Source organism: Actinoplanes palleronii (genome assembly GCF_016862315.1).
GTDB lineage: Bacteria > Actinomycetota > Actinomycetes > Mycobacteriales > Micromonosporaceae > Actinoplanes > Actinoplanes palleronii.
Window position 1 is genome coordinate 1 of sequence record NZ_BOMS01000049.1, and the last position, 56684, is coordinate 56684.

Genomic DNA, 56684 nt, shown 5'->3' on the forward strand with positions numbered 1-56684 from the left:
GGGTCGACGCCGTGGGGGTCGACGCCGTGGGGGTCGACGCCGTGGGGGTCGACGCCGTGGGGGTCGACGCCGTGGGGGTCGACGCCGCCATCCTGGTCGCGGCTCGGCATGGACACGGTGATGTGCTGCGGGACATCGTCGCGGACCCGGCCCGGCCGCCGCGGTCCCGGCAGCGCGCCCTGCGGGCGCTGGGCGAGCTGGCCGGCCGCGACGACATCGCCGGGGTCACGGCGATCGCGGCCGGTGATCCGCTGCTGTTCGGTGCGGCGGCGATCACCTGCCTGCGGGCGATGCACCGGCGCGGTCTCTTCCCGCGCGGCGAGGAGGCTGTGCCCATCGTGGAGTTGGCGCTCGCCGATCACAGCATCTCCGCGACCGAGACCGCCACCATCGTGTTCACCTGCCGGCACGAGGCGTTCCGCGCGCTGGTGACCGAGGACACCGACGAGGCGAGCTGGCCGCGCCGGGTGGCGCTGCTGGTCGGCCTGGCCCAGCAGGGCAGCGACGACCTGCCGGTGGGCGACGCCCTCACCGCCGCGCTGCCCACCACGGCACATCCGGAACCGTTCCTGACCGCGATCCGCGCGCTCGGACACCACGCGGCCGAAGCGGCGGTCCTCGACGCGCTGCCGCGGGCACCCGAGGCGGCGCTGAGCGCTCTCGAAGCCATCGGCGGTCCGCGGACCGTGGCGGCGCTGCGGCAGGAACTCGGGCTGACTCCGCCGACCGACGACTCCCCGGCCGCCGCACCCCACACCGGTCCCGGGCCGGTTCCGCTGTCCGGCGACCCCCGGACCGTCGCGCCCCACTCCGGCACATCCGAGGCCGACCGGCCAGCGGCGGGCGCACCGTGGGTGGGCGCGCCTCCGGCTGGTGCGCCCGGGGCCGGGCTCGTGGCGCCCTACCTGCGGCCGGTGCGGCATCGTGCGCTCGCCCTGCTGTGGCATCTCACCGATGATCCCGGGGAGCGGCACGCGATTCTGCAGCGTCTCAACCCCCGCGACCTGTCACCGGATGTCCGGGCCGACCTCGGTGCCGCCGATCCCCGGGAGCTGGCGGTGCTGAACGCCGACATCGACCCGGACGACCCCGAGCAGGCGCTGCTCCGCCTGGCCCGCACCGGTGACCCGGCCGTGCTGCCGAGCATCACCGACCTCCTGCTGCGGATCGTCGGGGACCTCGCCGGAACCGCCGATGCCGCACCCGCGGACGACCGGCCCACGAGCGAACCCGTTGTGCCCGATGCGGTCGCGACCGCGATACACACCCTCGGCGCCCGGCTGCACGAACGCCGGAAGCTGCGACCGTTCTGCCTGCGGGCGGCGGGCAGGGCCGACGAGGCCGGTCACGCGCTCGTCGCGACGATCGCGCTGGACCTGATCGACCGCACCGACCTGTCCTCCGCCGAGCAGGCGATCCTGCTCGGCCTGCTGCGCCAGGCGCCCTACCCGGGGACCCGGGCCAGGGTGCACCGCCTGCTGCGCCACCACGACCGGCACGTCCGCAAGCAGGTCATCGCGCTGATCGCCGCCGACGCCGAGGTGCTGTCGGCGAGCTTGATCGTGCTGACCACCGCCGGCGACCCGCAGACCGTCCGGCAAGCGCTGCTCGCGCTCGGCCAGGTCCGGGCCCACTGGGCCGCCCCGGCGATCGCAGCGTGCCTGGAGAACCCTTCCATGAACGTCAAGAAGACCGCAGCCACGGCCCTGGTCCGGGCCGGCACGCCCGCGGTGGTGCCCCGGCTGCTGTTCTGGCTGGGCCACCACGACAACCCGGGCCTGCGGGCCGACCTCGTCGCGGCGCTGCGGGCGATTCTCGGCGCCGCGTATGCCGCCACCGTCCTCGCGGCGGCCGAACAGGCCGGCGACAACCGGACCCGCGAACTGTTGCTCGACGGGCTCAGCCGGGAGCTGTCAGCCCGCGCGGTCGACGCCCTCGCCCACCAGGAGTCGCCGATCGCGCCGGTCCTGCTCGCCCAGATCGCCGCGGGCCGGATCGAGCTCGGTTCCGGGACCATCGAGGACCTGACGGCCACATTGGCGGCACACGGCCTCGCCGCACCAGCCAGCAGCAACCACCCAGCCGGCGCCGACCCCCTCGACTCTGACATCGATGCCCTGACGCTCGACGGCTGGAACCCGGCAATCGCCCAACAAATCGTGAACCGGCACGACCAACAGGACCGTCGAGACCGTCGGGACCACCAGGACCGGCACGACCGCCGGGACCGCCCGGCCGAGCAGGTAGGCACGGATCGGCTCGACCGGCTGCGGCCGATGCTCGCCGATTGGCTCGCACTGGCCGACGCTGTCCCGGGCAGCCGGTCAGCGACGTTGCGGTTCATCCTGAGACTCTGCCCGGCTCCCTGGTCGGCCGACGAGCTCGCGACCTTCAGCCGGGCCGCGCACACCCTGGTCAGCGGCCTGTCCGATACCACCGGGCAGGACCGCGACGACCTGATCGAGGTGTTCGAAGCGGTCGCTGCGCACCTGTCCCCCGCCCAGCGACTCGGCCTCACCTCCCGGGTCCGCGCACTCGCGCCCGCCGCCGGGCGCCGGTCATCGCTGGTCCTGCTGCGCCGCTACGGCGCGGTCCTGACCCGCGCGGACGTCGAGCACGCCATCGCGGAGGCCCGGCTCGGCCCCGACCCGTGGCTGGCCGAGACCGCCCTGCTGCGCGACGCCTTCGCCGCGACCCGCACGTCCGGTTCCGCTCCCGATCCCGATCCCGGCGCCGCGGCCTGGCGGCAGGCGCTCGAAGCCGCCGTACGCGGGACAGACACCCTCGACGAGTTCCGCCGAGCCGATGACGGCACGGTCTCCTCCCGGCAGCGCCTGGACACCCTGATCGACGTCTTCCCCGCAGCCGCCCAGGATGCCCGCGCCGCGATGCTGGACTGGATGGAAGCCCTCCAACCCATCGACACACCACCCTGGACCCTGACCGAGGACGCCCACCGCCCCGTCCCCACCGCCCGCACTCCGTACGACGGCGACCTGGACCAGCCCCGCTCGGCCGCGCAACGCGACCGCCTGCTCGCCCTGCTCGACGCTCCCACCCGGAACCAGCGCGACGCCGCGGCCGCGACGCTGCGTGACTGGCCCGAACCGGAGACCACCCGCACCGTGCTCCGCGCGTTCCTGCACGGACGTGTCGACCTGGCGATCACCCCCGCCCTCGCCCGCGCCCTGACCACCCTCGACGAGGCCGAGCTGCGCTCCGGCGGCGACGCCGTTCACGAACGGGCAGCCCGCGTGGCACGGCACCTCGCTCCGGCCGACCGGCACCACCTGATCCCGCTGCTGCTGGACTGGTGGGAACACGGCGGACCCGCCACCCGAACGTCAGCCGAACACGTGCTGCGCGCGTCGCCCGACCTGACCGCGGCAAGCCTGCGCGGCCGCCTCGACGCCGGAGCCTGGGGCTTCCTCGACCTGATCGCCGGCCAGCCCCTGCTGCGCACCCCGGAACTGTCCGATACCGATCGGCGGCTGCGCGCCGCGGGACGCGACGACCTCGCCGACCGGCTCCTGCTGGTGGACGGCCCGCTCCGCGACCCGGACGCCGCCGACCGCGATGCCGCAGCCCTGGCGGCCCTCCGCGAGCGCCGGCAGCCCCCGACCGGCCCCGCCACCCGCCGGCCGGCCCGACCCGAGCTGATCACCATGATCCGGACCGGTCACCCCGAACAGATCCGGCGCGCGCTCACCCAGCTGGCCGGCGCCGGCCCGGGCACGGGCCAGGACCCCGAGATCACCGACCTGCTCGCCGCATTGCTCCACCATCCGCACGCCCGGGTCCGCCTGCACGCCCACCGCCTCGGTCGCCGGCTGCTGAGCCGCCCCACCTACCTGAGCCACACCATGATCCTGCTCGACGACCCCGAACCTGCCGTGGTCCGCTCCGCGATCAGCACCCTCAGTCACGCCGCCCACCAGCCCGCGATCCCCGCCATCGTCGGCCTGCTCGCCCACCAGCACACCATCGTCCGCCGGGCCGCCACCGACGCCCTGCTCCGCACCGGTCCACCGGCACTCGGCGCCCTGACCCACGCGGCGAGTCACGCCCGCCCGGACAGACGGCACGTCTACCACACGGTCCTCGACCGGATCACCGAGGCGGAGGCATCCGACGGGCATGCCGCGGCCAGCCAGGTGCAGTGAGCGGCACGCACTCCGGACTCTGCCGGGGACCCGCCGATCGAGACCAGCAAGGTCGGGTGCACGACCGGCGGCGGCGGAACCCGGACCTGACTATCAGAGGCCGGCTTTCTTTACCCCATACACGGCTTGGGCGTGAGTGAAACCGTCGCCGGCGCTGGATTCCAGCTGCTGGATCAAACCCTTACGGGAGAACGCGCTGAAGGAGAGGTAGCTTTTTGCCGACTTGGCGGCCTGCTCGTTGAAATCGATGTGCAGGTAGTCGACCGCGAACGTCGCCGCCTTCACCGAGTAGCCGTCACCGGCATCCGACGACAGCTGCCTGATCAGACCCTTTCGGGAGAACGCGCTGAAGTCGAGGTAACTCTGCGCCGCCTGGACCGCGTTCTCCTGCTCCACCGTCAACGGTTTGGCGGCCGGGGCTTCGGTGGTGGGCTCGGCGACCGGCGCCGCCGGTTTCGTGGTCGCCGCCGCGGTCGTGGGCTTCGCCGCCGGGGTCCCACTCTGCGTCACGTCCGCCGCCGCGACGGCCGCCGCGGCCGTCGCGCTGGTGGTGACGGCGGCAGCGGACGGCGCGGCGGTCTCGCCGCCGTCACCGCTCGCGATACCGATCACCAGGAGCGCGGCCAGACCCGCCGGAATGATGACCCGCTTCTTCTTGTAGAACGGCCGCAACGACTTCCGGTACGCCTTCGCGGCTGCGGCCTGCGCCCGCGCGTCCTGCGGATTCACCGGCGGGAACGGCATACCGGGCGGCCCGTACGCTGGGGCGCCCTGCGGGAACTGCGGCGGATATTGCGGCGCCGCCGGCTGCCCGACCGGCACAGGACCTCCCGGCGCCGCGACCCACTGCCCCTGCGGACCGGCTGGAGGAACCTGCATTTCGTCACTCATCGTCAACAGCTCTCATTCAGGTCGCAATAGTTCAATTCCCGGAATCACGCCGGCCGGAATCAGACGGCCCTGCCGGGACGATAGGACTGCCGGAGCTCGAACGAACCGCCGCTCGCGCGATGACCCGTCCCGCTGTCCGCCGCAAGTAGATCAAGTCAATCCGACAGTCGCGATTGGCCGGACGGACTCGAAATGCAGAAAATGGACGGTCACCACCTCGGCCCCACAGCCGGAATGCCAATCAATACCGCCACACCGCGACACCCGTCGCGGAACGCCCAAATGCGCCGGACGAAATATCCGCCGTCGTCCATCACACAGGTGCGATCACGGAAACGGCGTCACCCGGGGCGCATGACCTGCACCGTCGGAAAACCCGATTCGAGCACTCACGATCCCGCCTTTTCTGGCCGCAATACGCAATAGATGCACCCATTTCATCGACTGGCAGGACCGCCGATGACGGCATGGACCTCAAGTCAGACCCCGACCGGTCGATACATGCGAGGTCGAGTGCACATGTGGTGGTGAGTGAGGCGAGGTCGTGACAGGTCAGCGGGTGCGCGCCAGCAACGTCCAACGAGAGCGGACCGTTCAGGAGCTCAACCGGGCTCTCGTCGAGGGACGGGTCAGCCTGGCCGAGTTCGAGCAGCGGTCCACGGCGGCCAGCTTCACGGTCTGGGCTGACGAACTCGCGACCTTCACCGCGGATCTGCCTCGGCGCGCGACCTATGAGCAGCGGGCCCACGTCGTCGAGCGGCTGGGCGAGGCCGCCGCTCAGGGATATCTCCAGTTCCCGGAGTTCGAGGAACGTGCCGTGGCGGTGAACCAGACCGTCTGGGCTGCCGACCTGTCCCGGTTCGCCGTCGACCTGCCGCCGGCCTTCCGGACCGTCCCGCAACTGCCGGCGACCGCCCCGGCCGTCCTGCACAAGCTCTCCGGCTTCGGCGCTGTGAAGATCGCACAGCGGAATCCGGCGAAGACCGCAGCCTTCGCCGCGATCCTCGTCGTGATCGTCGGCGCCGGCGTCGTGGCCTGGGGCACGCGATCCAAACCCAGCGAGCCGAGCGCGGCCGTCGAGGCGAGCGCGACCGCGAGCGCCGAGCACACGCCCCGCCCGGCCACCCCGGCAGCGACGACGCAGATCCCGACGAAGAAGGCGACGACGGCGCAGATCCCGACGACAACGGTGGCGACGCCGGAGATAACGATCGAGTGCAACGTCGGCCGTTCCGATGACAAAGTGACGTACACGTCGCTCGAAGACGCCTGGGCGGAGAACAGTGGAACCTACTTCTGCGAGGCCCAGGTCCCGGACTCGCACCGGCTGACCGGGGCGGAGAAGAAGGCTGTCGTCATCGACCAGCGCATCGGCAACGGCGACAGCATCATCGACTCCCTCGGCGTGCTCCTCTCGTTCTGTGCCGACACCGTGAAATACGAGGTCACCGACGAGGAGACCCGGCCGACCACGGTCCGGGACTTCGAGCAGTTCGGTGACGAACGGCTGGCCGCGATGTACCAGCTCTGCCCGGCCGCGCCCACCGCGAAGCTGATGCGCGAGGTCATCTACTCCCGCTGAGGAAAGCCGGCGTCAGTACATCCGGTAGGTGTACGCCGTCGCCAACGTGAGCACGTTCCCCGTCGCCGAGGGCAGCCCGAACCGCGCGTCGACCCCGTGCGCACGCGGGCCGCACCCGCTGGACGCCGGCACCGTGAACGCGGTGTCCTGCAGGGTGAACTGCTTGATCGGCGGGTCGGTCGGGATCGTCGTGGTGGCACCGACCCGGGCGGCATGTGTCCGGATCGGATCGGCCACGGTGCCGATCGTGCAGTGCTCGCCCAGCCCCGGGCCACGCACCGTGAGCATCAGGTACAGCCCGCCCGGGTCCGGACCGTTCCCGACCAGGTCGGCGTACCCGGCGTAGCGCACCTGCACCGTCATCCGGCCACCCGGCACGGCCGTCGGGCGCGACTGGAGCCCGCCGAAGATCTGGCCGGTGGTGCCGTCGGGGCGCGGTCCCTCGGCGTGCACCAGGCGCATCGGGATGCCGGTGAGCCGCTGCCGTCCGACGGTGATCGCGCCGGTGGCCAGGTGCACCTCGCAGCGCCAGCCGGTCGGGTCGATGTCGGACGGCAGGAGTGGGCAGTCGCTGTAGTCGTACGAAAGCGGATCGGTCGGATCCGGCGCGGTCTGGGCGGAGGCCGGAGCGGCCAGGGCCACCGCGGCGACGGTGACCACGGCGGCGCTCAGCGTACGAAGGAATCTCATGCGGCCGAGTCTCGCCGCAACCCGCGGCCATCGAATCGGGCCTATCCCCTAGGCCTACCCTGAGAAAACGCGAGTCGCGTTCAACTTCCTGCAAACTTTGCAACTCCTTGTTATTGCATCGACGTTTCCCTATGGTCACAGGAAAGCGCTTTCCTGCCGGACAGCGGCGGCTCGGCGCACCCTCGACGACGACGTGAGGCACCGATGAAACGATCTCTCGCTCTACGGTGGACAGCTGGCGCGGCCACCGCGATCACGAGCGCCGCCATCGCGCTGATGCTGCCGATGAGCCCCGCGCAGGCCGCGGACAACCTGAGCCTGAGCGCCGGCGCGGACGGCTCCAGCAAGGCCAGCGGCACCAGCTACGGCAACGTCAAGGACGGCAACACCAGCACCTACTGGGCGCCGACCAGCGCGACCGGCTCCGTCTCGGTCAAGTGGACGAGCGCCACGACGGTGTCCTCGGCCGTGATCAAACAGGCCTCGGGCGGCGGCACGATCAGCGCCTGGCGGGTGCTCAACGCCGACTCGGGATCCGTGCTGACCAGCGGCAGCGGCAGCCCGAGCACGATCAGCTTCACCTCGACCGCGCTGAAGAAGCTCACCTTCGAGATCACCAGCGCGTCCGCGGCGCCGCGGATCGCCGAGTTCGAGACGTACAACGGCGGTGGCACCACCCCGACCACCAGCCCCACCGCGAGCCCGACGACCAGCCCGACCAGCGGCACCGGCACGCCGACCGGCGCGTGGCCGAGCTCGGCCGGTTCGGTGAGCGTGTCCGGCACGATCTCGGTGTCCGGGACGTTCGACGGCGGGATGAAGACGTACTGCTGCATCGGTGACGGCTCGCAGAGCGAGTCGCAGGATCCGATGTTCTCGATCGCCAACGGCGGCACCCTGCAGAACGTCATCATCGGCTCCCCGGCCGGCGACGGCGTGCACTGCGAGGGCACCTGCACGATCAAGAACGTGTGGTGGAACGACATCGGCGAGGACGCCGCGACGTTCAAGGGCACCGGCGGCGGCACCAGCTACGTCATCGGCGGCGGCGCGCGCTCCGGCAGCGACAAGACCTTCCAGCACAACGGCAACGGCACGGTCAGCATCTCCGGCTTCTACCTCAGCGGCTCCGGCAAGCTCTACCGTGGCTGCGGCAACTGCACCACCTCCTACCAGCGCAACGTCAAGATCGACAACGTGCTGCTGAACGACATCGACATGGTCGCCGGGATCAACAGCAACTGGGGTGACGTCGCCACCATCACCCGGGTCACGATCAGCAACAGCTCCAGCGTCGTGGTCTGCGGCAAGTACAAGGGCGTGGCCAAGGGCAGCGAGCCGACCTACCTCGGCGAGGGCTGGAACGACGCCAACTGCAAGGTCACCCAGAGCGACATCACGTACAAGTAGCCCTTAGACCTTCGTGCAGGTCTGAGCCACCTGGTCGCGCCACTCCCCCAGGTCGACCGCGATCCGCCTCCGGTGGTCACCATCCGTGGTGACCACCTCGGCGGTCGCCGGCGCGGTCCCGGCCAGCGCGGTGTCCTCACAGTCGATGCCACCGTAGTTCGTGCTGATCGTCCCCTGACCCGGCGCGATCAGCTTGTCGACCGGCATCCAGTCGTCGGTCCCCATCCCGAACGCCGCGACGCTGATCGCGGCCAGCCGCACCGGCACCGGCCCGGTGTTCACCACGGTGAGGTGCAGGACCGCGGCCACCCGGCTGGTCTGCGCGCCGATCTCGTAGCGCATGGGCGGCAACAGGCTGAGATCGGCAAGCACCGCGACCTGGACCGTCGACCGGCTGCGCTGCTGCTGCCACCGGTCGGTGGCGAACCCGCCCAGACCGGCCGCGACCAGCATCAGCGCGGCGGAAGCGGCGATCCGCCGCCACCGCCGGGGCTCCCGCCGGTCCGTCGCCGGCACCGGCGGCGGCTGGTCCAGGTCGATCAGCGTCATGCTCTCCCCATCGGGTCGAGGGCGATTCACTATCGTACGGTGGACCGCATGTCCGGACCTGGAGACGTGCCCCCGGAAATCCTCGATCAGCTGCGGCCGATCTGCCGGCAGCTGCCCGAGACGTATGAGGAACCGGCCTGGATCGGCATCCGCTGGCGGATCCGCACCCGGACCGTCGCCCACGTCTACACCCCGGACGTGGAGCGTTTCCCGGTCTACGCCGAGCACGTGACCGGCGGCGAGGCGCCGACCGTGATGACGTTCCGGGTGCCGCTCGAGGACCTGCTCGGCCTGACCGCGAGCGGCTTCCCGTTCTTCCGCGCCCCCTGGGGCCACAACGTCGGCGCGGTCGTTCTCGGTCAGCACACCGACTGGCTCGAGATCGCCGAGCTACTCACCGACAGCTACTGCGAACTGGCCCCGAAATTCCTGGTCACCCGGCTGCTCAACCGACCACCTTGCCCGGGTTGAACAGGTTCAACGGGTCCAGCGTCTGCTTGACCGCGACCTGCATCGCCAGCACCCCGGCCGACAGCTCCTGCCGCATCCCGGCGCGTTTCAGCAGGCCGACGCCGTGCTCGCCGGTCACCGTGCCGCCCAGCGCGATCGCCGCGGTCAGGATCTGATCGAACGCCGCCTGCGCCGCCTGCCGCGCGCTGTCGTCACCGGCCGGCGCCAGGATCAGCGGGTGCAGGTTGCCGTCGCCGGCGTGGGCGATGGTCGCGATCGTCGTGCCGTTCCGGTCCGCGATCCTCTCGATCGAGGAGAGCATTTCCGGTACGCGTGAGCGCGGCACACACACGTCCTCGGTCAGCACCGGCCCCAACCGCTCCAGCGCCGGATACGCCAGTCGCCGCGCCGCGAACAGCGCTTCCGCCTCGACCTCGTCGGTGGACTGCTCGGACCAGAGCGCCCCGGCCGTACGGAAGACGTCCGCGACCGCCGTCGCCTCCTCGTCCCCGGCCAACCCGGGGGTGTCGAGCTGGGCGAGCAACAGCGCGGCCGCGTCGGCCTCCAGGCCCAGGTGTTTCCAGTCCTCGACGGCGCGCAGGCAGGTGCGGTCGAGCAGTTCCAGCGCGGCGGGCAGCAGGCCGGCCCGGGTGATCGCGGCGACCGCCTCCCCCGCCGCGACCACGCTGCCGAACGCGCCGACCACGGTGCGCGGCGCTTCCCGGCGGGCCGGGCGCAGCCGCAGGGTGACCTCGGTGATCACGCCGAACGTGCCCTCCGAGCCGGTGAACAGGCCGGCCAGGTCGTAGCCGCTGACGCCCTTGGTGGTGCGCCGGCCGAGCCGGACCGCGGTGCCGTACTCGCCGGCCGGGCCGCCGACCACGGCCTCCATGCCGAGCACGTAGTCGCGGGTCACGCCGTACTTCAGGCAGCACAGCCCGCCGGCGTTGGTGGACACGTTGCCGCCGATGGTGGACCAGGGCGCGCTGGCCGGGTCGGGTGGATACCACAGTCCGTGTGCGGCGACCGCGGCCTTCAGGTCGTCGTTGACCACGCCGGGCTGAACGGTCGCGGTCATGTTCTCCGCATCGATCTCGACGATCCGGTTCATCCGCGACAGGTCGAGGATCATCGCGCCGTCGACCGCGTTCGCGCCGCCGGACAGGCCGGTGCCGGCGCCCCGCGGCACGATCGGGATCTGCCGGGTGGCACAGGCCGCGACGATCCGGCGTACCTCAGCGGTGTTCGTCGGACGCACCGCGGCGAGCGCCGTGCCGTAGGGCGCCCACTCCGCGTCGTCGTGGCTGAGCCCGGCCAGCACATCCGGGTCCACGATCAGGTCGAGGCCGGCCGGCAGGTCAAGATCCAGTCGCATGGCCTCGACCCTACGCGCGGCAGTGGGCTACCCGGCCGGAGCGACGGCGGCGGTGGCCGGGTCGGTGCCGCCGGCGTCGAGGCGGAACGGCGGGTAGGCGTCGGTCATCAGCGCGGTGTAGGCGGCGACCCGCAACACCCAGCGGTTCAGCCCGAGGATGAAGTCGTAGAGCCCGGCCGGGTAGGTCCCGGTGACGGCCAGGATGATCGCGGCGATCAGCACCAGCAGGCCGATCAGCCCACCACCGGTCCAGCTGTAACTGGCGGTGTCGGAGTTCGCGGCGAACCCGGCGCCGCCACCGGCCAGGAAACCCACGATGATCAGGTGCGGCAGCGCCAGCAGCCACCACTTCACCAGGACCAGGCCGCGGGAGAGCCGCTCCGGGTACGGCACGTACAGCCGGGCCGGGTAGTCCACCACGTCGGCCAGCGTGAACGGTGGGTACCGGTCGGTGCCCAGCGCGCTGTACGCGTAGTAGCTCACCCGCCAGCCCCAGCGCAGCACGCCGAGGTTGAAGTCGAAGATCGCCCGCGGGTACCGGCCGGTGAACAGGATCGCGAAGAACGCGACGACGGACAGCAGCAGGAAGGCGATCCAGAGGAAGACCAGCACGACGTAGTGCGGGATGGCCAGCAGCCACTTCACCAGCCACAGCCAGCGGGACAGGCCCGGATCCAGCCGCGTGTCGACGCGTACCGGGTAGGCGACGGGTGCGGTCACGACGGCGTGCCTCCGTCCATCGATGGGCGTTTCTTCACGCAGGACATCACGCACCGGGGAGGGCGCACGAGGAATGTCCGAGATTCGACAACCCGTGACCGGTGCGGAGCATCGCGTGCCCTACCGTGTGCGCATGGATCAACCTCCCGTGGTGCTGATCACCGGCGCGAGCGCGGGCCTGGGCGAGGAGATGGCCCGGCAGTTCGCGGCTCTGGGGTACGACCTCGCGCTCGGTGCCCGCCGTACCGATCGCCTGGAGGCGTTGCGCGAGCGGATCGTCGCGGAGCATCCCGGGCGCCGGGTCAGCGTCCGGGCGCTGGACGTCACCGACGACGCGGCCGTGTTCGCGGTGTTCCAGCAGTTCGCCGACGAGTGGGGCCGGATCGACCGGGTGATCGTCAACGCCGGGCTGGGCAAGGGCGCGCCGCTGGGCACCGGCCGGTTCGACGCGAACCGGGCGACCGCGATGGTCAACTTCGTGGGTGCGCTGGCCCAGACGGAGGCGGCCCTGCAGATCTTCCGTGCCCAGGGCCGCGGTCACCTGGTGCTGATCTCGTCGATGTCGGCGCTGCGCGGCATGCGCCGGTCGATGACCACCTATGCGGCGACCAAGGCCGGGGTGGCGGCGATCGCCGAGGGGGTGCGCTCCGAACGCATTCCCGGCGTGGACGTGTCGGTCATCTATCCGGGTTACATCCGCTCGGAGATGAACGAGCACGTCACCCAGAAGACGAGGTTCATCGTGGACACGCCGGTCGGGGTGCGGGCGATGGTCACGGCGATCGAGAAACGCAAGGTCAAAGCGTATGTCCCGGCGTGGCCGTGGCTGCCGATCGGCGCGGCGTTGCGGGTGCTGCCGCTTTCCATCGTACGAAAAATGGTCTGAGAGGAACCGTGACATGGCCCGCCTTCTGCTGATCAGACACGGTCAGGCGTCCTTCGGCGCGGACGATTACGACGCGCTCTCCGATCTCGGCCACGAGCAGGCCCGGGTGCTCGGTCGTGCCCTGGCGGCCCGCGGCGTCAAGCCCGGCCTGGTGGTGCGCGGCACCATGCGCCGCCACGACGAGACCCTGGCCGGGCTGATGGAGAGCCTCGGCGCGCCGGAGTCGCAGGTCGACGCGGGCTGGGACGAGTTCGACTTCCAGCACGTCGTCGAGATCCACCGCCCGCTCTACCGCGACCGCACCGCCATGATGACCGAGATCAACCGCACCGAGCATCCGGGCCGCGCCTTCCAGGAGGTCTTCGACGCCGCCACGCTGCGCTGGTCCTCCGGCTCCTACGACACCGAGTACGCGGAGTCGTTCGTGTCCTTCCGCGACCGGGTGGCCGCCGCGCTGGCCCGCATCCGCGACCAGCTGCGCCAGCACCGCGACGTGGTCGTGGTGAGCTCGGGCGGCCCGATCGCGATGGCCGCCGCCCTGCTGACGCTGGGCCCGGACGCCCCGGTGGCGACGATGTGGGCGTCCCTGAACCGGGTGTCGGTCAACACCGGCGTCACCAAGGTCATCGCCGGCAGCCGAGGCCTCTCCCTGTCGACTTTCAACGAACACACCCACGTGGAGACCGACGCCAGGCTGCTCACCTACCGGTGACGATGTCCGATCGGATGCGTCTGCCAGCCAGGTAGGCCCACATCACTGCATCGCTCTCTTCCGGGGGCGACGAGAGTCCGCAGTGCCAGATCGCGGGCGCTCACGGCCCACCCGGGGGCGGTAGCCGCACGCACAACCCGGTCGCGGACCCCTACCGCCCGCAAATCCGTCCCACCGCGAACTCCTACCGCCCCTCCCGCACCGAGCGCGGACCTCCGCCTCCCCCTCAGCGTTGGTCACCCTTGCGAGGCCACAGGCCAGCACCGTGATCAAAATAGGCAGTGGCGCCGGACCGCCTCAATCGTGATCTGCATTGACCGAGGCCATCTTTCCCATTTGCGCGGCAATGCACATCGCGCACAGTTGACAGTCTTGCGGGAATACGGATCTGCGTTTAGCCAGTTCGAGTCGAAGCCTGGCGTCACCAGATCCGAAGCCGGAGGTTGACCTTGACGGTTCCCGTCCACGACTTTGATCGAGAAATCAGGTTTGCAGATACCCGCCCGTTTGACAATACGAACTGGTGGCCCGATCTCTCCGAGGACGAAGAACCACACTGCAGGGAAGCCTTCGCCGGCCGATGGCTGGTGCACGACCTCACCGCAGCGCCAGATCAGGCCCGCTGCGCCCACGTCTGGCCGAGTGACCTGACCGAGGCGCAGTGCCTGCACTGCCACGTGGAATACGAGTCCTGGACGGCCGATCCGGTCACCTGACGAGGTCGCTCCACGCACAACCGAGCAGTGATCGGGGTGCGATTCGGCGCGACGACGCCGCTGTCATCCGTACAAAACAGGTCGTGGATCCGACCATGAACCCGGCAGCGTGCCGCTCACATGATCGGAGGGCGGCTCGGTGGAAAATGTCGATCTGCTTCCGTGAAGACGACCTGGAGCGCGTCGGCCCCATTCTCCGACGTGAATGGGGCCGAGCCCGGAGCTCAGCCCACATCCACCGCGATGATCTTCTCGATGTTGCGTTCGGCGAGGGCGGTGATCGTGACGAACGGGTTGACACCGGTGCTGCCCGGGATCAGCGAACCGTCCATCACATACAGCCCCGGATAACCGGGCAGCCGCCCGTAGTCGTCGGTGGCCTGACCGAGCACGCAGCCACCGAGCGGGTGATAGGTGAAGTCGTCGCCCCACACCTTGTTCGCGCCGAACAGGTCGCTGCGGTAGACGGTGGCCTGGGCCTTGTTGATGGTGTCGAAGACCCGTTTCGCCGCGTCGATCGCCGGCTGGTTCTGCGCGGTCTGCCAGCTCAGCTCGACCTGCCCGGTCGCGGCGTTGTAGGCGAACCGCGCCCGGTTGGGGTTCTTCGTGATGGCCAGGTAGAGGCTGATCCACAGCTCGGTGCCGGCCGGGAACGGCGCGATCTCGGCGAAGACCGGCCCGGCCGGGTCGGCCCAGTTGTCGATCCCCACGGCCGGCATCCCGGACTCCAGGGCGCCGGTGGTGTTCCACAGGTGCTGGGCCCGGGCGACCATCACGTTGCCGTTGTTGCCCCAGCCCTGCCCGACCGCGGCCGGCAGGTTCGGCAGTTTGCCCTGCGCGCGCATCGCGACCAGCAGCTTGCTGGTGCCGACGCTGCCGGCCGCGAAGAACACCCGGTCGGCCCGGACGGTCTTGGTGGCGACCCTCGCGCCCACCGTGTCGATCTGGTTCATCGTCACGGCGTAGCCGCCCGCGCTGTGCGGGGCGACGGCGGTGACCACGTGCTGGGCGGTGATCGACAGTCGCCCGGTGGCGGCCGCCGCGGCCAGGTAGGTCTTGTCCAGCGACCGTTTGCCGTGGTTGTTGCCGTAGATGACCTCGCTGGCCAGCGCCGACCGGGTGACCGTTCCGGCCTGCTCCTGCTTCATGTAGCCGAAGTCGTACACGTTGTCGAGGAACCTGGTGGCGTAGCCGGACGCGGTGGCCTGGTCGCGGCTGACCCGGGCGTACCGGTAGCAGTCGGCGGTCGCGAACCAGGCGGTGTCGATGGCGTTGACGCCGAGCGCGGCGGTGGCCCGCGGGAAGTACGTGGCGTACATCGCGGCGGCGTCGACCGCCGGCAGGATCTCGGTGAAGTAGTCCCGCCGGGGCACCACGGCCATACCGCCGTTGACCAGCGAGCCGCCGCCGACGCCCCGGCCCTGGTAGACCCGGATGCCGGCGAACTTCTCCGAATCGAGCACCCCGGTGTACTTCGGGATCGACTTGTTGGCGCTGACACCGAGGAAGTAGCCGACCGGCTGGTCGGTGGTGGTGCGCAGCCAGTACGAGCGCTGGTCCGGGTTCAGCACGTCGCAGAAGATCTTGCCGTCCGTGCCGGGGCTGGTCCACGCCATCCCCATCTCGACCATGGCGGTGCTGATACCGGCCTGGGTCAGTCGTAGCGCGGTGACCGCTCCGCCGTAGCCGCTGCCGATGACCAGCGCGGCAACGTGATCGCCGTCGGCGAGAACGGCGGACGCCTTGGCGAGCAGGGTCGCGGCCGGGACGCCGAGGGCGGCGGCGCGCAGGAGGGTACGACGACTGGTCACGTCAGGTCTCCCGCCATCTCGCCGGCCGCGATGTAACCGAACGTCATCGCGGGCCCGATCGTGGAGCCGGCGCCCGCGTAGCTGTGCCCCATCACCGCGGCACTGGAGTTGCCGGCCGCGTACAGGCCGGGGATGACCGAGCCGTCCGCGCGCACCACCCGGGCGCGCGGGTCGGTGCGCAGGCCGCCCTTGGTGCCCAGGTCACCGGGCACGAGCTTGCAGGCGTAGAACGGCGGCAGCAGCAGCGGCGCGAGGCAGGAGTTCGGGACGACCGCGGGGTCGGTGTAGTAGTGGTCGTAGGCGCTGTCGCCGCGGTGGAAGTCGGTGTCGCGGCCGGTCCAGGCGAACCCGTTGAACCGGGCGACGGTCGCCGGCAGCGCCGCCGCCGGCACGCCGATCTTGGTGGCCAGCCCGCCGAGGGTCAGGTCCTTGGCCACCGCCCCCGAGGAGTACCACGAGTCGGGGAACGGCAGCGCCGGCGCGACGTCACGGAACAGGTACCGGTTGCGGTAGTTCTGGTCGAAGATCAGCCACGACGGGATGTCCGGGACCACGCCGTTCTTGTCGTACATGACGTGCACGACGTCGCTGTACGGCGCGGCCTCGTTGACGAACCGCTTCCCGGCGCTGTTGACGATCAGACTGCCCGGCAGGGTCCGCTCGGCCAGGCAGAAATACGGCTCGCCGGGCAGCGGGATGGCCGGGCCCCACCACGAGTCGTCGAGGAAGTCGGTGGCCGCGCCCGCGCCCAGCCCGGCCCGGATGCCGTCGCCGGTGTTCTCCCTGGCGCCCACCGTCCAGTCGACGCCGATCGGCTGCCGCTGGTAGGTCAGGCGCATCGCGAGGTTGCGCTCGAAGCCGCCGGTTGCCACCAGCACGCCTCGGGTGGCGGTGATGACGGTCGCTACGCCGTCGCGGGTGACCACGACACCGGTGATCCGGCCGGTCGCGTCCTGCTGCAGGCCGGTCAGCGGCGTGTTCAGCCAGACCGGCACGCCCGCGGCGGCCAGCCCGGCGCGCAGGGCGCCGGCAAGCGCCTGCCCCATGGTCAACGGCGTCTTCCCGGCGAGCACGGCAGCGGTGTAGCGGGCGACGCACTCGGCCGCGACCGCCGTGCCCCGGGCATTGACCAGCGACAGGTTGAGCCACTTGTAGTCGGCGCTGAACACGCTCAGGCCGTCGGGGGTCGGCAGGTAGGCCGGGTTGAGGTTGGCCAGCTCCGCGCCGAGCAGCGTGCCGTCGAACAGGTCCGGCTCGATCGAGCGGCCCCGCGCGATGCCGCCGGGCAGCTCGGGGTAGTAGTCGCTGTAGCCGTCCATGTAGCGGAACCGCAGCGGGCTCTTCGCCATCACGAACGAGATCATCGGCGGCCCGTTGTCGAGGAACGCCCGCTGTTTGGCGGTCGGCACGTCACCGCCCACGACCGCGGAGAGATAGCTGGCCGCTTTGGCCGGGGTGTCCGGCACGCCGGCCGCGAGGATGACCTGGTTGTTGGGGATCCAGATGCCGGCGCCGGACCGGGCCGCCGAACCGCCGAAGGTCGGCGCCTTCTCCACGACCACGACGCGGAGACCGAGGGCGGCGACGCGCAAGGCCGCTGTCATCCCGGCCGCTCCGCAGCCGACAACCACGACATCGTACGCAACAGCAGCGGCCCTGGCCGGAGTGCCGAGCGCGGCCGAACCGGCGACCAGGCCGGTCCCGAGGGTGGCGGCGCCGGCCAGAACCTGGCGCCGACTGAGGGTGGCAGACATGAGAGCTCCTCGAATGTTGGAGCTGGAACGCGTTATACTATCAGGCCACCCAAGCCCTGATGTCAAAGGGATGCATCTATAAGAACACGTTTCAGTTCGCCGACCTCCGCGACGCGTTGCGCCCGGGTAACCGCCAGCGGGGAGACCAGCAGCGTGGTCACTCCCGCCGCGGCCAGCTCGGCCACCCGCTCCCCCAGCTCGTCCGGCCGCCCGACCAGAGCGGTCGCGTGCACGAGCTTGTCGGGCACGGCCGCGGCCGCCTCGGCTCGTCGTCCGCTCAGGAACAGGTCCTGGATCGTCGCGGCCTGTTCCGCGTAGCCGTACCGGCGGACCAGGTCGTTGGAGAAGTTCCGGCCGCGGGCGCCCATCCCGCCGATGTAGAGCGCGAGCTGCGCGCGATGCCTGGCCAGCAGGGTTTCCGTCGGGTCAGCCACCGCGAACGGCAGCGGGACCATGATGTCGAGCGGGCCGAGCGCCGGGTCACGGCGCGCCCGGCCCTCGGCCAGCGCCGGGCCGAACACCTCCGGCGCCGCCAGCGGGTCGAGGAAGAGCGCCTGCCAGCCGTCGGCGATCTCGGCGGCGAGGGCGACGTTGCGCGGCCCCATCGCGGCCAGCAGGATCGGGATGCGGTCGCGGACCGGCCGGTTGATCAGCTTGAGCGGCTTGCCGGCCAGCGGCAGACGGTAGTGCTCGCCCTCGTGCACCAGGGTCTCCCGGCGCCACACCTTCCGGCAGATCTGCACCACCTCGCGGGTCCGGGCCAGCGGCGCGTCGTAGGTGACCCCGTGGAAACCCTCGATGACCTGCGGGCCGGAGGCGCCCAGGCCGAGCGAGAACCGCCCGCCGGACACGTAGTCGAGCCCGGCCGCGGTCATCGCGGTCAGCGTCGGCGTGCGGGTGTAGAGCTGCATGACCCCGGAGGCGAGCTGCATCCGGGTGGTGCGGGCCGCGAGATAGCCGAGCTGGCTGACCGCGTCGAAGCTGTACGCCTCCGGCACCACCACGAGATCGGCGCCGGCCGCCTCGAACTCGGCGACCTCCTCGGCCGACTGCGCGAAACCCTGCCCGCTGTAGCCCAGCTGGATGCCCAGCCGCACGTCAGGCGTCCGCGTCGTGGACGATCACCTGGCGGATCACGTCGCCACGCCCGAGTGCGGCGAGCGCGTCGTCGACCTGCTCGAGGCGGATCCGCTGCGTGATCATCCCCTCGAGGTCGAGCCGGCCCGCTCGCCACAGCGCGATCAGCCTGGGGAAGTCTCGTTGGGGGCTTGCTGACCCGTACAAGGAAGGGATGATTTTCTTTCCCTCGAAGAGCAATTCGAACGGGTTGAACTCGACGCGGTGCTCGGCACGGCCGGCGCCGACCACGACGACCGTGCCACCCCGGCGGGCCGCACCCCACGCCGCACGCAGGGTCTGCGGCAGGGCGACCACGTCGAACGCGTGGTCGAAGCCCTCGCCCCCGGTGATCTCGGTGACCAGGTCGCTGAGCCGGTCGGGGGTGACCGCGTGGGTGGCGCCGAAGCGGCGGGCCACGTCGAGCTTGGCCGGCACGGTGTCGACGGCCGCGATGAGCGTGGCGCCGGAGAGCCGGGCGCCCTGGACCGCGGCGATGCCGACCCCGCCGCAGCCGATGATCACGACGGTGTCACCCGGCCGGACCTGTGCGGTGTTGACGACCGCGCCCACCCCGGTCATCACGCCGCAGCCGACCAGCGCGGCCACCTCGTAGGGCACGTCGGCCTCGATCGGCACGGCGCCGATCCGCGGCACCACCATCTCCTCGGCGAACGCGCCGCAGCCGGCCATCCCGAAGATCGGCAAGTCGCCCACGAGGAAGCGGGGCATCGCATAACCCGTCATCACGTGGGTCATGCACAGGAACGGCTCGTCGCGCCGGCACTCGGCGCAGCTGCCACAGGCGGGCAGCCAGTTCACGATCACCCGGTCGCCGGGCGCCAGGTCGTCGACACCCGGACCGGTCTCCAGCACGTCGCCGGCCGCCTCGTGGCCGAGCACCGCCGGGACCGGCTGGGGCAGGCCGCCGTCGCGGGCGGACTGGTCGGAGTGGCAGACGCCGGCCGCGCGCACCCGGATCCGGATCTCACCCGGGCCCGGCCCGAGCACTGACACATCGTCACGGATCTCGAACTTCTCGCCCAGATCGTGCAAGATCGCAGCCCGCACCTCGCCACCTCCCGCCAAAAGTAGAACGCGTTCTAGGCTAGTGGGCGACCCGTACCCGAGCAAGCGATTGGCCGGGTAGGCCATAATCGACCAGGTGACGACCACGAAGAAGGCTGCGCCGCCCTCGGAGCGCCGCGCCCATCTGATCCGGCTGGCCGCCGACCTGTTCGCCGAGAAGGGTTTCCGGGCCACCACGGTCCGCGAGATCGCGGACGCCGCCGGCATCCTGTCCGGCAGCCTCTACCACCACTTCGACTCCAAGGAGTCGATCGGCGACGAGATCCTGCGCGGATTCCTCGACGACGTGCTCGACGGCTACCGCCGGGCGGTCGCGGATGTCGACGACCCGCGCGTCGCGATCGAACGCATGGTGCGCTCCAGCACGGCGGCACTCAGCCGGCACCGGGCCGCCCTGACCATGCTGCAGAACGACTGGGCCTACTTCAGCGCCCAGGACCGGTTCGCCTATCTGCGCACCGCGATGAAGGAGATCGAGCAGACCTGGATCGACCAGCTGGAACGCGGCAAGCAGGACGGCCAGTTCCGCGCCGACCTGGACGCCCGGCTGATCTACCGGCTGCTGCGCGACATCCTCTGGATCCCCACCTCCTGGAAGCAGGCCCAGGGCAAGTCCTGGACCACCGACGAGGTCGTCGACGGTCTGCTCAGGCTGCTGTTCGACGGCGTCGTCGCACGCTGACGGTGTTACTCTCCCAAGCAAGCGCTTGGGAGGTCAGCATGGGCCGGCTGGACGGCAAGGTCGCTCTCATCACCGGTGGCGCGCGGGGCATGGGCAAGTCCCATGCCCGGCACTTCGCCGCCGAGGGCGCCCGGGTGGTCATCGGGGACGTGCTCGACGAGCGCGGGCGGGCGGTCGCCGACGAGCTCGGGTGCGTCTACCTGCATCACGACGTGACGAGCGAGACCGACTGGGTCGCCGCGGTGGCCGCCACGCTCGAGGCGTACGGAAAACTGGATGTCCTGGTCAACAACGCCGGCATCCTGCGGCACGCGCCGATCGCCGAGATGGACCCGGCCGAGTTCCGCCGGGTGCTCGACGTGAACCTGACCGGTTGCTGGCTCGGCGTGCACTTCGCCGCACCGTCGATGATCGCCGCCGGTGGCGGCTCGATCGTGAACGTGTCCTCGATCGAGGGTTTCGCCGGCGCGGCCGGACTCTCCGCCTACAGCGCCAGCAAGTTCGGCATCCGCGGGGTCACCCGATCGGCCGCGCAGGAGCTGGGGCCGTCCGGCATCCGGGTCAACTCGGTGCACCCCGGCGGCGTGATGACCTCGATGGCGATCGCGGCGGCCGAGCACCTGACCGACGTCGACCCGGCCGCGTTCCTCAAAGCCCTGCCGATCGCCCGGTTCGCCGAGCCGATCGAGATCTCCCGCCTGGTGGCGTTCCTGGCCTCGGACGAGTCGTCGTACACCACCGGCGCCGAGTTCCTGGCCGACGGCGGGCTGCTGGCCGGGCCGGGGTATTGAGATGGGCTCCCTCTCCTTGCACGGCAAGATCGCCGTGGTCACCGGGGCGGGTCAGGGGCTCGGTGCCGCGGAGGCGGTGGCGCTGGCCGCGGCGGGCGCCCGGGTGGTGCTCAACGACCTGCCCGGGCCGGGGCTCGACGAGGTGGCCGCGCGGATCCCGGAGGCCGAGGTCTGCCCCGGCGACATCGCCGAGTGGTCGACCGGGCAGGCGCTGCTGCGCGCGTGGGACGGCATCGACATCCTGGTCAACAACGCCGGGGTGCTGCGCGATCGGATGATCTTCTCGATGTCCGAGCAGGAGTGGGACACGGTGATCCGGGTGCATCTGCGCGGGCATTTCGTGACCACGCGGCTGGCGACGGCGTACTGGCGGGCCCGGAGCAAGGCGATCGGCGGCCCGGTCTACGCGCGGATCGTCAACACCGCTTCCGAGGCGTACCTGCTCGGCTCCGCCGGACAGGCCAACTACGCCGCGGCTAAAGGTGGGATCGTTGCGCTGACGCTCGCGACCGCTCGAGGTTGCGGACGATTCGGCGTACGCGCCAACGCCATCTGCCCGCGCGCCCGCACGGCGATGACCAGCTCGTTGATGGGCGCGGCACCGGATGGCCCCGATCCCCTGGCCCCGGCCCGGGTGGCGCCACTGGTCACCTATCTGGCCGGACCGGCCGGAGAGCGGATCACCGGCGAGGTCTTCGTGGCGCACGGCGACGTGGTGGCGGTGCTGGGCCCGCCGACGGTGCGGGCGGCGTTCCACGCTGCGGGTGAGCAGTGGACGCTCGAGGAGCTGGACGAGACGCTGAGCAAGGTGTTCACGGCGGATCCGCCGCAGCCCGGCTATCTGTGCGAGGAGACACTGCCACTGGCGGACGCGACGTTCGGGGAGCGCCCGTGAAACAGCGCGACATCGTGTCGATGCCGGCGTCCGACGTCGCGCGGCTGCTGGCCGATGGCCGCAAGCTGCAGCTCGCCACCATCAACGCCGACGGCACCCCGCACTTGGTCAGCATGTTCTACGCGATGAAGGACGACCGGATCGCGTTCTGGACCTATCGCGCCTCCCAGAAGGCCCGCAACCTGACCCGCGATCCCCGCCTGACCTGCCTGATCGAGGACGGCGACGACTACTTCGAGCTACGCGGCGTCCAGGTGACCGGCACGGTGACCGTGATCGACGACCTGACCGGGGTGACCGAGATCGGCCGGTTGATCGCCGCCCGCATGCCCAGCCCGGTGGTGGGCGACCTGCCACCGGATGAGGTCGCTGCCGCGCTGGAGGCTTACGTCACCCACGCGGCAACGAAGCGCGCGGCCTACCTCGTCCAACCGAGCCGAGTGATCAGCTGGGACCACCGCCGCCTCACCGGCTGAGACCGGGGGCAGACGCCGCCGCCTGGCGGACCGGCCTGCGCCAGGTAGCAATCCGCGGCGCTCAGCCGCTGGTCTCGCCGTCCAGGGCGGTGTGCATGCGGGTGAGCAGGGTGGCGAGCATGACGCGTTCGTCGCCGGTGAACGAGGTCAGTGCCTGGTGAGTCGCCTGCATCTGATCGCGAATGAGCTGGACGGTCTCGTCTCCCGCCGGGGTCCGAACGACGTTCTTGATCCGGCGGTCGTGTGCGGCGACCTCGCGACGCACCAGACCGCCGCGCTCAAGCCGGTCGACGATCGCGGTGACGTTGGAGGCGTCACAGGACAGTTGCCTCGCCAGCGCCCTCATGGACTGCGGCTCCCGCACCAGAATCAGCAGTTTTACCTGGGTGGAATTGAGGTCGTGTCGGTCCGCCACGGCGGCGAACTCCTGGTAGTAGGTACTGCTGGCCAGGACGAACAGCTCGATGAGCTGAGTCGGGGTGGGGCTCACGCCACCAGCCTACCGACAAGCTTGACTTTTTCAACGATCGCTGACTACGGTCACATCGCTTGAGAAAATCAAGCATTGATTTGGTCAAGCTTTTGGGTCGACCGACACCCAGCGCAGAAGGAGACACTCATGTCTGCCGTCGTCATCACCGGCACCTCCTCCGGCATCGGCCTGGCCACGGCGGTGGCCGCCGCCCGAGCCGGTCACCAGGTCGTGGCCACCCTGCGCGACCCGACCCGGAGCGATGCGCTGCGCACCGCCGCCGAAGCCGCCGGCGTCACCCTCGACATCCGCCGCCTGGACGTCACCGACGACGAGTCGGTCACCAGCTGCCTGACCGACGTGGCCGGCCAGTACGGCACCATCGCCGCCGTGATCAACAACGCCGGCGCCGCCCACCTCGGCACCCTGGAGACCGACGGGATGGACGCCCTGCGCCGGGTCCTCGAGGTGAACTTCTTCGGCGTGGCCCGGGTCAGCACCGCCGCCATGCCCTACCTGCGCGCCGGTAAAGGCCGGCTGCTGGCCGTCAGCAGCGTCGGGGGCGTCATCGGCCAGCCCTTCAACGAGGCATACTGCGCGGCCAAGTTCGCCGTCGAAGGCCTCTACGAGTCACTGCACCCGGTGGCCGCCGCCATGGGTGTCCGCGTCAGCCTCGTCGAACCCGGCGCGGTCGCGAGCGACTTCGTGGACCACCTCGGCGACAACACTGCCCGGCTCGCCGCCAGCGGCCCGTACCGCGCCCTGCTGGAGGCCTACCTGGCCCGCACCGAGCAGGCGTTCGCCGCCGCCCAGCGTCCCGAGGACGTCGCGGACGTGATCGTCCAGCTCCTCGCCGATCCTACCCCGCCGCTGCGCGTGCAGACCTCCGCCGGTGCCGCCCGGTTCAGCGGCATCAAACTCGCCGACCTCGACGGCAGTGCCGTCACCTCCCTCACCAGCACGTGGATCACCGCGGCGGGCGACTCGCCCACCAACTGATCACTTCCCAGCCGAACGAATCCATCGGACCCTCGGTGGGCAAACGATCAATGGCACTGCTCGCCATGCTGCCGGCCGGCTGCACCCCCTCGGCCACGGTCTCCGCGCCGACTCCGGCCCCGGCGATGAGCAGTGTGCCGGCCGGCTGCGATCTCACCCGGGCGGGCGTCCAGTGGTCCGGCGTCACGCAGGAGTCAGTGCTGGAGCACGCCTCGCTGTTCACCACTGACGCCATGCGCGAGGGAACAGAAGTCCTCGACGCACCCGTGACCGCGGCCGTCGCCGGGGTCACCGTGCCGGACGGCTGGCTCCGGCTCCTCGCCACCGACCTGGGGAACAAGATCGGTGTCGGGGTGCACACGACCCGGCCCTCCCGCTCGTACAAAATGAATTTTGGCACTTGGGGTCTCAATGATCCGGAAATCACGGAGATCATCGTCTATGCGGGGGTCCGGCGGATCTCGGCGGTCTTTCCCGTGGGGTGCGCGCCCGCGGTGAGCGGCACCCTGACCGCATGGACGGAGACGAAGACGGGCGGCCTGACGTGCGGGGACCCGGCCCCGCCGACCGACCCCTACACGCGGGCGGCCCGCGAGTACTGCCCGCACACGTCCCCGAGCCGTTGACTCACATCATCTCGTCGCCGGTGGGGATCAGGACCGTCTTGACTTCGGTGTAGGCCTCGATCGCGGTGCGGCCGCCCTCGCGGCCCAGGCCGGACTGGCCGAAGCCGCCGAAGGCCACGTGCGGCTCCAGCTGGTAGCCGTTGATGCCGACCGTGCCGGCCCGGACCGCGCGGGCCATCCGGATCGCGCGCTTCACGTCGGCGGTGTAGACCGTGGCGGCCAGGCCATACGTCGTGTCGTTGGCCAGGCGGATCGCCTCCTGCTCGTCGGTGAACGGGACGACCGCGAGGACCGGGCCGAAGATCTCCTCCTGGGCGATGGTGGCGCTGTTGGCGACGTCGGCGAAGACGACCGGGTCGACGAAGTTGCCGGCCGACAGCTCGCCGTCGGGGCGGCCGCCGCCGCAGACCAGCCGGGCGCCCTCGGCCTGGCCGCGTTCGATGTAGCCGAGCACCCGGGACAGCTGCCGGTCGTTGATCAGCGGTGCGGCGGTGACCTGCGGGTCGAACGGGTCGCCGTAGGTGACCAGGCCGGTCATGCCCTCGGCGATGGCGAGGAACTCGTCGTACACGTCGCGGTGGACCAGGGCGCGGGAGTGGGCCACACACGCCTGGCCGGAGAGGCCGAGCGTCACCGTGCCCATGGTGAGGGTGGCGGCCGCGTAGACCTCGGCGTCCGGGAAGACGATCGACGGGCTCTTGCCGCCGAGCTCGAGGCTGACCCGCTTCATCCCCTCGGCCGCGGCGGCGAGCACCCGCTTGCCGACCGCGCGGCTGCCGGTGAAGGTGATCTTGTCGATCAGCGGGTGGGTGATCAACGCCTGGCCGGTCGGGTCGCCCGGGCCGGTCACCACGTTGAGCACGCCCGGCGGGAGGCCGGCCTCCTCGAGGAGTTTCGCCAGGCGCAACGCCGCGAACGTCGCGAACTCCGACGGTTTGAGCACCACGGTGCAGCCGGCCGCCAGGGCCGGTGCGACCTTCTGCGCGGCGAGCAGCAGCGGGCCGTTCCACGGGACGACCGCGGCCACCACCCCGACCGGTTCGCGCAGGGTCATCACCAGGTGGTCGCCGCCCTGATAACCGGGGAGCGTCTCGCCGGCGAGTTTGTCGACCCAGCCGGCGTGGTGGTCGAAGACGTCGGCGACGCACTCGATCGACATCGCGTACTCGTCGCCGAAGGTCAGCGGGACGCCGTTGTCGAGCGCCTGCAGGGTGCGCAGCTCGTCGGTGTGGGTGCGGATCAGCTCGGCGACACGGCGCAGCACGGTGATCCGCGTTTTGGCCCGGGCGCCCGGCCACGGACCCTCGTCGAACGCCCGGCGGGCGGCGCGCACCGCCGCGTCCACGTCGGCCGGCGAGGCGACCGCGAAGTCACCGACCTGCTCGCCGGTGGCGGGGTGGGTGTGCGTCCAGGTGCGGCCGTCAGCCGCGGCGCACCAGGCGCCGTCGATCAGCAGCTCACCGGCGGTCAGGCCGACCGCGTCCCGCCTCGTCTTGATCGAGAGAACCATCCGGCACCTCACTAGAACAGGTTCTATTTCTGCGCAGGGTACGCCGCATCGCGCAGGTCCGCCAAGTAGCCCGGCCACTCGCCGCCGCCGTGGACGGCCACGGCGGCGCCGGTCACGTATGAGGCCAGCGGGGATGCCAGCAGCAGGCAGACCCCGGCGACCTCCTCGCGGGTCGCCGCCCGGCCCATCGGCACCGTGCGGGCCACCGCCTCCGGGTCGAGGAAGCCGGCGACCGGGCCCGGCACCACGCTGTTGACCCGCACGGCCGGCGCCCACTCGACGGCCAGGCTGGTCGCGAGGTGGTGCAGGCCGGCCTTGGCCGCTCCGTAGGCGGCGGTGCCGGGTGACGGGCGGGTGCCGCTGACGCTGCCGACCATGAGGATCACTCCCCCACCCGGCTGGGTCCGCATGACCGCGTTGGCCGCCTGCGCGACGTGCAGCGGGGCGATCAGGTTGAGCTCGATGATTTTCGCGTGCAACCGGGGTGAGGCGCTCGCGGCCGGGACCGGTGGCGCACCGCCCGCGTTGTTCACCAGCACGTCGACCCGCCCGAGCCGGTCCTTCGCCGCCGCCACCAGCGCGGCGGCCTGCACCGGATCACGCACGTCGGCCCTGAAGAAATCAACCGGATCAAACCGGCCGCTGCCACCCCCAGGCGAGGCCGGCGAGGACGCGGGCGGGTTGCGGCCGCAGACCACCACCTGCGCCCCGGCCGCACGGAAGGCCGACGCGATCGCGGCCCCGATCCCCCGAGTCCCGCCGGTGACCACCACCCCGCGCCCGCTGAAGTCGAGGGGGTCCATAACCGCGATGCTAGCCCACCAAGCAAGCGCTAGGTTAGCCTGCGAGGATGGGCGTACACCTGCAACCCGGCACGATCGCCGAGGTGGTGATCGACTTCCCGCCGGTCAACGCGGTGCCGGTGGCCGGTTGGTTGTCGGTCGTCGACCAGCTCACCGCGGCCGGCGCCGACCCGGCGACCCGGGTCGTGGTGCTGCGCGCCGAGGGGCGCGGCTTCTGCGCCGGGGTCGACATCAAGGAGATGCAGCGCTCCGAGGGCCATCAGGTGCTACTCGCCGCGAACCGGGGGTGTGCCGCCGCGTTCGCGGCCGTCTACGACTGCCCGGTCCCGGTGATCGCCGCCGTGCAGGGCTTCTGCCTCGGCGGCGGCATCGGTCTGGCGGGCAACGCGGACCTGATCGTAGCCGCCGACGACGCCACGTTCGGCCTGCCCGAGGTCGACCGGGGCGCGCTCGGCGCCGCCACCCACCTGGCCCGGCTGGTGCCGCCGCAGCTGATGCGCGCGATGGTCTACACCTGCCGCACGGTCACCGCCGCCGACCTGCACCGCTTCGGCACCGTGCACGAGGTGGTGCCGGCCGACGGGCTGCGGGCTGCGGCGCGGGCGGTGGCCGGGGCGATCGCGGCCAAGGACCCGGTGGTGATCCGCCGGGCCAAGGAGGCGCTCAACGGCATCGACCCGGTCGACGTGAAGCGGTCGTACCGGTTCGAGCAGGGCTTCACGTTCGAGCTCAACCTCAACGGCGCGGGCGACCGCGCCAGGCAGAAGTTCGTGGAGGGCAGATGACGGTGCTGACCGTCGACGACGTGGTCGGCGAGTTGCGGGACGGGATGACGGTCGGCGTCGGCGGCTGGGGGTCGCGTCGCAAGCCGATGGCGCTGGTCCGGGCGGTCTGCCGGGCCGGGCTGCGCGACCTGACCGTGGTCTCCTACGGCGGGCCGGACGTGGGGCTGCTGATCGCGGCCGGCTGCGTGCGACGGGTGGTCACCGGGTTCGTGTCGCTCGACAGCATCCCGCTCGAGCCGCACTTCCGGCAGGCCCGCCAGGACGGCACCGTCGAGCTGACCGAATACGACGAGGGGATGCTCTATTGGGGACTCCTGGCGGCCGCCAACCGGCTGCCGTTCCTGCCGATCAGGGCCGGTCTCGGTTCCGACCTCATGAGGATCAACCCCACCCTGCGTACGGTGCAATCGCCGTACCCCGATGGCAGCAACCTGGTGGCGATGCCCGCCGTGACCCTCGACGCGGCGCTGGTCCACCTGAATCGCGCCGATCGGCGCGGCAACGCGCGCTACCTCGGCCCGGATCCCTACTTCGACGATCTGTTCTGCCTGGCCGCCCGCCGCCGCTTCGTCTCCTGCGAGCGGCTGGTCAGCACCGCCGACCTGATCGAAAGCGGACCGCCGCAGGGCCTGCTGCTCAACCGGATGATGGTCGACGGCGTGGTGGAGACCCCGCACGGGGCACACTTCACCAGCTGCGTGCCCGATTACGATCGCGACGAGGCGTTCCAGCGGGAGTACGCGACGGCCGCTGCCTCGCCCGACACGTGGGGGCGCTTCCGAGCCGCCTACCTGTACGGCGACGAGGAGCACTATCAGAAAGCGGTGGCCGCGCGATGAGCCGCGCGGATGTCTGCGTGGCCGCGTGCGCCGACGCGTGGCGCGGTGACGGCGCGGTCCTGGCCTCCACGACCGGCTTGATCCCCCGGCTCGGCGCCCGGCTGGCCCAGCTCACGTTCGAGCCGTCGTTGCTGCTCACCGACGGGGAGGCGACGCTCACGCACGCCGACGAGCCGGAGGGCTGGCTGCCCTATCGCGCGGTCTTCGGCGTGGTCGCGGCCGGCACCCGGCACGTGATGATGGGCGCGAGCCAGATCGACCGGTTCGGCAACCAGAACATCTCCTGCGTCGGCGACTGGCACCGCCCGACCCGGCAGCTGCTCGGCGTCCGCGGCGCGCCCGGCAACACGGTCAACCACACCACCAGCTACTGGATACCCCGGCACGAACCCCGGGTCTTCGTCGAGCACGTCGATCTGGTGTCCGGAATAGGTCATGACCGGGGTGCGGTCGAGATCCGCGTGGTGGTGACGGACCTGGCCGTGCTCGACTTCACCACCCCGGACCGGTCGATGCGGCTGCGCTCGGTGCATCCGGGGGTGTCGGTGGCCGACGTGGAGGCCGCCACCGGTTTCCCGCTGACGGTGCCGGTCTCGGTGCCGGTCTCGCGCTCGCTCACCGGCCCGGAGCTGGCACTTCTCCGCGAGCGGCTCGACCCGGACGGCCTACGGGAGTTCCGGTGAGGACCCGGCTCACCGAGCTGCTCGGCTGCCGGCACCCGATCGTGCAGACCGGTATGGGTTATGTCGCGGGCGCCGGCCTGGTCGCGGCCACCTCGGCGGCCGGCGGCTTCGGCATCGTCGCCTCCGCCACGATGACCCTGGATCAGCTGCGCGTCACCCTCGAAAAGATCCGCGCCCGCACCGACGCGCCCTTCGGAGTCAACATCCGCGCCGACGCCCCCGACGCGACCGAAAAAATCACCTATTTGGTACGGGAGAAAGTCCGCCTGGTCTCGTTCGCCCTGGCGCCGAGCCCCGATCTGATCCGCCGCTGCGCGGACGGTGGCGTGCTGACCATGCCCTCGGTGGGCGCCCGCCGGCACGCCGAGAAGGTGGCCGGGTGGGGTGCCGACGCCGTGCTGGTGCAGGGTGGCGAGGGTGGCGGGCACACCGGCCCGGTCCCGACGACCCTGCTGCTGCCGCAGGTGGTGGACGCGGTCGACATCCCGGTCGTGGCGGCCGGCGGCTTCTTCGACGGGCGGGGGCTGGTGGCGGCGCTGGCGTACGGCGCGTCCGGGATCGCGATGGGCACCCGGTTCCTGCTCACGTCGGACAGCCCGGTCGCCCCGGACGTGAAGCGCCGGTACCTGGCCGCCGGGGTGACCGGCACGGTCGTCACCACGCGGGTGGACGGGGTGCCGCATCGGGTGCTGCGGACGCCGTTCGTGGACTCGCTGGAGCGGGTCGGGCGGGTCGCGGTGCTGTCGCGGGCGCTGCGCAATGCCGCGGCGTTCCGGCGTGAGTCGGGGCTGTCGTGGCCGGAGCTGCTGCGCACCGGGCGCGCCGCCCGCCACGGTCGCAACCTCTCCTGGGCGCAGACGCTGATGGCGGCGAACACCCCGGCGCTGCTGCGCGCGTCGATGGTGAAAGGCGACCTGTCGGCCGGGGTGATGTCCGCCGGTCAGGTGGCCGGGCTGATCGACGACCTGCCGTCCTGCGCCGAGCTGATCGACCGCATCATGGTCGAGGCGGACGCGAGGATGGCCGCGCTGGCCGCCGTTCGATGATCGGCTCTTCGAGCGTGGCCTGCCGCGGCTTTTGGGCGCGGCATGGCCACGGATTTTCAAATGCGGTCCTGCCGCGGCTCTTCAGAGTGGCTCTGCCGCGGCTCTGCACAGCGGCTCTTCAGAGTGGCTCTGCCGCTGCTCTGCACAGCGGCCGCTACCGGCGCTCGACGTCGGCTCTTCGGCAACGCGTTCCGTCAGGCTCGCTCGATGATGGTGACGTTGGCTTGGCCGCCGCCCTCGCACATGGTGAGCAGGCCGTAGCGGCCCCCGCAACGCTCCAGCTCGTGCAGCAGGCTGGTCAGCAGCCGCGCGCCGGTGGCGCCGAGCGGATGACCGAGAGCGATCGCACCGCCGTTCACGTTGACCCGGGACGGATCCGCGCCGGTCTCGCGCAGCCAGGCGAGCACCACGCTGGCGAACGCCTCGTTGACCTCGAACCGGTCGATGTCGCCGACCCGCAGGCCGGCCCGGGCCAGCGCGCGCGGCGTCGCCTCGATCGGCGCGGTCAGCATCAGCACCGGGTCGCCGCCGCGAGCGGACAGGTGCCGGATGACGGCTCTCGGCCGCAGGCCGTGCTCCCGCAGCGCCCTCCCGGACGCGACGAGCAGCGCGGCGGCCCCGTCGGCGAGCTGGCTGGAGGTGGCGGCCGTGATGACGCCACTGGGTCGCAGCGGGGTCAGCCCGGCCATCCGAGCGGCGGTGGTGTCCCGGCGCGGACCCTCATCGGCTGAGCAGGTTGCCGGCTGTCCAGGCCGCGCCGTCGCGGTCGCGGTCATGGTGTTGCTGAGCGTCAGCGGCGCTGTCTCGGCGCGGAAACGGCCCTCGTCGATGGCCTGGATCGCGCGCCGGTGGCTGATCAAGGCCCACTCCTCCAGTTCGGCTCGGGTCAGGGACCACTTTGCCGCGATGTCGTCGGCGCTGCGGAACTGGTCGACCTCCTGCTCGCCGTAACGGGCCGCCCACCCGTGCGATCCCCGATAGGGCCCCGCCGGCGCCATCGCGCTGCCGATCGGCACCTGGCTCATGCTCTGCACCCCGCCGGCCACCACCAGATCCGCGGTGCCGCTCATCACCGCCTGCGCCGCGAAGTGCACAGCCTGCTGACCCGACCCGCACTGCCGGTCGACGGTCACCCCCGGCACGTGCTCGGGCAGGCCGGCCGCCAGCCAGCTGGTCCGCGCGATGTCACCGGACTGCGGCCCGAGCGTGTCGACGCAGCCCAGCACCACGTCGTCGACAGCGGCCGGGTCGACGCCGGCGCGGCCGAGCAGCGCCGTGATGACGTGCGCGGCCAGGTCGGCCGGGTGCACACCGGACAGGGCGCCACCGCGTTTGCCCACGGGCGAACGGACCGCCGCCACCAGGTAGGCCGGTTCCATGGTTGACGCCCCTCCGCCGGATGGACTCTACTAGAACTTGTTCTAATCTATGACACCGGGCGGCCGCCATGCACGTGGGATACACGCCGGAGCAGGAGAAGCTGCGCCAGGAGCTGCGGGCCTATTTCGCCGCCCTGATGACCCCGGACCTGCGCGCCGCGCTCACCGACGACGACGGTGAGTACGGTGACGGCGAGGCCTACCGCGCGGTGGTGCGCCGGCTGGGCCACGACGGCTGGCTGGCGTTGGGCTGGCCGGTGGAGCACGGCGGCCGCGGGCGTTCCCGCCTGGACCAGCTGATCTTCGCCGACGAGGCGGCCATGGCCGGCGTACCGGTGCCGTTCCTGACCATCGACACGGTCGGGCCGACGATCGCCCGGCACGGCTCCGGCCAGCAGCGCGCCGAGCTGCTGCCGCGCATCGCGGCCGGCGAGGTGCACTTCTCGATCGGCTATTCGGAGCCCGAGGCCGGCACCGACCTGGCCGCGCTGCGCACCCGTGCGGTCCGCGACGGCGACCACTACGTGATCAACGGGCAGAAGATGTGGACCAGCCTGATCCGGTACGCGGACTACGTCTGGCTGGCCTGCCGCACCGACCCGTCCGCGGAACGGCACCGCGGCCTGTCGATCCTGGTGGTGCCGACCGACGCGCCCGGTTTCTCCTGGACACCGGTGCGGACCGTGGCCGGCCCGACCACCAGCGCCACCTACTACACCGACGTCCGGGTGCCGGTCGCAGCGCGGGTCGGCGCCGAGAACGAGGGCTGGCGCCTGATCACCGACCAGCTCAACCACGAGCGGGTCGCGCTGACCTCGGCGGCGCCGCTGCGCCGGGCGCTCGACGAGGTCACCGCGTGGGCGGTCGAGACCGGGGCGATCGAGCGGGAGTGGGTGCGGCTGCACCTGGCCCGGGTGCACGCCAAGACCGAGGTCCTCAAGCTGCTGAACTGGCGGGTCGCAGCAAGCGCGGACGCCGATGCCAGGGTGGCGGCCGGCCCAGCAAGCGGACCCGGCGCAGCTGGCGCGCCTCGCGCGGACGCCGGCGGCGGGGCGGCCCCCGGCCCGGCCTCGCGCGGCAGGCCCGCCTTCGGCACGGACGGCCTTTCGGCGGCGGTGCGGGCCTCGGCCGGCAAGGTGTATGGCACCGAGCTGGCCGTGGAGGCCTATCGGCTGCTCATGGAGGTGCTCGGCCCGGCCGCCACGGTGCGCGCCGGCTCTCCGGGCGCGCTGCTGCAGGGCCGGATCGAGCGGATGCACCGCGCCTCGCTGATCCTCACCTTCGGTGGCGGCGCCAACGAGGTGCAGCGCGACATCATCGCGGCGGGTGCGCTCGGCCTGCCGGTCAAGCGATAGGAGGCGGCAATGGATTTCGACCTGAGCGACGAGGCCCGCGAGCTGGCCGCGCTCACCCGCGACCTGGTGAACTCCGGGCGCCCGCTGTGGCCGGCGCTGGCCGAGGCCGGGGTGCTGGCCGCCGCGCTGCCGAAGCACGCCGGCGGCGACGGGCACGGCGTCATCGAGCAGTGCGCGATCCTCGTCGAGCTCGGCCGCGCCGCCGCCACCGTGCCCTACCTGTCGTCGATCGTCGCCGCGGCGTCCACGCTCGCCCACTGCGGCACCGATGCGCAGACGACGGAGTGGGCGGCCCCCGCCGCCCGCGGCGAACTCCTGCTGACGACCAGCCCGAGCGCACTGGACGGGACGGCCAGCCCGACCGCCATCGCGGGGCTAGCCGCAGCGGCCAAGCCCGCCGACCGGTTCAGACCGGCCGCGGCGGCCGGGACAGTCAGACAGGCCGGCCCGCGCCCCGGCGACGACCGCTGGCGACTGGACGGCGAGGTGCCCACTGTTCCCGCCGCAGCCGAGGCCGCGCTGATCCTGGTCGCTGTCGGACCCGACGTGTTCCTCGTCCGAGCCGGCGACCACGGAGTCGCCGTCGAGCCACAACAAGCCGAGGGCGGCCCGCAAGCCGGCCTGCTCACGCTTACCGGCGCACTCGGCGACCGGCTGCCCGGCGCGGCGGCCCGGCTCGCCGCGCACACCACCGTCGGTGCCTGCGCGGCCCAGCTCGGCGTCGTCGAGCGCGCCCTGGAGATGACGGCCGACCACGCCCGGACCCGGATCCAGTTCGGCCGCCCGATCGGCTCGTTCCAGGCCGTCTCGCAGCGCCTCGCCGACGCGTACATCGACGTCGAAGCCCTGCGGGTGGCCCTGTGGCAGGCGGCCTGGTCACTCGCCGAGGACCGGCCCGCCGCTGCCGAGGTCGCCACTGCCGGTTTCTGGGCCGCCGAGGCCGGGCACCGCGTGCTGCACACCGCGGTCCACGTCCACGGCGGCGTGGGACTCGACCTCGACTACCCGCTGCACCGCTACTTCCTGGCCGCGAAGCACCACGAGTTCCTGCTGGGTGGCCCCACCGGCCAGCTGCTGGCGCTGGCCGACACCTTCCGGCCTGAATTAGAACACGTTACAGTTCTAGGATGAAGTTCAGCCTCGGCATCGCGCTCAGCCCGCTCGACCAGCTCATCGACCTGGCGCAGACCGCCGAGGAGTGCGGCTTCGCGTCGATCGCGCTGCCCGACTCGCTCTTCTACTCCGAAGAGGTCAGTGCGAAGTATCCGTATACGCCGGACGGCAGCCGGTTCTGGACCGCGGAGACACCGTGGTCGGATCCGCTCGTCACGGCCGCCGCGCTCGGCGCCGCCACCAGGCGGATCCGCTTCTACACGCAGGTGCTCAAGCTCGGCCCGCGCAACCCGGTGTTGCTGGCCCGCCAGGTCGGCTCGGTGGCCCACCTGACCGGCAACCGTTTCGGCCTCGGCGTCGGGCTCGGCTGGTCGCCGGAGGAGTCGTTGTGGTGCGGCGCCCCGTTCGCCGACCGGGGCGCCCGCGGTGACGAGGCCATCGAGGTGCTGAAGCTGATCCTCGGCGGCGGCATGGTCGAGTTCCACGGCAAGCACTTCGACTTCGGTCGTCTGCAGATGAGTCCGGCCCCGGCCGAGCCGGTCCCGATCTACGTGGGCGGCCACGCCGACGTGGCGCTGCGCCGCGCCGCCCGGGTCGGCGACGGCTGGTCCTCGGCGATGATGCGCTTCGACGACCTGCGCGCGACGATCGCCCGCCTCACCGAGCTCCGCTCCGGCTATGGCCGCGCCGACCAGCCCTTCGAGATCCAGGCGGTCTGCGTCGACCGCTTCGGCCTGGACGGCTTCCGCCAGCAGGCCGACGCCGGCGTCACCGACGCGATCGTGGTGCCCTGGCGCTTCTACGGCACCGACTTCGACGGCCCGCTGTCCGCCAAGAAGGACGGCCTGCACCGCTTCGCCGACGAGGTGATCACCAAACTCGGGTAGGCGCCCGATGGCGCGACCGACAGCGGCCCCGGGCTCTGGGCACTCCCCCGCGATCCGGGGCTCACGCCCGAGATACCTGCGGTCGATGACGCTCAGGTGTGTCTTGCCGAGCACCTGTGTCCACGAATCGGAGTACCGCGGCAGAACCCGTGCGGGTGATCACATCTCGAGCGGGTGGCGCCGCCGGGCCACGCGCCGCGACGCCGCCAGAACGGGCTGTGAAATTCTCCGGAGCTTTCGCCGGATTTCCGCGCGCGAGCAAACTTTGACGGTTCCGCGACCTCTGCGGCCGGGTGAGCGATGCGTGACTCGGTGTCCATTCCGAACAATAACGAATTGGTGATGGCGTGCGACCCGAACGGACAGTTTCGTGTACCGTTCCCGCCATGTTTGATTTCGAGTACGAGTCCGATTTGCACATCCCAAGCGCTCCCCGGTGGGGCCGAATAGGATCGCTGTCCGGCACGGTCTTCGCCATGGTCGGCGTCGCCCTCGCCGCCATGACGGTGCCGACCTTTGCACTGGTCTGGGCTCTCCAGCTCGCCGGAAGCTGACCTCGGCAGGTAGCGGATCCACACTCGATCGGTCACCATAGGTAACAATTAAATCGCGCCGCAGAATGCGGTTTGGACATCCATGGCGGTCAGACCGAAGTCGGCCAGGTCGTAATGGTGAGCCGGACCACTTCGCTCGGCCTGCAATGACATCATCACGCTGCGTGCCATCGGAGTCAGCGGCGTACCCAAGCGGTGATAAACGACCTCGACCACCCCGATCGGGTCGGCCACGAAATCGTCGTAGTCGACGTCGATGAAGTGCGCCGGATCGTGCCGCGCCCGGTCGGCCGTGAACCGCCGCAACCCGCGCGACCACAGCGCGAGCTGCGCCCGGCCGAGCACCTCGCCGCGGAACACCGTGGACCACCCGTCGCACGCCTGCGCGTTGAGACTGCACACCGAGGCGATCACGGTCTGCGGAGCGCGATGCGTCTGGATCACCACGGCGTCCGGGTAGGCGGCCAGCAGCGCGTCCAGCGCGAACAGGTGGCTGGGGTTCTTCAGCACCCAGCGCCGCCCAGCGTCGTGCAGGCCGATCAACTGCAGGTTGCGCCGATGCCGGCGGTAGGCGTCAGTCCAGTCCCGACCCGCCAGCCACGCCGCATAACCCGGGATGTGGGCCAGGCACTCGAACGACACCGACATCATCGACTGCCGCAGCAGCCGCCAGCACTCCTCGACCTGGTCAGCCGCCGTGTAGTGCGCACCCGTGAACGCCGGGTTCTCCGCGTTGTGCCGCTGATAGCCGTCCTGCAGCACCGCATAGACCGGGTTCTCCGCCCAGCTCTCCCGCGGCGGGCGCGGCTGCGGCGCCTCGGTCAGCCACAACTCCAGCCCCTGATGAGCCGGGTCGGCGGCGAGCAGCCGGTGCAGCGCGGTCGTCCCGGTGCGTGGCAGCCCGGTCACGAACACCGGCCGCGTCACCGACACCGCGGCATGCTCCGGAAACTGCTTCCACGCCGCCTCACTGAGCAGCCGCGACACCAGTGCCGCACGCACCAACCCCCTGCTCACCTTGCTGCCGATCGGGGTCAGGTCCGCCTCTTTCCGGTACGACCTGAGCAGCACCCCCAGCCCGTCCCGATAGTCGTCGACGCCGAAGTCGTCGAGTCCGGTCAGGCGGGCCGCCGAGGCATGCAGATCGTCGAGCGTGCCGACGTCGGTGCGTGCGCTACGCATGCTCACCCCCGAGCTCAGTGGTGGAACTCGCCGCAGTTGACGTCGAGGCACTGGCCGGTGATGCCCCGGGCCAGGCCGGAGAGCAGGAACAGTGCGGCGTCGGCCACCTCGTCGGGCTCGGGCAGCCGGCGCAGATCGGTGGTCGCGGCGATCTCGTCGTAGATCTGCTGGGGCGGCACCTCGCGCTGGGCGGCCTGGTAGTCGAACCACATGCGCAGGCTCTCCGCCCAGATCCAGCCGGGCGCCACCGAGTTGACCCGCACACCTTTCGGCCCGAGCTCGCTCGCCAGGTTCTGCGCGACCGCGAGCAACCCGGCCTTGGCGAGCTTGTACGGCCCGAACGGGTGCCGGGAGTGCCGCAGCACCGCCGAGTTGACCATCACGACCGCGCCGCCGGACTCGACCAGGGCCGGGGTCAGCAGCCGGGTCAGGCGCAGCCCGGCGAGCACGTTGACGTCGAAACTCGCCCGCAGGTCGTCCAGGTCGACCTTGCCGAGGGCGCGCATCGGCGGCATCACGAACGCGTTGGTGACCAGCCCGTCCACCCGGCCGAACCGGTCGAGCGCGGCCCGCACGAGCGCGGCACTCGCGTCGTCGTCGGTGAGATCGGTGGGCACCACCAGGGCGTGACGGCCGGCCGCGGTCACCTTCCCGGCCACCTCGGCCAGGAAGGACTCGGTGCGCGCGGCGAGCACCACGTCGGCGCCGTGCTGAGCGGCCCGCACCGCGAGCGCCTGGCCCAGCCCGGGACCGACCCCGGCGACCAGCACGACCTTGTCGGCGAGCACGGCTCAGCCCAGCATCCGGGCCGCGGTGGCGACCTGCCGGGCGGCGATCCGGTGTCGCCACGCCGCCGGATCGATCGGATCGTAGTAGGGCAGCTGTTTGGGCAGGTCGTCGACGGCGATCACGTCCACCCGGGGGCCGTCCGCCTCGGTCAGCGCGCGGGACAGCCGTTGCCAGCGCAGCTGCACGAACCCCCGGTCGTGGCCGGTGCGCTCGATCCAGTTGGCGACGCCCGGGTCACGTTCGCTGATCACGTACCGAATAGTGCCGTCCGGGTCGACCTGTGCCTGCGGGACGGTGAGGCTGGTCTGGTGGTTGGCGTAGTCCATCGAGACATACCACATCGTGCCGAGCTGGAGGCCCTGGTAGGGGGCGTCGGCGACCGGGACCGTGACGACCATGGCCTGGTCGTCGGCGAGCTGGTAGTGGCCGACCGAGGAATACTGCGTGGCCAGGCCGCCCGGGGTCAGCCGCGGCGGGGTGAGCGTGTTGACCGGCAGGTTCAGGTAGAAGCGCTCGGCGAAGGCCAGGAACGTGCGGATCCGGCCGACCAGCATCTTGCCGGCCACTTCGTACCGTCGGACCTGCTTGTCTCTCGTGAGCGGCGCGGGTGTGGCGCCGAGACGGTCGGGCCGGTGGATGCGGAGCATGCCGGGTTGCTCGGTGGCCCAGTCGCTGAACACCTCGCGCACCACGAGCATGGCCGAGCCGGGCTCGAGCGGGAACGTGTTGCGACCGCTCAGGCCCGGTCCGAAACGGATCTCGAAGCTGCCGTCGGCGGCGACGTCGAACGCCCGGTCGTCGAAGGCGGCGAGGCTGCCGGGGACGGTCACCGGCGAATACGACCCGTCGAGGATCTGGAAGCTCAGATCGGCGGTGCCGCCACGACGGCCGGTCACCACATATTCCGCGTCGTCGCGGAGCCACGCGTGGAAGTAGAGCGTGTCGGGATTGTCCAGCCCCATCTTGGTGTGGGGGCCGGTCGATCGTACGAAATAGGGAAAATCGCGGTCGTAAGCCCACGCCATCTGGATCGAGGCGCGGATGCCGCCCGCCAGGTAGTCATAGCCCTCGATCAGGTCTTGCTCGCCACGGACGTGCGGCGCCTCGGCGATGACGCGCTCGGCCTGCGCGATGGCCTCGGCGAACGGATCGGTAAGCACGGCTCATGCTAGAACGCGTTCTAGATTCGGGTCAACTTCTGTTCGCTGACAGCTTGACCCACGATGGAACGTGTTTCACTCTGAGGCGCATGCGCGCCTATCGGATGACCGGCTGGGGAAACCCGCCGGAGCAGTGCGAGGTGGCCGAGCCGACGCCCGGGCCGGGGCAGATGCTGATCCGGGTCGCCGGGTGCGGGCTGTGCCGCTCCGACCTGACCATGCGGCAGATTCCGCAGGTCGCCGGCGAGCGGCTCGGCTGGCGGATGCCGTTCACGCTGGGCCACGAGACGGCCGGCTGGCTGACCGACGGGACGCCGGTGGCACTGGTCTCCCCCACCTCGTGCGGCGTCTGCCCGCTCTGCGTGCGCGGACGGGACAACGCCTGCCCGGACGGCCGGGCCGGGCGCGGGTACGGCCGGGACGGCGGGCTGGCCGAGTATGTGGTGGCCGACCGGCGCAGCGTGGTGCCGCTGGGTGAGCTGGATCCGCGGTATGCCGGGCCACTGACCGACGCGGGCGCCACGGCTTATCACGCGGTGCGGCGGGCCCGGGGGCATCTGGCGCCGGGGAGCACCGCAGTGGTGGTGGGCGCGGGCGGGCTGGGCGCCTTTGCGGTGCAGTTCTTGCGGATTCTGACCGCGGCCCGGGTGGTGGCCGTGGATGTCTCCGCCGAGCGCCGGGCCTATGCGCAGTCGGTGGGCGCCCATCAGGCGACATCCTCGTTGAGCGAGAAGGCGGACGCCGTGCTCGACTTCGTGGGCACCGACGAGACGATCGCCGCCGGGGTCGCGGCGGTCCGGCCCGGCGGGGCGTTCGGGTTGATCGGCTCGGCCGGCGGGCGCCTGGAGCGGCCCTGGTTCGGGACGCTGCCCGCCGACGGCGAGGTGTTCACGTTCCAGGGGTCCTCGATCGCCGACGCGCAGGAGGTGATCGCGCTGGCGGCGGCCGGGCTGATCCGCAATCAGGTGCAGGAGTTCCCGTTCGAGAAGGCCGGCGAGGCGTATGAGCAGCTCGCAGCCGGCACGCTGACCGGCCGGGCGGTGGTCCTGCTCTAGCCGGCCAGCTTGCCCAGGCGGGACAACGTCTCGTCGGCCTCGGCCACCAGCTCGGCGAGGACGTCCGCGACCGGGCGGACCTCGTTCATCCGGCCGACGATCTGGCCGACCGGCATCGGCACCACGGTCGGGTCGCCCGACTCCATCAGCCGGGTGTGCGCCTCGGCCACCAGCAGGTTCTGCAGCGGCATCGGCAGCGGCACCGGCGCCTGCTCGGCGGACCAGGCGTCGGTCCAGCGGTTGCGCAGCAGCCGGGCCGGCTTGCCGGAGTAGATCCGGCTGCGGACCGTGTCGGACGACCGGGCCTTGAGCAGGGCCTCACGCAGTGCCGGGGCGCTCCGATACTCCGTGGTACCGAGCCAGACCGAGCCCATCCAGACGCCACGGGCGCCGAGTGCGAGCGCCGCCGCGACCTGCCGGCCGCTGCCGATCCCGCCGGCGGCCAGCACCGGCACGCCCTCACCCACCGCGTCGACCACCTCCGGTACGAGCACCATGCTGGCGATCTCCCCGGTGTGCCCGCCGGCCTCATAGCCCTGCGCCACCACGATGTCGACGCCGCTCGCCACGTGGCCGCGGGCGTGGTCGGCCCGGCCGGCCAGCGCGGCGACCAGCACACCACGCTCGTGCGCCTGGGCGATCACGTCCGGCGGTGGCGGCCCCAGCGCGTTGGCGATCAGCCGGACCGGGTGGCGCAGCGCCACCTCCACGTGCGAGCGGGCCACCGAGTGCAGCCAGCCGAGCACACCGGCCCGCTGCGCGGAGTCGACGCCCAGCGGGGGCACGCCGAGGCGCAGCAGGGTCCGCTCGACGAAGTCACGATGCCCGGCCGGGATCAGCCGATCGAGGTCGGCGGCGACACCCTCGGCCGGCTCGTGACTGGGCATGACGACGTCCACACCGTACGGAAAACCCTGGGTTTGATCGTCGAGCCAGGTCAGAACCTCGTCGAGCTCGGCGGCGTCGTTGAATCGCACGCAGCCGAGCACACCGAGCCCACCGGCCCGGCTGATCGCCGCCACCACCTGCTCCGACGGGCTGAACCCGACCACCGGATGCTCGATCCCGAGCCGCTCACACAGCTCAGTCCGCATGGCTCACCTCCGCGGCCGGGTGGTCGGTGGCGTGCTGGTGGGCCCAGCGGTAGTCGGCCTTGCCGCTGATCGTGCGGTGGATCTCGTCGACCAGCCAGACCGAGCGGGGCACCTTGTAGCCGGCGATCTGCTCGCGCAAGTGCTCCTCGACGCCGGACAGGTCGATCTTCGCGCCGGGGCGGGTCTGGACCAGCGCGGCGACCCGCTGGCCGAGCCGCTCGTCCGGCAGGCCGATGACCAGGGCGTCGAAGACATCCGGGTGGTTCTTCAGGGCGCCCTCGACCTCCTCCGGGAAGACCTTCTCGCCGCCGGTGTTGACGCAGGTGTTGCCCCGGCCGAGCAGGGTGACGGTGCCGTCCTCCTCGAGCCGGGCGAAGTCGCCGGGGAACGCGTAGCGCACGCCGTCGACGTCGGCGAGCAGGGCGGCGGTCTTCTCCGGGTCGTTGTAGTAGCCGAGCGGGAGGTGGCCGCTCTTGGCAAGCCGGCCGACCTCGCCGGGTGACACCGGCCGGTTGTCGTCGCCGAGCACCACGGTCTGCGGGCCGGGCATCACCCGCGGGTCCTCGACCGCGCCGCCGGGCACGTCGGCGACCACGCCGATCCCGGTGAAGCCGGTCTCGGAGGCGCCGATCGCGTCGGTGACCAGCACGTTCGGCAGCAGGTCGAGATAGAGCCGCTTGACCACCGGGGAGAACAGCGCGCCGCTGGAGGAGACCGCGCCGACCGAGGAGCCGTCGTAGTCGCCGGCCGCGTACGCCTCGATCAGCGGGCGGGCCATCGCGTCGCCGATCAGCACCACCACGTTGACCCGGCGCCGGTCGATGGTGCGCCAGACCTCGTCCGCATCGAAGTGCGGCAGCATCACCACGGTGTCGCCGGCGAACAACGCCATCAGCGCGGCCCACTGCGCGTTGCCGTGGATCAGCGGGGCCAGGCAGAGCCGGACCATGCCGTCCACGCCGGCCCCGCGCCGGGACTGCTGCCACTCGTCCTCGAGGGGGATGCCGGTCATGAAGTCGACGCCGCCGCCGAGGGCGCGCCACACGTCCTCGTGCCGCCAGAGGACGCCTTTCGGATAGCCGGTGGTGCCGCCGGTGTAGAGCAGGTAGACGTCGTCGGCGAAGCGCTCGCCGAAGTCGCGGGCCGGGTCGCCGGCGGCCAGCGCGTCCGCATAGGTGACGGCGTCGGTGCCGGCATCGGAGCCGTCCGGCAGCACCACCACGGTGTGCAGGGAAGGTGCCGAGGGCAGCACGGCCGCGACCCGGGGGGCGAAGCGGCGGTCGTGGATCAGGGCCGCGGGCTCGGCGTCGGCGAACAGGAATTGCAACTCGTTCTCGACATACCGGAAGTTGACGTTGACGACCGCGGCGCGCAGCTTGTAGACGGCGATCATGGCGACCACGGCCTCGATCGAGTTGCCCGCGTACAGGCCGACCCGGTCACCGGGCAGCACACCACGATCTTGCAGGAAGTGCGCCAGGCGATTGGCGCGCTCCTCCAGCTCGGCGTAGCTGATCTCCTGCTCGCCGAAGCACACCGCGGTCCGCGGCCCGAACGCGTCGACCGCGTGCTCGAACAGGTCTGCGATATTTGCCGCCATCACCAGAAAGTAGAACCTGTTATCGTTCGTGACAAGCCCCGGGAATTGGCGCAGGAGGCACAATGGAGGCGCACGCCCTCGTCGAGCAACACGGACCGATCCTGGTCGTGACGATGAACCGGCCGCAGGTCCGCAACGCGCTGTCCGCCGAGATGATGGCCATCATGCGCGACGCCTGGGACCGGGTCGACGAGGATCCGGCGATCCGGGTCGCGGTGCTGACCGGGGCCGGCGGGGCGTTCTGCGCGGGCGCCGACCTGCGGGCGATGACCGCGTCGCACCCGGGTGACACCTTCGACGGCGCCGACCTGTCCCGCATCGACGCGCTGCTCAAGGGCCGCCGGTTGAGCAAACCCCTGGTGGCCGCGGTGGAAGGCCCGGCGGTCGCCGGCGGCACCGAGATCCTGCAGGCCACCGACGTGCGGGTGGCCGGGCAGAGCGCGCGGTTCGCGGTGTCCGAGGCGCGCTGGGGGCTGTTCCCGCTGGGCGGCTCGGCGGTGCGGCTGGTGCGGCAGATCCCGTACACGATCGCGGTGGACATGCTGGTCACCGGCCGCCAGCTGAGCGCCGCCGAGGCCCGCGACGCCGGTCTGATCGGTCACGTGGTGCCCGACGGGCAGGCGCTCGGCAAGGCCATGGAGCTGGCCGGGGCGATCGCCGCGAACGGGCCGGTCGCCGTGCAGGCCATCCTGCGGACCATCCGGGAGACCGAGGGCCTGGCCGAGACGGACGCGTTCGCGCTCGAGTCGAAGATCGGGATGGCGGTGTTCCGCAGCGACGACGCCAAGGAAGGCCCGCGCGCCTTCATCGAGAAGCGCGCCCCCGAGTTCCGGGGGCGCTGACCCCTCAGCGTCGTGCCGTGCAGGTGACAGTGGTCGTGGCGGCCGGGTTGCTCTCCGAGCTGATCGTGACGGCCACCCTCGAGGCGCCGTGCACCGCGACCTGCACCGTGGTGGTCCGGCCACCCGGCACGGCGACGACGGCACGCGGCACTGTCGCGCCGGGCGCCGCGACGCGCAGGACGTCATCGCCACGGCCGGTGTTGCGGACCGGGATGTCGCAGCGCGCCCACCCGGACTTGTCGAGGCGGGCGGACGCCGAGTGGGCCTTCACCCCGCGGGCCGACGGCCCGGCGCCGTCCAGCGAGCGCACCGCCACCTGGTACGACAGCACGCCGTCGCGGTCCCGCTTCCGGTCGAGCACGTAGAAGTGCAGCCGGTTGGCGGTGTCCACGTACTCGAACTCGCTGCCCGAGCCGGTCCCGGCGTGGAACAGCGCGTCGGAGAGCTGCCGGTAGTCACCGATGGTCATCTTCTGCGGGGTGCCGTCCGGCAGCACGAAGTCGACCTTGTCGATGTCCTGCGGGTTGGCGTCGACGGTCCAGATGAACGGCGCGTTGTCAGCGTTCTTGGTCTTGGCCAGCAGCACCCCGGAGTCGGGGGTGAACGAGTCGAAGCCCATCCGGTCGACCACCTCGAGGGTGTAGTTGTCGTACTTGCCGCCGTCGCAGTACGGATCGGTCGCGGTGTCACACGCGGGCGCCTTGTCGCCGCCGTCCAGGGTCACGTTGATCCCGGCCAGCCGCCGCCCGCCCGGGTCCACCTCGCGCGCGGTCACCCGGGTCACCACGACGCCGGAGCCGGCCAGGGCGTCACGGGACAGCTTCAGCACCGCCGCGTCGTCGACGATGCCGAGTTTGATCTTGTTCCGCAGCATGTGCTGCGCGCCCATCGACGATCCCGCGGTGCCCGGGATCAGCCACCGGCTGTGCGGGCCGCCGGGCCCGTTGAACGTGCCCCGGCTCAGCATCTCCCACGGGCCGCTGTAGTCGCGGCGGGCCGGGACGCTGTACGGGTTGTTGTAGTTGTCGCCGACGCCGAGGATGTGGCTGAACTCGTGCGCGTAGGTCGACATGCCCGAGCTCTCCGCCTGCAGCGAGCTGCCCGACGCGGCGTTCGGCCAGATGTTCGCCGAGGCCTGCCAGGAGGTCCACTCGACGTAGCGGGTCGCGTTCCAGTTCGGCAGCGCCTCGTCCGGCGGGCCGAACTCGTCGGTGACGTCCGCCTTGGTGGTGAACTTCATCTGGCCGAACTCCTGCCAGGTCGCCGACTCGTCCTGCCCGGCGGACAGGAAGAACACGAAATCGTACGAGGCGGCCTCCTGCTCGCCGACCGCGGCGATCCAGGCGGCCCGCGCGTCGGCACGCAGGTCACGGCCGCACACGTCGCCGGCCGGGCAGCCCTGGCCGCGCTGCATGGAGGACTCGATGCCGTAGTCGTGGCTGGCGTGCGGCATCTGGTAGACGCCGTACGCGCTCAGGTCGATGCCGTACCGCCCGTTCGAGTCCTCCATCCAGTACTCGTGGATGGTGTGGCCGCGGTTGAGCGTGCCCGGCGTGTTGAGGAAGTCCCGGTAGAACGCCGGCACCTCGGCACGGTCCAGGTTCTGCACGCCGGACGGGTTGCCGTAGATCGTGGAGTTCGCCGGCTGGGTGACCACGAACGGCTGGTTCGGGTAGTCGACGAGCACGAGCGCGCCGTTGAAGGTCCGTTCCGAGCCGCGGACCGCCGGATCCGCCCAGTCGGTCCCGGGCACTTTCCGGTAGTCCGACCAGGTCATCGTGTCGGGCAGCTCGTAGCGCTGCGGATCGACCGGCTGCGGCGCCCCGGCCAGCCCGGCCGGGGCGGCCGCCTCGTCCCGCTGCCACGGCTGGGTCTGCGGCCAGTGCCGCGCCCGCCACGGCGTCTCCGGGTCACCTGCCCCGGGCGGCGCGGCGCCGGCCGGTGTCACGGTGAGCGCACCGGTCACCGTCAGCACCACCGTGGACACGACCGCGACCAGACCCCGTACCGTCAGCATCCCGCCATCCTGACAGGACCATCGACTCTTATCAATCAATACACACTGGTGCCGCTGATCTATGCTGCGTACGGCTCGATCCGCTGACCTGAGGTGGGAAAACGGCATGGCGCAGTCAGGAAACAGCGGTGTCCCGGTGTGGCGGGCGGTCGTGCTCCTCGGGGCGGCGGGGACGGCGGCCGGCCTGATCGGGCAGATTCCGGTGCTCGGCCTGGTGGCCGGCCTGGTCGGCATCGTCGGCGTGGTGGGGCTGCTGATCGCCCAGCGCACCCCGGCCCGCCCCGCCCACCCGACCGCGAGCGATCGGCCCGCGCCCGCGCGGCCGCCGGGCCGGCCGGCGCGGCGGTGGGTGTGGGTCGGTGCCGCCGTCGTGGTGGCGGCAGCCGCCGTATTGCTGCTGGTCCGCCCCTGGCAGGACGACAAGCCCGCCAAGCCGCAGGCCGCCGCGGTGCCCCTGGGTTTCTACGGGGTGCAGGACGTCACCCCGGGAGCCTGCGCGGCGGGTGCGACAGCACCGCAGTACACCACCGCCGACGGCACCGGCTGCCTGACCGTAGCGGCCGACGGCGGGTTCACCGTGCGGCAGTTGGACGAGGTCCAGGCGCAGGACCAGTCGGACCAGGGCAACGGCTGGGCGGTGTCGGTGACCTTCGCCGGCCAGGACACCGCCCGGTTCACCGACCTGACGAAGCAGGTGAGCGCGCTGCCCGAGCCGCGCAACCAGCTCGCCATCGTCCAGGGCACCCGCGTGCTCAGCAACCCGACCGTGCTGGAGCCGCTGACCGGCGGCACCGCAGTGATCACGACCCAGATGGATCAGGCCGAAGCTCAGGCCCTGGCCAGCGAGCTGGGCGCCCGCTGAGCGGCGCACGGGTCAGATGGCCCGCTCGCGACCGGCCCAGTAGGGGTCGCGCAGCAGGCGTTTGTAGAGCTTGCCGTTCGGGTCGCGGGGCAGCTCCTCGGCGTAGTCGACGCTGCGCGGCAGCTTGAACTTGGCCAGCCGCTCGGTCAGGAAAACCAGCAGCTCGACGGTCAGCTCGGGGCCGGCCCGCGCACCCGGCGCCGGCTGCACCACGGCCTTGATCTGCTCACCCCACTCGTCGTGCGGGACACCGAAGACCGCGACGTCGGCGACGGCCGGGTGCTCGGCCAGCGCGTTCTCGATCTCGGCCGGGTAGACGTTCACCCCGCCCGTGATGATCACGTCGCTCTTGCGGTCGCACAGGTAGAGATAGCCCTCGTCGTCGAGAAACCCGATGTCGCCGACGGTGAACATCCGGCCGCGCCAGGACTCGCGGGTCTTCTCGGCGTCGCCGAGATATTCGAACGTGGCGTCGCCCATCTGCAGATAGACCGTGCCGGGCCGGCCCACCGGAGAGTCCGCACCCTCGGCGTCGAGCACGCGCACCCGGGAACCGGGCCAGGCCTGCCCGACCGAGCCGGGCCGTTTCAGCCAGTCGGCCGCGGTGATCAGGGTGCCGCCGCCCTCACTGGCCGCGTAATACTCCACCACCACCGGGCCCCACCAGTCGAGCATCCGCCGCTTGACCTCCTGCGGGCACGGCGCGGCGCCGTGGATCATCACGCGCATCGAACTCAGGTCGTAGCCGTCGCGCACCGGCGCGGGCAGGGCCAGCAACCGGCGGAACTGGGTCGGCACCATGTGACTGTGCGTGACCCGGTACCGCTCGATGAGCCGCAGCATCTCCCGCGGATCCCAGCCGTCCATCACCACGACCGGGTGCCCGAACTGCAGCGAGATGATCGCAAAATTCATCACGGCCGTGTGATAGAGCGGTGAGCAGCACAGATGCACGTGCCCATCCCACGGCGCAAGCCCGAAGAGCCCAAAAAACCACAAAGACACCGGGGGTACGACGTCAGGGTCGGCTCCGGTCAACGGGCGGCGCACGCCCTTGGGCCGCCCCGACGTGCCGGAGGTGTAGACCATCAGCGCGCCGGCCGTACGCGGCTCGGGCCGGCCCTGGCCGGCGCCGATGGCGGCGATCTCCCCCACCGCGAAGAAGACCGGCACTCCCGTGGCCTCGGCCGCGATCACCGCCGCCGCCGCGAACCGCTCGTGGGCGATGAACGCCTTGGCGCCGCTGTCGCGCAGGATGTAGGTGATCTCGGCGGCCGTCAGGTGCCAGTTCAGCGGCACCGAATAGAGCCCGGTCTGCAGCGTCGCGAACTCGACGGCCAGCAGGTCGGCGCCGTTGGGCAGCAGCATCGCCACGGTGTCGCCCGGGGCGAGGCCGAGCTGCTGCAGGCCACGCCCGATCCGGTCGGCCTCGGCGGCCAACTCGCCATAGGTCACCACGCGGCCGTCCGGGTCGACGACCGCGGTCCGCTGCGGGCTCTGACCCGCGATCGTCCACAGCCCGATGTCGGTCATGCCGCCCACTCTATAACGCGTTCCAGTCATCGAACAGGCGCCACCAGAGGCCTTGATGCGGCGACTTAGAACGTGTTTCACTGGTCGCGTGACCGCTCCGCCGCTCTCCGCCCCGCTGAACATCAGCTTCGACTACACCCGCTCGCTCGGCCCGGTGCTGGGCCCGTTCATGACCGGCCTGCGCGACCGGCGGGTGCTCGGCAACCGCACCGCGGACGGCCGGGTGCACGTGCCGCCGCTGGAATACGACCCGGCGACCCACGCCCCGGTGACCGACCTGGTCGAGGTGCGGCCCACCGGCACCGTGACGAGCTGGACGTGGACCGATCGGCCGCTCGACGGGCAGCCCCTCGACCGGCCGTTCGGCTGGGCGCTGATCCGGCTCGACGGCGCCGACACCGCCCTGCTGCACGCCGTCGACGCGGGCGCCCGCGAGCGGATGCACACCGGCATGCGGGTCCGGATCCGCTGGGCCTCCGAACGCACCGGGCACATCCGCGACATCGCGTGCTTCGAGCCCGGCGCGGACTCGGCTGATCGCGCGGAAGCAGCCGGCGAGCCGGTCACGATCATGACGACCCCGATCCGGTTGTCCTACACCCACACCACCTCCGAGGACGAGAGCCGCTACCTGCGCGCACTGGCCGAGGGACGACTGCTCGGGCAGCGCTGCCCGGTCTGCCGCAAGGTCTACGTGCCGCCGCGGGTCTGCCCCGCCGACGGGGTGCCCACCGAGGAGGAGGTAACCGTCCGCGACCACGGCACGGTCACCACGTTCTGCGTGGTCAACGTGCCGTTCGCCGGGCAGCGGCTCGACCCGCCCTATGTCGTGGCGCAGATCCTGCTGGACGGTGCGGACATCCCGATCCCGCACCTGATCCTCGGGCTGCCCGCCGACCGGGTGCGGATGGGCATGCGGGTGGCGGCGGTCTGGCGCGACCCGGCGAGCTGGACGACCAGCCCGGAGAACATCGAGCACTTCCGCCCGACCGGCGAGCCGGACTCGCCCTACGAGTCCTATCAGGAGCATTTATGAGTACGCCGGAGGTGGCGGTCGTCGGGTTCGCCCAGGCGCCGTGCCTGCCGTCGGCCGGCACGACCAGCGGCGTCGAGACCCTGGTGCCGATCTTCCGGCGGGCGCTGGCCGAGGCCGGGCTCGACCGGCGCGACGTGGACTTCTGGTGCTCCGGCTCGTCCGACTACCTGGCCGGGCGGGCGTTCTCGTTCGTCAACGCGGTCGACGCGATCGGGGCGTACCCGCCGATCTGCGAGTCGCACGTGGAGATGGACGCGGCGTGGGCGTTCTACGAGGCATACGTGAAGATCCTGGCCGGGGAGGCGCAAACCGCTGTGGTGTACGGATTCGGCAAGGCGTCCGCCGGAGTCCTGCGCCGGGTGCTCGCGCTGCAGCTCGACCCGTATGTGGCCGCGCCACTCTGGCCCGACTCGGTGAGCGTGGCGGCGCTGCAGGCCCGGTGCGCGCTCGACGGCGGGATCGTCACGGAGCGGGCGATGGCTGAAGTGGCCGTGCGGAGCCGGGCGGACGCGGCTGGCAATCCGTACGCTCAAGTGTTCGGTGATTTTGATGTTGATGCTCTTCTTGCGGAGAGATATGTGGCTGATCCGCTGCGGGTGCACGACTGCGCGCCGGTCTCGGACGGGGCGGCCGCGCTGGTGCTCGCGGGTGGTGACCGGGCGCGACAGCATCCGCGACGTGCGTGGATCAGCGGGGTGGCGCATCGGGTTGATCCGCCCGGGCTCGGTGAGCGGGATCTGACCCTGGTGCCGTCGGCGACCGCCGCGGGTGAGGCGGCCGGTCTGCGCGGAGCTCTCGACGTGATCGAGTTGCATGCTCCGTTCACCCATCAGGAGCTGCTGTTGCGGGCGGCGTTGGGGGTGGGCGAACGGGTCCGGATCAATCCGTCCGGGGGCGCGTTGTGCGGCAATCCGATGTTCTCGGCGGGGCTGGCGCGGATCGGTGCGGCGGCTGAGGAAGTGATGTCCGGGCGGGCGCGGCGGGCGGCCGGGCATGCGACAAGCGGGCCGGCGCTGCAGCAGAATCTGGTGTGCGTTCTGGAGGCTTCGTGATGCTTGCGGCCGTGCTCGGAACCGGACAGACACAGCACCGCACGCGGCGCACCGACGTGTCGATGGCGGGGTTGTGCCGCGAGGCGATCGATCGGGCTCTCATCGACGCCGGTGTCGAGTGGCCACAGATCGACGCGGTCGTGGTGGGCAAGGCGCCGGACCTGTTCGAGGGCGTCATGATGCCTGAGCTGTTCCTGGCCTCGTCGCTCGGCGCGGTCGGGCGGCCGCTGCTGCGGGTGCACACGGCGGGTTCGGTGGGTGGTGCCACCGCGAACGTGGCGGCAACCCTGGTCCGCGCCGGGGTGCATCGGCGGGTCCTGGCCGTCGCGTTCGAGAAGCAGTCCGAGTCGAACGCGATGTGGGCGCTGTCGATCCAGCCGCCGTTCACCGCGCCGATCGGTGCCGGGGCGGGCGGGTATTTCGCGCCGCACATCCGCTCCTACATCCGGCGGTCGCACGCGCCGGGCCACATCGGTGCGCTGGTCGCGGTGAAGGATCGGCGCAACGGGGCACTCAATCCCTATGCCCACCTGCGGCAGCCGGAGATCACCCTGGAATCGGTGCAGGCGTCGGCGATGCTGTGGGACCCGGTGCGGTACGACGAGACCTGCCCGTCCTCGGACGGCGCGTGCGCCATGGTGATCGGGGATCAGGCGGCGGCCGAGGCGTCCGGGCGGCCGGTCGCGTGGATCCGGGCGACGGCGATGCGGACCGAGCCGACGTTCTTCGCGGGCAAGGACCACGTGAACCCGCGAGCCGGTTTCGAGGCCGCGCAGGCGCTGTGGCAGGCGGCGGGGATCAGCGACCCGCTCGAGGAGATCGACGTGGCGGAGATCTATGTGCCGTTCTCCTGGTTCGAGCCGATGTGGCTGGAGAATCTCGGCTTCGCCGAGGCCGGGCACGGGTGGAAGCTGGTCGAGGCGGGCGAGACCCGGATCGGCGGGCGGCTGCCGGTCAACCCGTCGGGCGGGGTGCTCTGTTCGAACCCGATCGGCGCGTCCGGGATGTTGCGGTTCGCGGAGGCGGCCATGCAGGTCATGGGGCGGGCCGGGGAGCATCAGGTGGAGGGGGCGCGGGTGGCGCTGGGCCACGCGTACGGAGGAGGTTCCCAGTTCTTCCAGATGTGGGTGGTCAGCAGTTCCTGAACGGGAAGGCGCCGTCCGGAAGCTGCTGGCGCGTCAGCCGGGTCACTCGGCCCGCTCGGCTTTCTCGTGGCGGCGGACCATCAGCATCGTCTCCACCACCAGCGTGACGATCATCAGCGCGGTCGCGACGATCACCGTGAGCAGCCCGACCGTCATCGTCAACGTGCCGGGACCACTCCCGAGCGTGTCGATCCGCGTCGACAGATCCGCCGGGCCGCTCGGGCAGTAGGTCGTGCCGCACGAGCGTGCCGAATCCGACGGCGACAGCATCTGGATCGCTCCGAGCAGGACGACGGTGATCGCTCCGGCCGGGGCGAGCCCGGCGAACCACATCCGCGCCCGGCGGCTCGCCCACCACAGGGCCGTCCAGGCCACCACGAGCAGCACCGGGAGAGTGGCGTACCGCCACGGCAGGTCAACGAAAAAGCCCACAACCTCAACCCCTTTCTGGTACGAATCGGAGCCGGCGGCGGTGGGTGGCGGTGGCGATGCCGTGGATCAGGCGGGCGAGGGCTGCCGCACCGTCCGGGTCGTCGGCGCGGCGGATGGTGGTGAGGATCGGGTGGACCTCGTCGAGTTCGATTCCCGCGCGCAGCAGGACGACGTGCAGGACCAGCCCGGCCAGGCGGGCGTTGCCGTCGTCGTACGGATGGAAGAACGCGATGTCGAGATAGGCGCGGGCCGCGCGGGCGGTCGCCGGGATCGCCGGGTCGGTGGACTCCGCCAGGCAGGAGGCGTAGCGCTGCTCGGTGTCGGCGTGTAATCCGTAACGGTCACGGCCGTTCTTGGCGAATGCCGGGCCCTGGCGGAACGTGACGGCCGGGAGGCCGCGCAGCGTGGCATTCCACTGGGCCGTGCGGGCCGGGGTGAGGGCGACGCCGGTTGCTGCCGCGGAGCGGACGTCGGCGTACGCGGTGAGCAGCAGGGTCTGCCGCTGCCGGTCCTCGCCGATCGTGGCGTGGGCGGTGAATCCGTCGCGGACGGCGGGAATCGGGGTCGGCAGGTGCGGGACCACGTCGTGCCACGGCACCTGCTCGCGGACCTGCTGCCAGGTGGTGAGCTGGTCAGGCACCGGCCACCTGCCCGGCGACCCGCTCGGCCACCGAGGCGACGACCTCCCGGCTCGGCTCGGTCCAACTCTCGAACCGGCCGCCGATCGCGTGGTCGAGCAGCTTCTTGTGCTCGGCGGGGGCGATGCCGGCCGCTTCGAGGAACCAGCCGAGGACCGTGGTGCAGCAGCTGTACCAGGCCGAATCGTAGTCGGTGCGGTCGCCGACGGCGGTGACCAGATGGACGACCGCGCGTTCCCAGCCGTCCAGGTCACCGGCGGCCAGTGGGAGGAACCGGTCGAACCGGTCGGCGGTGTCCACCAGCCAGTCGTGCCACTCGATCAGCGAGGCGACGATGGCGGCAGCGGTTGCCTCCCGGGTGGTGACCGAGTGCGAGAAGCAGCACCAGTTGCCGACCGGGCCGCCGTCGAGGTCGCCTTCGCCGACCGACCAGCGCCAGCCGATCGCCCATTGTCCGTACCGTTGAAGGAAGCTGGCCGACACGGACTCCAGCCACAGGTCCCGCAACCGCCAGTCGGCGCCCTGCGCCGGGATGGTCTCGGCCGTGACCAGCGAGGCGACCACGGCCGGCACCGTCGCCGGGTCGAAGTCCCGGCCGCGCGGATCGACGTCCGCCCAGCTCAGGCTCCCCGGGTGCGGAATGCTGTGGACGAAGCGGCCGGGGCGGGAACGGCCGATGCCGGGCGCCTTCACGGCCCGCCAGGCCACCGGATCGCCGGTGCTGTCGGTGCCGGCCGGCGCGGACGCGGCGAACCGGCCACGGGCGTCGGTGGCGAGTTCGACGGTCAGCTCGTGCCAGGCCACCAGGGCCGCGGCAAGCCGGTCCAGGGTCTCGGCCGGTGTGGTGATCGGCAGCTCGACGTCCCACCAGACCGGAATGACACCGTGGCCCGGATAGTCCTCCATCACCACCGTGTTCCGCCAGCCGACGACCCAGTCGCCGAGGCGCTCGACCAGGGCCTGCGTCATCCGGTCCCGCCAGAAGTCGGCGAGCTGCCAGTCGGTGCCGACCGGCGGGATCTCGGCGGCCGGCGGCAAGGATCGCACCAGCGCAGCCACGGCCGCCGGGTCAAAATCGGGGCGGGTGGCGGGGTCTACGTCGCGCCAGGTGAGCTGGCGGAACTCGGGCAGACGGGCAACACGGTCAGTGGTCAATGCCGATGGCCTTCCGGTGGGCAGCAGCACAGGATACGGGTCGGCCGCGTCCGCTCGTCACTGATTTTCCGGGGCCTTTTCGGGTGCGGTGCCGGCGGGGCGGCGGCAGGACACGATCGGTGCCGACGGGGCGGTAGGAATCCGCGTCCGGCGGGGTTGGGGGCGGCGGCAGGACGCGATCGCGTTCTGCGGACGTCTATCGCCCACCTGGGGGCGGCAGACGTTCGCAAACAGACACCGCGGACCCGCACCGCCCCTGCGACGGCCGCGGCAACCAGGCAACCAGGCGACCGGGCGGCCAGCGCCGGCCCCGTCCTCAGCGGTAGTGGACCGGCAAGTGCTTGATGCTGTTGAGCCACCCCGACCGCAGCCGCTCCGGCGGGCCCGCCAGGCTGATCTCCGGCATCTGGTCGGCGATGGCGTTGAAGATCAGGTCGATCTCCAGGCGGGCCAGGTTCGCCCCCAGGCAGAAATGAGCCCCGCTGCCGCCGAAGCCCAGATGCGGGTTGGGGCTGCGGGTGATGTCGAACCGGTCCGCGTGGTCGAAGACGTCCTCGTCGAAGTTCGCCGAGCCGTAGAAGAGCGCCACCCGATCGCCCTGCCGGATCTGCTGGCCACCCAGCGAAGTGTCGCGGGTCGCGGTGCGCTGGAAGACGTTGACCGGGGTGCCCCAGCGGACGATCTCGTCGACCGCGGTCCGCGGGCGGGACTGTTTGAACGCCGCCCACTGGTCGGGGCGTTCGAGCAGGGCCAGCATCCCGTGTGAGATGGCGTTGCGGGTGGTCTCGTTGCCGGCGACGGCCAGGATCAGCACGAAGAAGCCGAACTCGTCCGGGGACAGGTGCTCGCCGCCGATCTCCGCCTGGACCAGCGTGGACACGATGTCGTCGCGCGGGCACGCCTGCCGGTCCTGCGCCATCGTCATGGCGTAGCCGAGCAGCTCCATGGCCGGTTCGAGCGGGTCGGCGGCGCCGCCGTACTCCGGGTCGTCATAGCCGATCATCGAGTTGGACCACTCGAAGACGTTCTTGCGGTCCTCCTGGGGCACGCCGAGGAGCTCGGCGATCGCCTGCAGGGGCAGCTCGCAGGCGATCTCGGTGACGAAATCGCCGGTGTCACCGCGGCCGGCCTCCTGCACGATCCGCTCGGCCCGGGTGGCCAGCGCCGCGCGCAAGCCGTTGATCGCGCGTGGGGTGAAGCCACGGGACACGATCGCGCGCTGCTGGGTGTGCTGCGGCGGGTCCATGTTGAGCAGCACGTACCGTTGCATGTCGATCCGGTCGCGCGGCATGTCGGCCTGGAATCGGACGATAGCGGTGTTCTCCCAGCTCGAGAACGTCTCGCTGTCGCGGGACACGGCCATCACGTCGGCGTGCCGGGTCACCGCCCAGTAGCCCTCGTCATCGAAGCCCGCACTGCCGCGCGCCTGCGGGATCCAGCACACCGGTGCGTTGCGGCGCATCTCGGCGAACTGCTCGTGCGGGATGCCGTGGACGTAGATCTCCGGGTCGGTGAGGTCGATCACGGTCCCTCCTCGGTAACAGGTTCTACCGATTCAAGCACGGCGGCGACGGCGATTGGTACGCCAACTGTGCTTAGATTCAAGAACACGTTCTAGTACGGGGAGGGCACCGTGGGCGTTCCGGTGATCGTCGAGGCGGTGCGGACTCCGATCGGTCGCCGCGGTGGCCTGCTGGCCGGGCTGCACCCCGCCGAGTTGCTCGGTGCGGCCCAGCGCGCGCTGCTCGACCGGGCCGCGCTCGACCCCACCCTCGTCGAGCAGGCCATCGGCGGCTGCGTCACCCAGGGTGGCGAGCAGTCGAACAACGTCACCCGCACCGCCTGGCTGCACGCCGGCCTGCCGCACACCACCGGCTGCGCGACCATCGACGCCCAGTGCGGCTCGGCGCAGCATGCCGCCCACCTGATCGCCGGGCTGATCGCGGCCGACGCCATCGAGACCGGTGTCGCCTGCGGCGTCGAGTCGATGAGCCGCGTGCCGCTGCGGGCCAACCTCGGCGACGCCGGCCTCCCCCGGCCGGACGCCTGGGACATCGACCTGCCTAATCAGTACGTCGCGGCCGAACGGATCGCCGACCGCCGCGGGCTGTCCCGCGAGGACCTGGACCGGTTCGGCGTGCGCTCGCAGGCCAACGCGGCCCGGGCGTGGCGGGAGGGGCGCTTCGACCGCGAGGTGGTGCCGGTCGGTGGCGCCGATCGTGATCAGGGGCTGCGCGACACCACGCTCGCCGGCCTGGCCGGGTTACGTCCGGTGCTGGCTGACGGGCGGCACACCGCGGGCACCTCCTCGCAGATCTCCGACGGTGCCGCGGCGCTGCTGATGATGGACGCCGATCGGGCCCGGCGCTCGGGCCTGCGGCCGCGCGCGCGGATCCTGGCGCAGTGCCTGATCGGCGCGGAGCCGTTCTATCACCTGGACGGGCCGATCGCCGCCACCGAGCGGGTGCTGGCCCGCACCGGCATGAAGATCGAGGACGTCGACGTGGTCGAGGTGAACGAGGCGTTCGCCAGCGTGGTGCTCTCCTGGCTGAGCGTTCACCAGGCCGACCCCGAGCGGGTCAACGTCAACGGCGGCGCGATCGCTCTCGGTCATCCGGTGGGCAGCACCGGCGCACGGTTGATCACCACGGCGCTGCACGAGCTGGAGCGCTCGGGCGGCGGGACCGCGCTGGTCACCATGTGCGCCGGCGGCGCCATGTCCACGGCCACGATCATCGAGCGGATCTGACGGCTCCGGGCCGCTCCGGCTCACGGTGGGCGACTGCTGTGATCGTACGATGGAAAGGTTTTGATCTGGGCTTAAAAACTGCCGGAAGCCCAGCTCAGCAGCTCGGCGCGGGCGGCCGTGAGTGTTGCGGCGGGGATGCTCGTGGTGTTGGAGGTGTTGACGATCAGGGCGACGTGGACGGTGCCGGACGCGGAACCCGGCGCGGTCAGCAGGAGGCGCTGGGCCGTGCTGGCGCCGGTCTCGGTGGTGGCGGTGATCGCGCCGGTGGCCGGGACGCCGGAGACGGCGCCGAGGTCGCTGACCACCGTGGTGCGGGCCGGCAGGAACGAACCGGGGAGATGAATTTCGGTCGGGGCGGTGATGCCGGTGTCGCGCCAGACCAGCACGCCGTATTGGCGGGCGGTGACCAGCGACGCGATCGTGGTGAGGCGGGCCGGAACGGTCAGCCAGGCTCGCTGGGTGCCGGCGCCGGCGAACCCGTCACGGGCCAGGTCCTCGTAGCCGAAAGCCAGGGTGTGCCCGGCGACCGCGGAC

At 71.4% G+C, this 56684-nt stretch carries 53 protein-coding genes (1 of these 53 running past the window's edge); 28 read left to right on the top strand and 25 right to left on the bottom strand.

Annotation, left to right across the window (positions count from 1 at the left end; all coding sequences use genetic code 11):
• Positions 1-122: 122 nt before the first annotated feature.
• Entirely contained in the window at positions 123-4163 is a 4041-nt protein-coding gene (locus tag Apa02nite_RS17690) for a HEAT repeat domain-containing protein (protein WP_203825959.1), read from the top strand.
• 93 nt (positions 4164-4256) lie between these two features.
• Here the strand turns inward: Apa02nite_RS17690 and Apa02nite_RS17695 are convergent, their stop codons facing one another.
• A complete protein-coding gene (locus Apa02nite_RS17695; protein ID WP_203825960.1) occupies positions 4257-4985 on the bottom strand; it encodes an Ltp family lipoprotein in 729 nt (242 codons plus the stop codon).
• A gap of 613 nt (positions 4986-5598) precedes the next feature.
• Here Apa02nite_RS17695 and Apa02nite_RS17700 point away from each other — a divergent pair.
• Positions 5599-6636, top strand: a complete 1038-nt coding sequence (locus tag Apa02nite_RS17700; RefSeq protein ID WP_203825961.1) for a DUF1707 SHOCT-like domain-containing protein — start codon at positions 5599-5601, stop codon at positions 6634-6636.
• Between the two features lie 12 nt (positions 6637-6648).
• Here Apa02nite_RS17700 and Apa02nite_RS17705 read toward each other — a convergent pair whose 3' ends face one another.
• Positions 6649-7326 (bottom strand): hypothetical protein, encoded by a 678-nt coding sequence (locus Apa02nite_RS17705; protein WP_203825962.1) that lies wholly within the window; start codon positions 7324-7326, stop codon positions 6649-6651.
• 204 nt (positions 7327-7530) lie between these two features.
• Here Apa02nite_RS17705 and Apa02nite_RS17710 point away from each other — a divergent pair, with 204 nt between their 5' ends.
• The gene (locus Apa02nite_RS17710) at positions 7531-8736 is read left to right on the top strand and encodes a pectate lyase (protein WP_203825963.1); all 1206 of its coding nucleotides are present in this window, start codon (positions 7531-7533) and stop codon (positions 8734-8736) included.
• Between the two features lie 3 nt (positions 8737-8739).
• Here the strand turns inward: Apa02nite_RS17710 and Apa02nite_RS17715 are convergent, their stop codons facing one another.
• Positions 8740-9285: a hypothetical protein gene (locus Apa02nite_RS17715; protein ID WP_203825964.1), complete on the bottom strand. Its 546-nt coding sequence runs from the start codon at positions 9283-9285 to the stop codon at positions 8740-8742.
• A gap of 48 nt (positions 9286-9333) precedes the next feature.
• On the opposite strand from Apa02nite_RS17715, the gene Apa02nite_RS17720 reads away from it, so the two are divergent.
• Positions 9334-9756, top strand: a complete 423-nt coding sequence (locus Apa02nite_RS17720) for an MmcQ/YjbR family DNA-binding protein (protein WP_203825965.1) — start codon at positions 9334-9336, stop codon at positions 9754-9756.
• Here Apa02nite_RS17720 and Apa02nite_RS17725 read toward each other — a convergent pair.
• Positions 9731-11110 (bottom strand): FAD-binding oxidoreductase, encoded by a 1380-nt coding sequence (locus Apa02nite_RS17725; protein WP_203825966.1) that lies wholly within the window; start codon positions 11108-11110, stop codon positions 9731-9733. The genes Apa02nite_RS17720 and Apa02nite_RS17725 overlap by 26 nt on opposite strands.
• Before the next feature lie 27 nt (positions 11111-11137).
• Positions 11138-11830, bottom strand: a complete 693-nt coding sequence (locus Apa02nite_RS17730) for a DUF4389 domain-containing protein (protein WP_239164374.1) — start codon at positions 11828-11830, stop codon at positions 11138-11140.
• 133 nt (positions 11831-11963) lie between these two features.
• Here Apa02nite_RS17730 and Apa02nite_RS17735 point away from each other — a divergent pair, with 133 nt between their 5' ends.
• From Apa02nite_RS17735 to Apa02nite_RS17745, 3 genes are all read left to right on the top strand, one after another.
• On the top strand, positions 11964-12716 hold the full coding sequence (locus Apa02nite_RS17735; protein ID WP_203825967.1) for an SDR family oxidoreductase: 753 nt from the start codon (positions 11964-11966) through the stop codon (positions 12714-12716).
• 13 nt (positions 12717-12729) lie between these two features.
• Positions 12730-13428 (top strand): histidine phosphatase family protein, encoded by a 699-nt coding sequence (locus tag Apa02nite_RS17740; protein WP_203825968.1) that lies wholly within the window; start codon positions 12730-12732, stop codon positions 13426-13428.
• Between the two features lie 449 nt (positions 13429-13877).
• On the top strand, positions 13878-14144 hold the full coding sequence (locus Apa02nite_RS17745; RefSeq protein WP_203825969.1) for a hypothetical protein: 267 nt from the start codon (positions 13878-13880) through the stop codon (positions 14142-14144).
• Positions 14145-14368: 224 nt separating this feature from the next.
• On the opposite strand, the gene Apa02nite_RS17750 is transcribed toward Apa02nite_RS17745, so the two are convergent.
• The 4 genes from Apa02nite_RS17750 to Apa02nite_RS17765 form a co-directional block, all read right to left on the bottom strand.
• On the bottom strand, positions 14369-15955 hold the full coding sequence (locus tag Apa02nite_RS17750; protein WP_203825970.1) for a GMC oxidoreductase: 1587 nt from the start codon (positions 15953-15955) through the stop codon (positions 14369-14371).
• Positions 15952-17709: a 3-oxosteroid 1-dehydrogenase gene (kstD, locus tag Apa02nite_RS17755; protein ID WP_203825971.1), complete on the bottom strand. Its 1758-nt coding sequence runs from the start codon at positions 17707-17709 to the stop codon at positions 15952-15954. Before kstD ends, Apa02nite_RS17750 begins: the two co-directional genes overlap by 4 nt.
• A gap of 62 nt (positions 17710-17771) precedes the next feature.
• A complete protein-coding gene (locus Apa02nite_RS17760) occupies positions 17772-18806 on the bottom strand; it encodes an LLM class F420-dependent oxidoreductase (RefSeq protein ID WP_067685208.1) in 1035 nt (344 codons plus the stop codon).
• Between the two features lies 1 nt (position 18807).
• Positions 18808-19896, bottom strand: coding sequence for a Zn-dependent alcohol dehydrogenase (locus tag Apa02nite_RS17765; protein ID WP_203825972.1), 1089 nt, complete (start codon positions 19894-19896; stop codon positions 18808-18810).
• Between the two features lie 94 nt (positions 19897-19990).
• Between Apa02nite_RS17765 and Apa02nite_RS17770 the strand changes: the two genes are divergently transcribed.
• Genes Apa02nite_RS17770 through Apa02nite_RS17785 form a run of 4 tightly spaced genes read left to right on the top strand, consistent with a single transcriptional unit; the run spans position 19991 to position 22758 of the window.
• Positions 19991-20596: a TetR/AcrR family transcriptional regulator gene (locus tag Apa02nite_RS17770; protein ID WP_203825973.1), complete on the top strand. Its 606-nt coding sequence runs from the start codon at positions 19991-19993 to the stop codon at positions 20594-20596.
• Between the two features lie 38 nt (positions 20597-20634).
• Positions 20635-21387: a glucose 1-dehydrogenase gene (locus tag Apa02nite_RS17775; RefSeq protein WP_203825974.1), complete on the top strand. Its 753-nt coding sequence runs from the start codon at positions 20635-20637 to the stop codon at positions 21385-21387.
• Between the two features lies 1 nt (position 21388).
• Positions 21389-22282, top strand: a complete 894-nt coding sequence (locus tag Apa02nite_RS17780) for an SDR family NAD(P)-dependent oxidoreductase (RefSeq protein ID WP_203825975.1) — start codon at positions 21389-21391, stop codon at positions 22280-22282.
• Complete coding sequence (locus tag Apa02nite_RS17785; protein WP_203825976.1) at positions 22279-22758, top strand: pyridoxamine 5'-phosphate oxidase family protein; 480 nt, start codon at positions 22279-22281, stop codon at positions 22756-22758. The genes Apa02nite_RS17780 and Apa02nite_RS17785 overlap by 4 nt, the downstream gene beginning before the upstream one ends.
• 61 nt (positions 22759-22819) lie before the next feature.
• Here the strand turns inward: Apa02nite_RS17785 and Apa02nite_RS17790 are convergent, their stop codons facing one another.
• Entirely contained in the window at positions 22820-23248 is a 429-nt protein-coding gene (locus Apa02nite_RS17790; RefSeq protein ID WP_203825977.1) for a MarR family winged helix-turn-helix transcriptional regulator, read from the bottom strand.
• 129 nt (positions 23249-23377) lie between these two features.
• Here Apa02nite_RS17790 and Apa02nite_RS17795 point away from each other — a divergent pair, with 129 nt between their 5' ends.
• Both Apa02nite_RS17795 and Apa02nite_RS17800 read left to right on the top strand, forming a co-directional pair.
• A complete protein-coding gene (locus Apa02nite_RS17795; protein WP_203825978.1) occupies positions 23378-24229 on the top strand; it encodes an SDR family NAD(P)-dependent oxidoreductase in 852 nt (283 codons plus the stop codon).
• 35 nt (positions 24230-24264) lie between these two features.
• On the top strand, positions 24265-24855 hold the full coding sequence (locus Apa02nite_RS17800) for a hypothetical protein (RefSeq protein ID WP_203825979.1): 591 nt from the start codon (positions 24265-24267) through the stop codon (positions 24853-24855).
• Position 24856: 1 nt separating this feature from the next.
• On the opposite strand, the gene Apa02nite_RS17805 is transcribed toward Apa02nite_RS17800, so the two are convergent.
• Together Apa02nite_RS17805 and Apa02nite_RS17810 are read right to left on the bottom strand one after the other, a co-directional pair.
• Positions 24857-26365: an aldehyde dehydrogenase family protein gene (locus Apa02nite_RS17805; protein WP_203825980.1), complete on the bottom strand. Its 1509-nt coding sequence runs from the start codon at positions 26363-26365 to the stop codon at positions 24857-24859.
• A 23-nt stretch (positions 26366-26388) separates the two neighbouring features.
• Positions 26389-27168, bottom strand: a complete 780-nt coding sequence (locus Apa02nite_RS17810) for an SDR family oxidoreductase (RefSeq protein WP_067685216.1) — start codon at positions 27166-27168, stop codon at positions 26389-26391.
• A 47-nt stretch (positions 27169-27215) separates the two neighbouring features.
• Here Apa02nite_RS17810 and Apa02nite_RS17815 point away from each other — a divergent pair, with 47 nt between their 5' ends.
• From Apa02nite_RS17815 to Apa02nite_RS17830, 4 genes are read left to right on the top strand one after another with little or no spacing between them, the layout of a single operon-like run.
• On the top strand, positions 27216-27953 hold the full coding sequence (locus Apa02nite_RS17815; RefSeq protein WP_203825981.1) for an enoyl-CoA hydratase family protein: 738 nt from the start codon (positions 27216-27218) through the stop codon (positions 27951-27953).
• Positions 27950-28792, top strand: coding sequence for a CoA transferase subunit A (locus tag Apa02nite_RS17820; RefSeq protein ID WP_203825982.1), 843 nt, complete (start codon positions 27950-27952; stop codon positions 28790-28792). The genes Apa02nite_RS17815 and Apa02nite_RS17820 overlap by 4 nt, the downstream gene beginning before the upstream one ends.
• Entirely contained in the window at positions 28789-29475 is a 687-nt protein-coding gene (locus tag Apa02nite_RS17825; protein ID WP_203825983.1) for a CoA-transferase subunit beta, read from the top strand. The genes Apa02nite_RS17820 and Apa02nite_RS17825 overlap by 4 nt, the downstream gene beginning before the upstream one ends.
• Positions 29472-30521: an NAD(P)H-dependent flavin oxidoreductase gene (locus tag Apa02nite_RS17830; RefSeq protein ID WP_203825984.1), complete on the top strand. Its 1050-nt coding sequence runs from the start codon at positions 29472-29474 to the stop codon at positions 30519-30521. Before Apa02nite_RS17825 ends, Apa02nite_RS17830 begins: the two co-directional genes overlap by 4 nt.
• 194 nt (positions 30522-30715) lie before the next feature.
• Here Apa02nite_RS17830 and Apa02nite_RS17835 read toward each other — a convergent pair whose 3' ends face one another.
• Positions 30716-31900 carry an acetyl-CoA C-acetyltransferase gene (locus Apa02nite_RS17835; protein WP_203825985.1) on the bottom strand — a complete coding sequence of 395 codons (1185 nt, stop codon included), beginning with the start codon at positions 31898-31900 and terminating at the stop codon, positions 30716-30718.
• A gap of 68 nt (positions 31901-31968) precedes the next feature.
• Between Apa02nite_RS17835 and Apa02nite_RS17840 the strand changes: the two genes are divergently transcribed.
• From Apa02nite_RS17840 to Apa02nite_RS17855, 4 genes are all read left to right on the top strand, one after another.
• Positions 31969-33255, top strand: a complete 1287-nt coding sequence (locus tag Apa02nite_RS17840) for an acyl-CoA dehydrogenase family protein (protein WP_239164375.1) — start codon at positions 31969-31971, stop codon at positions 33253-33255.
• 9 nt (positions 33256-33264) lie between these two features.
• Entirely contained in the window at positions 33265-34386 is a 1122-nt protein-coding gene (locus Apa02nite_RS17845; protein ID WP_203825986.1) for an acyl-CoA dehydrogenase family protein, read from the top strand.
• The gene (locus tag Apa02nite_RS17850; protein WP_203825987.1) at positions 34383-35255 is read left to right on the top strand and encodes a TIGR03619 family F420-dependent LLM class oxidoreductase; all 873 of its coding nucleotides are present in this window, start codon (positions 34383-34385) and stop codon (positions 35253-35255) included. Before Apa02nite_RS17845 ends, Apa02nite_RS17850 begins: the two co-directional genes overlap by 4 nt.
• A 386-nt stretch (positions 35256-35641) precedes the next feature.
• On the top strand, positions 35642-35809 hold the full coding sequence (locus tag Apa02nite_RS17855) for a hypothetical protein (RefSeq protein WP_203825988.1): 168 nt from the start codon (positions 35642-35644) through the stop codon (positions 35807-35809).
• Between the two features lie 48 nt (positions 35810-35857).
• Here the strand turns inward: Apa02nite_RS17855 and Apa02nite_RS17860 are convergent, their stop codons facing one another.
• Genes Apa02nite_RS17860 through Apa02nite_RS17870 form a run of 3 tightly spaced genes read right to left on the bottom strand, consistent with a single transcriptional unit; the run spans position 35858 to position 38940 of the window.
• On the bottom strand, positions 35858-36991 hold the full coding sequence (locus tag Apa02nite_RS17860) for a sulfotransferase family protein (RefSeq protein ID WP_203825989.1): 1134 nt from the start codon (positions 36989-36991) through the stop codon (positions 35858-35860).
• A gap of 14 nt (positions 36992-37005) precedes the next feature.
• On the bottom strand, positions 37006-37779 hold the full coding sequence (locus tag Apa02nite_RS17865) for an SDR family oxidoreductase (RefSeq protein WP_203825990.1): 774 nt from the start codon (positions 37777-37779) through the stop codon (positions 37006-37008).
• Positions 37780-37782: 3 nt separating this feature from the next.
• Positions 37783-38940, bottom strand: coding sequence for a hypothetical protein (locus tag Apa02nite_RS17870; RefSeq protein WP_203825991.1), 1158 nt, complete (start codon positions 38938-38940; stop codon positions 37783-37785).
• Between the two features lie 89 nt (positions 38941-39029).
• On the opposite strand from Apa02nite_RS17870, the gene Apa02nite_RS17875 reads away from it, so the two are divergent.
• Positions 39030-39995 carry an alcohol dehydrogenase catalytic domain-containing protein gene (locus Apa02nite_RS17875; protein ID WP_239164376.1) on the top strand — a complete coding sequence of 322 codons (966 nt, stop codon included), beginning with the start codon at positions 39030-39032 and terminating at the stop codon, positions 39993-39995.
• Here the strand turns inward: Apa02nite_RS17875 and Apa02nite_RS17880 are convergent.
• Both Apa02nite_RS17880 and Apa02nite_RS17885 read right to left on the bottom strand, forming a co-directional pair.
• Positions 39992-41089, bottom strand: a complete 1098-nt coding sequence (locus Apa02nite_RS17880) for an NAD(P)H-dependent flavin oxidoreductase (protein WP_203825992.1) — start codon at positions 41087-41089, stop codon at positions 39992-39994. The two genes, Apa02nite_RS17875 and Apa02nite_RS17880, sit on opposite strands and share 4 nt — an antisense overlap.
• A complete protein-coding gene (locus tag Apa02nite_RS17885; protein WP_203825993.1) occupies positions 41079-42689 on the bottom strand; it encodes an acyl-CoA synthetase in 1611 nt (536 codons plus the stop codon). The genes Apa02nite_RS17880 and Apa02nite_RS17885 overlap by 11 nt, the downstream gene beginning before the upstream one ends.
• A gap of 62 nt (positions 42690-42751) precedes the next feature.
• Here Apa02nite_RS17885 and Apa02nite_RS17890 point away from each other — a divergent pair, with 62 nt between their 5' ends.
• Positions 42752-43531 carry a crotonase/enoyl-CoA hydratase family protein gene (locus tag Apa02nite_RS17890; RefSeq protein ID WP_203825994.1) on the top strand — a complete coding sequence of 260 codons (780 nt, stop codon included), beginning with the start codon at positions 42752-42754 and terminating at the stop codon, positions 43529-43531.
• 4 nt (positions 43532-43535) lie between these two features.
• Here the strand turns inward: Apa02nite_RS17890 and Apa02nite_RS17895 are convergent, their stop codons facing one another.
• On the bottom strand, positions 43536-45548 hold the full coding sequence (locus Apa02nite_RS17895; RefSeq protein ID WP_203825995.1) for a M6 family metalloprotease domain-containing protein: 2013 nt from the start codon (positions 45546-45548) through the stop codon (positions 43536-43538).
• Between the two features lie 106 nt (positions 45549-45654).
• Between Apa02nite_RS17895 and Apa02nite_RS17900 the strand changes: the two genes are divergently transcribed.
• Positions 45655-46410 (top strand): SecDF P1 head subdomain-containing protein, encoded by a 756-nt coding sequence (locus Apa02nite_RS17900; RefSeq protein ID WP_203825996.1) that lies wholly within the window; start codon positions 45655-45657, stop codon positions 46408-46410.
• Positions 46411-46422: 12 nt separating this feature from the next.
• Here the strand turns inward: Apa02nite_RS17900 and Apa02nite_RS17905 are convergent, their stop codons facing one another.
• On the bottom strand, positions 46423-47943 hold the full coding sequence (locus Apa02nite_RS17905) for an acyl-CoA synthetase (RefSeq protein ID WP_203825997.1): 1521 nt from the start codon (positions 47941-47943) through the stop codon (positions 46423-46425).
• 88 nt (positions 47944-48031) lie between these two features.
• Here Apa02nite_RS17905 and Apa02nite_RS17910 point away from each other — a divergent pair, with 88 nt between their 5' ends.
• The 3 genes from Apa02nite_RS17910 to Apa02nite_RS17920 are packed head-to-tail and all read left to right on the top strand — an operon-like array spanning position 48032 to position 51176.
• Positions 48032-48979: a Zn-ribbon domain-containing OB-fold protein gene (locus tag Apa02nite_RS17910; protein ID WP_239164377.1), complete on the top strand. Its 948-nt coding sequence runs from the start codon at positions 48032-48034 to the stop codon at positions 48977-48979.
• On the top strand, positions 48976-50031 hold the full coding sequence (locus Apa02nite_RS17915; RefSeq protein WP_203825999.1) for a thiolase family protein: 1056 nt from the start codon (positions 48976-48978) through the stop codon (positions 50029-50031). The genes Apa02nite_RS17910 and Apa02nite_RS17915 overlap by 4 nt, the downstream gene beginning before the upstream one ends.
• The gene (locus tag Apa02nite_RS17920; protein WP_203826000.1) at positions 50028-51176 is read left to right on the top strand and encodes a thiolase family protein; all 1149 of its coding nucleotides are present in this window, start codon (positions 50028-50030) and stop codon (positions 51174-51176) included. The genes Apa02nite_RS17915 and Apa02nite_RS17920 overlap by 4 nt, the downstream gene beginning before the upstream one ends.
• Before the next feature lie 42 nt (positions 51177-51218).
• Here Apa02nite_RS17920 and Apa02nite_RS17925 read toward each other — a convergent pair whose 3' ends face one another.
• From Apa02nite_RS17925 to Apa02nite_RS17940, 4 genes are all read right to left on the bottom strand, one after another.
• Positions 51219-51608 (bottom strand): hypothetical protein, encoded by a 390-nt coding sequence (locus tag Apa02nite_RS17925; protein ID WP_203826001.1) that lies wholly within the window; start codon positions 51606-51608, stop codon positions 51219-51221.
• 4 nt (positions 51609-51612) lie between these two features.
• The gene (locus tag Apa02nite_RS17930) at positions 51613-52248 is read right to left on the bottom strand and encodes a Fic family protein (RefSeq protein ID WP_203826002.1); all 636 of its coding nucleotides are present in this window, start codon (positions 52246-52248) and stop codon (positions 51613-51615) included.
• The gene (locus Apa02nite_RS17935; protein WP_203826003.1) at positions 52241-53293 is read right to left on the bottom strand and encodes a hypothetical protein; all 1053 of its coding nucleotides are present in this window, start codon (positions 53291-53293) and stop codon (positions 52241-52243) included. Before Apa02nite_RS17935 ends, Apa02nite_RS17930 begins: the two co-directional genes overlap by 8 nt.
• A gap of 424 nt (positions 53294-53717) precedes the next feature.
• Positions 53718-54926 (bottom strand): cytochrome P450, encoded by a 1209-nt coding sequence (locus tag Apa02nite_RS17940; RefSeq protein ID WP_239164378.1) that lies wholly within the window; start codon positions 54924-54926, stop codon positions 53718-53720.
• Between the two features lie 108 nt (positions 54927-55034).
• On the opposite strand from Apa02nite_RS17940, the gene Apa02nite_RS17945 reads away from it, so the two are divergent.
• The gene (locus Apa02nite_RS17945; RefSeq protein WP_203826004.1) at positions 55035-56150 is read left to right on the top strand and encodes a steroid 3-ketoacyl-CoA thiolase; all 1116 of its coding nucleotides are present in this window, start codon (positions 55035-55037) and stop codon (positions 56148-56150) included.
• Positions 56151-56221: 71 nt separating this feature from the next.
• Here the strand turns inward: Apa02nite_RS17945 and Apa02nite_RS17950 are convergent, their stop codons facing one another.
• Positions 56222-56684 carry the final stretch of a cellulase family glycosylhydrolase gene (locus Apa02nite_RS17950; RefSeq protein WP_239164379.1) on the bottom strand. The gene runs 1298 nt beyond the window's last position, so only the last 463 of its 1761 coding nucleotides appear in the window; the start codon falls outside the window, past its right edge; its stop codon occupies positions 56222-56224.

Bases quoted from the DNA above. Each gene is read 5' to 3' on its own strand.
- Apa02nite_RS17740 (WP_203825968.1), top strand. From the start codon at position 12,730: ATGGCCCGCCTTCTGCTGATCAGACACGGTCAGGCGTCCTTCGGCGCG.
- Apa02nite_RS17900 (WP_203825996.1), top strand. From the start codon at position 45,655: ATGGCGCAGTCAGGAAACAGCGGTGTCCCGGTGTGGCGGGCGGTCGTG.
- Apa02nite_RS17915 (WP_203825999.1), top strand. From the start codon at position 48,976: ATGAGTACGCCGGAGGTGGCGGTCGTCGGGTTCGCCCAGGCGCCGTGC.
- Apa02nite_RS17710 (WP_203825963.1), top strand. From the start codon at position 7,531: ATGAAACGATCTCTCGCTCTACGGTGGACAGCTGGCGCGGCCACCGCG.
- Apa02nite_RS17885 (WP_203825993.1), bottom strand. From the start codon at position 42,689: ATGGCGGCAAATATCGCAGACCTGTTCGAGCACGCGGTCGACGCGTTC.
- Apa02nite_RS17860 (WP_203825989.1), bottom strand. From the start codon at position 36,991: ATGCGTAGCGCACGCACCGACGTCGGCACGCTCGACGATCTGCATGCC.
- Apa02nite_RS17875 (WP_239164376.1), top strand. From the start codon at position 39,030: ATGCGCGCCTATCGGATGACCGGCTGGGGAAACCCGCCGGAGCAGTGC.
- Apa02nite_RS17850 (WP_203825987.1), top strand. From the start codon at position 34,383: ATGAAGTTCAGCCTCGGCATCGCGCTCAGCCCGCTCGACCAGCTCATC.
- Apa02nite_RS17795 (WP_203825978.1), top strand. From the start codon at position 23,378: ATGTCTGCCGTCGTCATCACCGGCACCTCCTCCGGCATCGGCCTGGCC.
- Apa02nite_RS17815 (WP_203825981.1), top strand. From the start codon at position 27,216: ATGGGCGTACACCTGCAACCCGGCACGATCGCCGAGGTGGTGATCGAC.
- Apa02nite_RS17880 (WP_203825992.1), bottom strand. From the start codon at position 41,089: ATGCGGACTGAGCTGTGTGAGCGGCTCGGGATCGAGCATCCGGTGGTC.
- Apa02nite_RS17840 (WP_239164375.1), top strand. From the start codon at position 31,969: ATGCACGTGGGATACACGCCGGAGCAGGAGAAGCTGCGCCAGGAGCTG.
- Apa02nite_RS17725 (WP_203825966.1), bottom strand. From the start codon at position 11,110: ATGCGACTGGATCTTGACCTGCCGGCCGGCCTCGACCTGATCGTGGAC.
- Apa02nite_RS17720 (WP_203825965.1), top strand. From the start codon at position 9,334: ATGTCCGGACCTGGAGACGTGCCCCCGGAAATCCTCGATCAGCTGCGG.
- Apa02nite_RS17780 (WP_203825975.1), top strand. From the start codon at position 21,389: ATGGGCTCCCTCTCCTTGCACGGCAAGATCGCCGTGGTCACCGGGGCG.
- Apa02nite_RS17820 (WP_203825982.1), top strand. From the start codon at position 27,950: ATGACGGTGCTGACCGTCGACGACGTGGTCGGCGAGTTGCGGGACGGG.
- Apa02nite_RS17905 (WP_203825997.1), bottom strand. From the start codon at position 47,943: ATGACCGACATCGGGCTGTGGACGATCGCGGGTCAGAGCCCGCAGCGG.
- Apa02nite_RS17845 (WP_203825986.1), top strand. From the start codon at position 33,265: ATGGATTTCGACCTGAGCGACGAGGCCCGCGAGCTGGCCGCGCTCACC.
- Apa02nite_RS17895 (WP_203825995.1), bottom strand. From the start codon at position 45,548: ATGCTGACGGTACGGGGTCTGGTCGCGGTCGTGTCCACGGTGGTGCTG.
- Apa02nite_RS17810 (WP_067685216.1), bottom strand. From the start codon at position 27,168: ATGGACCCCCTCGACTTCAGCGGGCGCGGGGTGGTGGTCACCGGCGGG.
- Apa02nite_RS17775 (WP_203825974.1), top strand. From the start codon at position 20,635: ATGGGCCGGCTGGACGGCAAGGTCGCTCTCATCACCGGTGGCGCGCGG.
- Apa02nite_RS17715 (WP_203825964.1), bottom strand. From the start codon at position 9,285: ATGACGCTGATCGACCTGGACCAGCCGCCGCCGGTGCCGGCGACGGAC.
- Apa02nite_RS17805 (WP_203825980.1), bottom strand. From the start codon at position 26,365: ATGGTTCTCTCGATCAAGACGAGGCGGGACGCGGTCGGCCTGACCGCC.
- kstD (WP_203825971.1), bottom strand. From the start codon at position 17,709: ATGTCTGCCACCCTCAGTCGGCGCCAGGTTCTGGCCGGCGCCGCCACC.
- Apa02nite_RS17855 (WP_203825988.1), top strand. From the start codon at position 35,642: ATGTTTGATTTCGAGTACGAGTCCGATTTGCACATCCCAAGCGCTCCC.
- Apa02nite_RS17735 (WP_203825967.1), top strand. From the start codon at position 11,964: ATGGATCAACCTCCCGTGGTGCTGATCACCGGCGCGAGCGCGGGCCTG.
- Apa02nite_RS17825 (WP_203825983.1), top strand. From the start codon at position 28,789: ATGAGCCGCGCGGATGTCTGCGTGGCCGCGTGCGCCGACGCGTGGCGC.
- Apa02nite_RS17835 (WP_203825985.1), bottom strand. From the start codon at position 31,900: ATGGAACCGGCCTACCTGGTGGCGGCGGTCCGTTCGCCCGTGGGCAAA.
- Apa02nite_RS17705 (WP_203825962.1), bottom strand. From the start codon at position 7,326: ATGAGATTCCTTCGTACGCTGAGCGCCGCCGTGGTCACCGTCGCCGCG.
- Apa02nite_RS17890 (WP_203825994.1), top strand. From the start codon at position 42,752: ATGGAGGCGCACGCCCTCGTCGAGCAACACGGACCGATCCTGGTCGTG.